Genomic DNA, 49,974 nt, shown 5'->3' with positions numbered 1-49,974 from the left:
GGGGGAGTGGATGGAAAAGGCGTTTTCAAAATTACCGGATGTAAAAGATGAAATTTAAAGTTTCGGCAGAGTTAGGATACGAGGTAAAGGCACCGAGCACTTTAATATTAAATGTACATGCGTTACGCACCGCGCACCAAACCATACTGGACGAAAAACTAAGCATCGAGCCCTACATAAAGGCCGAAGAACTCCCTTCAATAAATGGCGAGAATCGTTTTGTACGGCTGGATATCACCGATACCGGCATCGTCAACATAAAATACGAAGCCACTGTTGATAATTACTACGAGATAAAGGACTACCGCGATTTTCAGGAAGTACTGGTAAGCCAGTTTGACCCTGCTGTGTTAACCTATCTAAATCCAAGCCGCTACTGCCAGTCGGACAAGCTTTACCGTTTAGCCAACAACACCTTTGGTAATATCGACAATACCTACCGGCAGGTGGTTGCCGTTACCGATTGGATCCACAAAAATGTGGAATACCTGAGCGGCTTCAGTACATCAGAAACATCGGCCTACGATACCGTTACCCAGCAAGCCGGCGTATGCCGTGATTTTGCCCATTTGGGGATAGCCCTTTGCCGTGCGCTTACCATACCTGCCCGTTACTTTACCGGATATGCTTATAAGCTTGTCCCCGCCGATTTTCATGCCTGTTTTGAAGCATACCTGGGCGGCGAATGGATCTTGTTTGATGCCACCAAATTGGCCCCGTTAAACGGCCTGGTTAAAATAGCCACCGGCCGCGATGCTGCCGATGCCGCCATTGCCAGCATTTTTGGCGATGTATTTTGCAGTAATGTTAAAGCCAGTTGTGAAATGTTAGAGGATGAGTCTTTTGAGCCGATCTACTATACAAAATCAGTTTTTGACGGGATAACGTATCTGTAAGGTTATTTAAGTTCGGATAAATTCACTATCAACCGTTTATCATTAAAGTAACCGGAAATTTTAACGCTATCTATAAACTTTAGAGAGTCTACCTTAGAAAGACCAAATTTTGGCAGAGTTGAGTTTTCGTCAGTAAACCTAATTCTCTTTATTAAAAGATAACTGCCTCCTTCGTCGCCAATAGATATCTTTTCTGCATACAAAGAAATATTTTCTTCTTCTGGTATTTCAAGTATCCGGTAAAATACATCCACATGGCTTTTATCCTCATAAACGGGGCCTGAGTAGATCTTATCTATCTTGAAATAAACCTTCTTTTCAAAATCATTATCACCATCCTTTTTTAAAGTATTATTAGATGTTGTTTTGATAACAGCTTGTTTTGTAGCCGTATCTTTTTCAGATGTATCTGCCAATGCCGGCGCTTTATTAGACGAAGTACAGGAATTTAAAAGGGCACATATACCTATCGAAATGAAAATATTGCTACGCATGATAACGGTTTAGGATATAAAGATAATATATTCCAATAACCTCCATATCTGCAAACTGCCACATTTCACATCAAACTTTTGGCTTCGGGTTATTACGTTTATCTTTGCCCCGCAATGTCAGATAAAAAAGTAAGAGTCCGTTTTGCGCCAAGTCCAACAGGTGGTTTACACCTGGGTGGGGTGCGTACTGTTTTGTTTAATTACCTATTTGCTAAAAAACACAAAGGCGATTTTGTGCTGCGTATCGAAGATACCGACCAAAACCGCTACGTAGATGGCGCCGAACAATACATATTAGATTGTTTAAAATGGTGCGGCATTACGCCGGACGAAAGCCCGGTTGTTGGTGGCCAATATGCCCCATATCGCCAAAGCGAACGCAAACCTATTTACCGCCAATACGCAGAAAAACTGGTAGCAGAAGGCCACGCTTATTATGCCTTTGATACCGCCGAAGACCTTGATAAAAAACGCAAAGAAGTTCCAAATTTTCAATATGGCCTGGCAACACGTAACGGCCTGCGCAATTCTTTAAGCCTGCCATTACAGGAAACAGAAAAACTACTGCATGATGGTACACCCCATGTTATCCGCATAAAAATGCCGGAAGGTGAAACCGTAAACTTTAATGATATGATACGCGGCCACGTTAGTTTTGAAACTAACCAGGTTGATGATAAGGTATTGCTGAAAGCCGACGGTATGCCAACCTATCACTTAGCCGTAGTGGTTGATGATTATTTGATGAAGATAACGCATGCTTTCCGTGGTGAAGAGTGGTTGCCATCTGCACCTGTACATATCCTGCTTTGGGAATATTTAGGCTGGAAGGCTGACATGCCAGAGTGGGCGCACCTACCATTGATATTAAAACCAGATGGGCACGGTAAACTAAGCAAACGCGATGGTGCACGCCTTGGTTTCCCGGTTTATGCCATGAACTGGTGGGATGCTAAAACCAATGAGTTAACCCCGGGTTTCCGCGAATTAGGCTTTTTGCCCGAAGCATTTTTGAACCTGCTGGCTATGCTGGGCTGGAACGATGGTACCGACCAGGAGATCTTCTCGCTGGATGAGATGATAGAGAAATTCTCCATTGAAAGGATCAGCAAAGCGGGCGCGAAGTTCGATTTTGAAAAAGCTAAATGGTACAACGCCGAGTGGATAAAAAGAACTGATGCCGAAACGCTGAAGCTGAAGGTATGGGATATTTTAAAGGCCAACAATGTTATTGTAAAGGACGAAGCTTATTTGCTTAAAGTTATAGATACCATTAAAGACCGCTGCGTTTTACTGACTGATTTTTATCAGCAAGCCGCATACTTTTTCCAGCAGCCAGCTGAGTATGATCTGAACGCAGTAAAACCAAAATGGACGGATGCCAAAACCGATTTCTTTACCGCGTTCATCGGCATATTAAGCAGCCCCGAAACGTTTGACGCTGCCGAACTGGAAGCCAAATTTAAAGCCCTTGCCGAAGAAAAAGGCTTAAAGGCGGGTGACGTAATGCTGCCTTTCCGTATTATGCTGGTAGGTGGTAAGTTTGGCCCGCATGTGTTTGATATAGCTAAGCTATTGGGTGAAAGCGAAACCATAATAAGAATAGAGAAAGCGCTGGAAGCGTTTACTGCATAAAAAAATGTCATTGCTGTGAGCGTATCAACGCGGCAATGACATGGTAGAAACAAAAAAGGCGCAATATTAATATTGCGCCTTTTTTGTTTGTCTATCCGCAGGATTAACCCTCCTCTATTACCTCTACCTCAGCCACCGGGCTAAACAGGTAAACTCTTCGGGTGCTTACTTCTACACACTTATAACGTTTACGCAATTTCTCTTCCTTGCGGAACACACGGCCATCCTTTAGCTTAAATAAGGCTTTTAGCGGCAGTTTTTCTACCGTATGCACCGATTCCTTTGGCGCATCATATTTACGCAGCGAGCGGTACAGGGTGAGGTCTGAGCAGCTTGATGCCGCGGGGTTATTCAAATAGCTGGTGATGGCATGCTTAACATCCAACGGGAAAACCTCTTTTTCAAAAAAAGGCTGCATCATCTTTTTAAAATTGTTCTTCCACTCGGTACCGTGTGGTTTGGCTTTTTGCTTATGCTCGTTCCAGGTATGCAGGTGCGCAAACTCGTGCACGGTGGTCACCAAAAAAGCGTAAGGGTTAAGATCGAAGTTTACAGATATGCGATGCCCTTTACCGGAGTGTGGCGCACGATAGTCGCCAAACTTGCTACCGCGGTTGCGCGAAATTTTAAATTCACATTTAAAGTAATCTATCCAGCGGCCAATAAGTGGTGCCGCATCAGGGGGAAGATATTGTTCTAATACTTTTACTTTATCCAATTTTTACCTCTGCGGCAAAGATAAGGGTTTTCATAATCTTATAAATCATCCAATATTTTTATTAATTAAAGCAATACAACTTGTATATTTATATTATTGATAATTAATCGTTTACATAAATATTTTTTTTATGAAACCTGACTCTTCAGTAAAAAAAGACTGGCTTGATTATTTAGATATAATTGTAAAGATTATAAGTGGGGGTGTATTAGTATTGGTTCTCGCTGTATTAAATCATACTAATGAATTAAAGCAACAGGAGATTAACAATTCGCTAAAATATGGCGACCTCACAAAGTCGCTAATGCAAGACCTCCTTGCACAAGACTCTACTCATTTTAGAAGTGATATTGCCCTTATCACATTAAACCGAACAATTGGTGACGATAATAAACAGTTAGTGGCAGATATCGGCGCGAGGATAGTTGAAAACTTTATGACTGATAAAGTACGTAGTGATGGCAATACGATGAGAAGTATTTTGAAAATCATTAATGAACGCGACACTGTTACCTATAATATGGTAATGAAACTGGTTGATGAATATAACTCCAAACCGAGAAGTATGTCTGGTTCAGAAAAACCAAATAAAAAGGATACCGCTATTGTTGTAAACAGTATTACAGATCAATCCTGGGCAAAAATAACGCTTGTTAAAGCACCAGCAATTGTATTTATGCAGGTAAATAAAAACACAACAGATGCAGATGAAAAAACCAACAAGTTACAGAGCATATTAAAAACCAATAAATTTAATGTACCGGCAAAGGAAGTAATAACTACTTACCCATTTAAAAATATGGTGCGGTTTTATTATGAAGAAGACAGACCAGCCGCAGAAAAAGTAATCGCCCTCTCTAAATATTATTTAAAAGATGCTATAACAATGGTGAAATTAGATAACCCCAAAGCCCCTAAAGGCCTTATAGAGTTATGGTGCAATTATTAACGGACTATAATTATTATTTCAAAAGATTGTAAACCAAAAATGCGGCCCCATAAGCCAGGGCGGTCATGTATACAAACTGGGCGGCAGGCCAGCGCCAATCTTTGGTTTCGCGATATACTACGGCAACTGTACTGGCGCATTGCATGGCAAAGGCATAAAACATCATCAGCGAAAAGGCTACTGCCAGCGTAAACACAGGGCCGCCGGTATTCGGGTTTTTAGCGTTACGCATTTTATCCTGCACCGAGTCTATCCTATCGGCATCACCCTCCACGCTATAAATAGTGGCCATAGTGCCCACAAATACCTCGCGTGCGGCAAAAGATGTTATTAAAGCGATGCCTATCTTCCAGTCGAATCCTAATGGTTTAATAACGGGCTCAATCACGTGGCCCAATACGCCTGCGTATGAGTTCTCCAGTTTTTCTGTAGATATCACACGGATAAGGCTATCCGGTGTCATCGTTTTGGTATACTGCGGCTGCTCATATTTTTTCTCGATATTGACGAATCGGTTACCCGGGCCATAAGATGACAGCACCCATAGTATTACAGATACAGCAATGATCACCTTACCGGCTTCCAGTACAAAGGTTTTCGAACGCTCGTACATAGAGAATAACACATTGTTCCAGCGGGGCATACGGTACACCGGCAACTCCATAATAAAGTATCCGCGTTCGCGCGATTTTAGTATAAATTTCATTACATACGCCACCACCACAGCCGATACCAAACTAAGCACATACATGCCTGTTAAGGCTAATCCCTGCAGATTAAATATCCACCATACATTACGGTTGGGTACAACCAATGCTATCAATAAAGTGTAAACCGGTAAACGGGCAGAGCAAGCAACCAACGGTGTAACCATTATGGTGATCATCCTGTCCTTCCAATTTTCGATGGTACGGGTACTCATGATGGATGGCACCGCGCAGGCAAAGCCACCAATAAGCGGCACTACAGATTTTCCGTTAAGGCCAACCTTGCGCATGATCTTGTCCATCATAAACGTAACACGCGACATATAGCCGGTATCTTCCAATACAGATATGAAGGCGAACAGGATAGCGATTTGCGGGATAAACACCATTACACCGCTTAAGCCGGCAACAACGCCATCAATCAGCAAACTCACCAATGGCCCGGCAGGCAAAATAGTGCGCAAGCCGCCTTCTATCCACACAAACAGGTCTTCTATTAGCGACATTGGATATTCTGACCAGGCAAATATCGACTGGAACATGAACAGCAGTATCCCCATGAAAATGATAAAGCCAAATACTTTATGGGTAAGTACTTTATCTATTTTATTACTTATCGATTCGTCGTGCGCCGTTACGGGCGTTTTCACAGTATCGTAAAGCAGGTCGTTTATGTAATTGTAACGGGCAATGGTTTCGCTGGCCTGTGCTTTTTGAGAATGGAAACCGTGTTCTTTTTCCAGCTCCTCAATGCGGTCGCTTTGGGCCGGAGTTAAAAATTTTAACGTTTCGTGCTGATGCGCAAGCTGCAGGGCGAAGTACGAGTTATCGGTATCAATCTCTTTGCTGATACTTTCGATGATTCCCGGGGCTAAGGCGCATACATCAATGCTTTCTTGCTGTAAGGCAAACTTATTGGCGTAAGATATAGCTGTTTTTAGTTCGCCGATACCTTCTATTTTACGTGCCGATACCGGAATAATGGGCACACCAAGTTTTTCGGCCAGTTTATTTATATCAATATCGATACCTGCCTTTTTAGACAGGTCGATCATATTAAGCGCTATGATAACGGGGATCTTCAGATCGGCAACCTGTGTATATAAAAGCAGGTTGCGTTTAAGATTAGTAGCATCAAGGATGACAACGATCAAATCGGGGGTGAGCTCAGTTGCTTTTTCGGCCAATACAGAAAACACGATAGATTCGTCCCTGCTTTTGGGATATAAGCTATAAGTACCCGGAAGATCAATTATTTCGGCGCGGCGGCCATCAGGCAGTTGGGTGTAACCAATTTTTTTATCAACAGTAACCCCCGGAAAGTTTCCTATTTTTTGATTTAAACCGGTTAGTGCATTAAAGAGTGTCGATTTACCGGTATTTGGATTTCCTACAAGCGCTACTCTGATATCAGCTTTCAAGTGAAATACTATTGCAAAATTATGGTTGATGCTTCAAACCTGCGCAAACTTAGCTGGTAACCTGATACATGGATAGCGATAGGGTCGCCAAGCGGGGCAATACGGGAAACCCTTACAGATTCGCCGGGAAGGCAACCCATTTCCATCAGCTTTACAGACATTTCAAGATCAGTAAATTCTTTTACTATTCCTGTTTCTCCTACTCCAAGCTGTTCAAGCGTCATTTGCGTAAAATTAGATTACAAATGTAAGCTTATTTAAAACAAATCCAAATAAGGATAACGTAAGATTTTTATAACATTTGGCAGAACCGAAGGGTGTTGCCATCCTTATCGGTTACATAAAGTTCGCGCGTACTCCAGGTTTGGTTGGTTGGCCCCTGGTGAACCGGTGAATTCTCTTTGCCGCTAATATCGAGCCCCCGGCTAAGATACAATTGGAAAAGGCCATCTACGTTTTCTACCCAGATGTTTGCAACCGAACCAAGCAGACTATGGCTTTCATAAATAGTTAGCTGCAACTCAGCATTTTCAACAATAAGGTCTACCACGCCATCGGCTGCAGTAGCCCCGGGATATTTTAAATTGAAATTTAGGACGCCTGTATAGAAATTGATGGCGGCCTGCATATCGGTACATTTAAATAGCGGGACTATCCTCATGTATTATAGTTTGGGGCAATATTTTTAGTTACCCGGCCAAAATGCGGGCAGTTACAATCTTTCTTAAACAAACCGCATGACGATAGCGCGATTGTTAAGATCAAAGCCACGGATAAGTACTTAATTTTTTTCATGATTGATCGCATTACTGGTTATTAACACCGCAAATATCCCCATACATCCGCCAATACTATCAGCTAAAAGATCGTTCCAATCGCCGCTGCGCCAGGTAAAAATATATCGCTGCAGCATTTCAATTAAAGCGCCATAACTAACAAGCACTACCGTATTTTTCATTGCTATTTCGATGCGGATACTACGGGTTTGCCACTTTCTGATACTCCCGTAACAATACAATACCGATAGCACAAAAAACAACCCGCAATGTACCAGCTTATCAAACCCTGGGAAAAACAGGCTCGAGCTACCAATGTCGCCAAATGGTATGGCACAAATTATTAAAATAAACAGGGCCCACAAAATAGCAGGCCCATAATATTTTAGCGTTAATTTCATCAATTATTGACCGATAACGCCTTTGTAAGCATCAGCAGAAAGTAAGCCTTCCGCATCAGCAGGGTTAGTAAGTTTGATCTTCACCATCCAGCCGTCGCCGTAAGGGTCTGAGTTAACTAACTCGGGCTGACTATCCAGTTTTTTGTTTACTTCCAAAATGGTTCCGTCAACCGGCATAAACAGGTCAGATACCGTTTTTACAGCTTCAACTGTGCCAAAAACAGATTCTTTTGTAACATCCTGCCCAACAGTGTTAATATCAATGTAAACAATGTCACCTAATTCGCCCTGGGCAAACTCGGTTATACCAATGTAAGCTTCATCGCCCTCAACCCTGATCCACTCGTGGTCGCTTGTGTATTTTAATTCTGCAGGAAAATTCATATTGATTAATTTATGTTTTCAAAAATAATAAAACTTTAAGGTATAACAATAATTACGATAATTTAAGCAGGAGGATAAACAAGTGCCAACAAAACCATATGCTGTAAATTTTGTTAACTATAAAAACTAAAAAATACCTATAAAATGAAAAAATTAAGTTTAATGGCAATGATGGCTATCGCAGCCCTATCATTCCAGGCCTGTAACAACGCCGCAAAAGACAGTAAAGAAACCGCCGACAGTGTAAACGCGGTTAAAGACACAACCACCAACGGATCAACCGGTATTGCAGTTGATGCTAATGATTCAAAATTTGCTACAGATGCAGCTAATGCCGGTTTGGCCGAAGTTGCAATGGGCAAATTAGCTGCAGAAAAAGCGACCAACCCGCAGGTAAAAGAATTTGGTGCTATGATGGTTACCGATCATACCAAAGCCAACGAAGAATTAATGGCGATAGCTAAAACTAAAAACATTACTTTACCGGTAGCCCCCGATGAAGAACACCAAAAAAAGGCTGCCGATATTGGTGCAAAAACAGGTAAAGATTTTGATAAAGCTTATGTTGATGCCATGGTTGACGGGCATAAAAAAGTAGCTTCGATGTTAGAAGATGCCTCTAAAAATTGTAAAGATGCCGACTTAATGGCTTTTGCTACTAAAACATTACCTACAGTTAAAGCGCACTTAGCTAAAATTGAAGCGATACAAAGCAGCATGAAATAAGCCCGGCTTATTTTAATACATAAAAAGGGATGGGCATACGCTTATCCCTTTTTTTATTTTAGATAATTTATGTTGATACCTGTTATTATGATAAATTTACCACCATGTCTGCACCAATAGTTACGGGCTTAATGGCCTATGGTATGTCGGGGCGTATTTTTCATGCGCCATTTATTAATACAAATCCGGGGTTTACCCTTAAGGCGATAGTTGAGCGCCACGAAAAAAAAGCGGTCAATATTTATCCCGATATCCTCAGCTATAACTCTATTGATGAGTTATTGAACGATGATGAGATAGAGCTGATCATTGTAAACACCCCCAGCAACCTGCATTTTGAACACGCCATGATGGCTATGAAAGCAGGCAAGCATGTATTACTCGAAAAACCGGCAGCCGCCACCTCGGCCGAGGTAAAGCAACTTTTTGATACCGCCCGCCAGCTAAACAAACACCTGATGGTTTACCAAAACCGCCGGTACGATAGCGGGTTTCTATCTACTAAAGAAGTAATTGAAAGCGGCCGGTTAGGTAATTTAATTGAGGTTACCTTCCGGATGGACAGGTATAAAGCAGCTATCGGTGTAAAATCTTTTAAAGAAACCAAAGGTGTACCTGCCGGCGGTTTGGTTTATGACCTGGGTGCACATTTAATAGATAATACCATAGCTTTATTTGGCAGGCCTTTATCATTCCATAAAACCACAGGTATTTATCGCGAAGGGTCTGAAGTGCCCGATTACTTCCATTACCATTTGATATACCCTAACCAACTAAATGTTTACTTAACATCGGGCTTGCAAATTGCGGGTGATACCCCCGGATTTTGGGTTAACGGCACCTTAGGAAGTTTTATTAAAAACCGCAGCGATGTACAGGAAGCACAGCTGAATAAAGGCATGATGCCTACCAACCCTGCATACGGAATAGAACCTGCCGGCAACGAAGGCCAGCTTACTATTGTAACTATTGATAACGAAAAACGCGTGGAGACTGTACCATCGGTTAAAGGCGACTATAACCAGATATTTGATGCGGTTTATCATACAATACGCAATAATGCGTTATACCCTGTAACTGAAGAACATATTGCCTGGCAGCTGGAATTGCTGGAAGCTTAAATGAAACAACACAATGCCTTATATAAAAGAAATGAAGCGATTAATTTTTGTTTTTACCCTGCTAATAGCCGCGGGGTGTTCAAACGCGCAAACTACACCACCCGTAATTGCACCCTATAAAATTTTAACCACCAAGGATGTTTATACTACGCCTGCCGATCTGAAAAAGGATAAACCGGTTATGCTTATCTATTTCGCACCGGATTGCGCCCATTGCCAAAAGCTTATAAATGACATGAAACCCGTTATGAAAAGCTTTAAAGATATCCAGGTGGTGATGATAACCTTTACCGATATAAAGATGGTAAAAAGCTTTCAGAACGATTATGGCCTTACTGCCTGGCCTAACTTCACTTTAGGCACCGAGGGATATACTTATACCGTTCAGAAATATTATCAGCTTAAACATACCCCATATATTGCCATTTACGATCATAAAGGCAAACTGGTACAGGCCTATGAAAAAGTGCCCGAAATAAAAGACCTAATCGCTACCGTTAAAAAGGCGTAATCAAACTACAAATAATAACAAAGCCCGGTTGCAATGCAGCCGGGCTTTGTTATATTGTAAGATCAGTATTATAAATATTACTCGCCGCCGCTATGGTCATGCGCGTGTTCTTCCCTAAATAGTTTGGCGCTGAAGAAATCATTATTCATGAAAGCTATATTGTTCAATGTAATTTCTTTAGGGCATTCTGCTTCGCAGGCGCCGGTGTTGGTACAGTTACCAAAACCTTCTGCATCCATTTGGGCAACCATGGCTTGCACACGGCTGTAACGCTCTGGCTGGCCTTGTGGTAATAAACCTAACTGGGTAATTTTTGCCGAAGTGAACAGCATTGCCGATGCATTTTTACATGCAGCAACACAAGCACCGCAACCAATACAAGTAGCCGAGTTGAAAGCCTCGTCGGCAATTACCTTAGGGATCGGCATCACATTGGCATCGGGTACGCCACCTGTATTTACAGATACATAACCACCAGCCTGTTGGATACGGTCGAAAGCAGAACGGTCTGTCGCCAAATCCTTCACTATCGGGAACGCTGCCGAACGCCATGGCTCTATAGTGATGGTTTCGCCATCGCTAAAGGTACGCATGTGTAACTGGCACGTTGTAATAGCCTTTTTAGGGCCGTGCGGATGGCCGTTAATATATAATGAGCAAGAGCCGCAAATACCTTCACGACAGTCATGATCAAAATAAATAGGCTCTTCATTTTTACGGGTAAGGCTTTCGTTCACCACGTCAAGCATTTCCAGGAACGACATATCCGGCGAAATATTTTCGGCCTTATAGGTCACAAACTTGCCCGGTGCTTGTGTATTTTTTTGGCGCCATACTTTCAGCGTCAGGTTCATGTGTCCACTCATCTTAATTAGATTTGAGATATGAGATTTTAGATTTGAGACGGTTTGTTTAACATCTGTTGAAATGCATAATTCATCTTTTGCAATTCTTCAATCTGTTGTAATAATCCATTCAGCAAATCGGTATTTAATAAACTTAACTTATTTGATATAACCAGTTGGGTTTGTACTTCGTACGATGAGCCATTGGCTATACCTAAAAAATTACAGAACTCTTTATTAGAATTTCTGCCAGCACCCTCTGCGATGTTTGAAGGAATAGAAACAGCTGCACGTCTTAACTGGCTTGTTAAACCAAAACGCTCATCATTTGGAAAATTTGAAGTGGCTTTGTAAACGTCTACTGCCAGATCCATTGCTTTGTTCCAAACTTTCAGTTCCTTCAGATTATGCATCTTATTAGATGTTAGATATGAGACGTGAGATTTGAGAAAAGAACATTGCAGTCTCAAATCTCATATCTAACGTCTCAAATCTCCTACTTATAACTACGTTGTGTTAACTTAACATTTTCAAAAATCAGCTCCTCTTTGTGCAGCACTTCTTCCTGGTTTTCGCCGGTAAATTCCCATGCCGATACAAAAGCAAAGTTATCGTCATCGCGTAAGGCTTCGCCTTCTTCTGTTTGCGATTCCAGACGGAAGTGACCACCACATGATTCGCGACGGTTTAATGCGTCGGTAACCATCAGCTCACCAAGCTCTATAAAGTCTGCTACACGGCCGGCTCTTTCAAGGGCTGCGTTCACTTCATCATTTTCGCCGGTTACAATAGCGTTCTTCCAAAAATCAGCTTTTAGTTCTTTGATAAGTCCTTTTGCTTTGGTCAAACCTTCTTCGGTACGTGCCATACCACAGTATTCCCACATAATGTGGCCCAGTTCGCGGTGGTATTCAACAACTGTTTTATTTCCTTTTAAGGCAAGCAGTTTGTTGTTGTAAGCAATCACATCCTGTTTAGTTTGTTCAAAAGCAGGGTGGTTAGTATCAACCTTTTTAGGGCCTATAGTAGCCAGGTAATCGCCCAAAGTGTAAGGGATAACAAAGTAACCGTCAGATAAGCCCTGCATCAATGCTGATGCACCAAGTCGGTTTGCGCCGTGGTCGCTAAAATTACATTCGCCCATGGCATATAATCCCGGTACGTTTGTGCTTAAGTTATAATCAACCCAAAGGCCGCCCATGGTATAGTGTACCGCAGGGTAAATACGCATTGGCTGCTTGTACGGGTTCTCGTCCGTAATTTGCAGGTACATGTCAAATAAGTTACCATATTTAGCACGTACGGTATCTTCACCTAAACGTTGTATGGCCTCGGCAAAATCAAGATAAACAGCTAAACCTGTAGTACCTACACCTTTGCCCTCATCAGACATTTCTTTGGCGTTACGTGAAGCCACATCGCGTGGAACAAGGTTACCGAATGATGGGTATTTTCTTTCCAGGAAGTAATCTCTATCCTCTTCCTTAACCTGCGAAGCGGTGATCTCCTTCTTTTGAAGTTTTTGTGCTGTTTCAACCGTTTTAGGCGCCCAAACACGGCCATCGTTACGTAACGATTCAGACATCAGCGTAAGCTTGCTCTGATGATCGCCGGTAACCGGGATACAGGTCGGGTGAATTTGTGTATAGCAAGGATTAGCAAAGTAAGCACCACGTTTGTGGGCTCTCCACGCTGCCGTTACATTACTACCAATAGCATTTGTAGACAGATAGAAAACGTTACCATAACCACCTGTTGCCAATAATACTGCATGCCCGGCATGCGTTTCAATCTCGCCGGTTTTTAAGTTACGGGTAACAATACCTTTGGCATGGCCGTCAACAACAACCACGTCCAGCATCTCGGTACGGGTGTACATTTTTACTTTGCCAAGATGGATCTGGCGGTTTAATGCCGAATAAGCACCTAACAATAATTGCTGGCCTGTTTGGCCACGCGCGTAAAACGTACGTGATACCTGCGAACCACCGAATGAACGGTTATCCAGCAAGCCGCCGTATTCGCGGGCAAACGGTACGCCTTGCGCAACACACTGGTCAATAATATTTACAGATACCTCGGCAAGGCGGTAAACGTTGCCTTCGCGGGCGCGGTAATCACCACCTTTAATAGTATCGTAGAACAAGCGATAAACGCTATCGCCATCGTTTTGATAATTTTTTGCGGCGTTTATACCACCCTGTGCAGCAATAGAGTGCGCACGGCGCGGGCTATCCTGAAAGCAGAATGACTTAACGTTGTAACCAAGCTCGGCCAGTGATGCCGCTGCAGATGCACCGGCTAAACCTGTACCTACAACAATAACATCGTACTTACGCTTATTGGAGGGGTTAACCAGCTTTAAGTTAAATTTATGCTTGCTCCATTTTTCGGCTAATGGGCCTTGCGGAATTTTAGCATCTAAACTCATTTTCAAATATTTTATTTAAAGCGTAAAATCTATAAACTCTTGATATAATATATAATTGGCATCAGGGCAAAGCCTATTGGTATAATTACCGCGAACAGCCATGTGCCAAAGAAATAAATAATAGGCTTGTACTTACGATGTACCCAACCCAGCGTATGGAACGCGCTTTGAAAACCATGCAGCAAGTGGAACGATACCGCGCCCATTGCTATAACATAGAATGCCACATACCATAATTCGCCAAAGCTGCTTTGTACACGCGCATGCAAATCTTTCACACGTACTATTTCTACATTGTTCTCTGTAGATATCGACCTTTCAAAATCAGCCACCTCTGGTTTGTAGTCAGACACTGTGGTTTCGTTGGTAGCCAAATTGGTGCGGTATTCTTTAAAGCCTAAAATGTTGTTATACTTATAGGTAAACCAAAAATCGCCCATGTGTATCACAATGAACAATAGCAGGATAGAACCCAGCAAGCCCATGTTTTTTGATGACCATGATGCCGGAGACTTTGTTTGTACGGCATAACCTACCGGCCTTGCCCTGCGGTTTTTAATAGTTAACACCAAGGCATAAACAGAATGCACTATTATAGAAAGATATAACAGGTAAGCTATAACCTCGATAGGAGGAAAATGCGTTAAGAAGTTTGCGTAGCTATTAAATGCAAAGCCCTGGTCGTTCTTAAATAATAAAAGGTTACCACCAAGGTGCACAATTAGGAAAGTACACAAAAACAAGCCTGTTAAAGCCATTATCAGCTTTTTTCCCAGTGATGAGTTAAAGGTTTGTTTAAATTCGCTCATTATTGATCAGATTTATTTAGGCAAAAGTACCAAAAGATAGAAATGCTTTTGGCTTAAAGGAGCGATTATAGTTATTTAGAAACAGTCTAAGCAAACCTGCTTTTGACACTTCCGTTTCCGGCTCGTCATTTTTTTAATTATTTTTATGGAATGCGTTTATTTCCTGCATCTCAGTAGGAAATAACCAACACCATGAAAAAACCAAACCTTACCCTGTTATCTGTATTTGCGCTGTTGGCCTTTCAAATACAGGCTGTATTTGCACAAGCGCCACAATTAACTGTTGATGGAAAAAGCAACAACGGTATTACCTTAAAAGAGTTAAGGATAGATGTTACCATATATGGTAACATAAGCCGTACCGCCTGGCAAATGACATTTTATAACTCCACATCGCGGGTTTTAGAAGGGACGCTGACCTTTTCGCTTAAGGATGGCATTAACGTAAACCGGTATGCTTTAGATATTAATGGTAAAATGCGCGAAGCAGTGGCGGTTGACAGGGGTAAAGGTACCGCCGTTTTTGAATCAATAGAACGCAGGGGCGTTGACCCGGGCTTGCTGGAAAAAGTGGCCGGTAATAGCTTCCGTACCCGCATATACCCTATTAACCCCAAAAGTACGCGTACGGTAATTATTGGGTACGATGAGGAGATCCCCTTAGGAACAGACGGGAACCTGAAATTTGCATTGCCACTGAACCTGAAAGACACGGTTCAAAAGTTTCGGCTAAATGCAAGTGTTGTGCAAAGTACCCTGGCGCCAATAACCGAGGGCAGTAATGGCGACGATCTTAAATTCGACAAACATCAGAACACCTACTCGGCAAGTATCGAAAAGATAAATTATGTGGCCGATCATTCCCTGTCATTCTCCATTCCAAGACCTGCAGATGCAAGCGAAGTAATGTTGCAAATGCAAGGCAACAAGTATTATTACTTTATAAACACCATTATACCGGCAAAAGAAATTAAAAAGCCACTACCACGCCGCATAGGTTTATTATGGGATGCATCGCTTAGCGGTACCAACCGGAACATTGACAAGGAACTGAACCCTTTAACGCATTACGCCGAACAGGTTGGTGATGCTCGGGTTACGCTGATAACTTTTAGCAATAAGGTTTTAAAGACCCGGGAATATTCTATTAAAAATGATTGGAAAACATTAAAGGCCGACCTTAAAAACATAACATACGACGGCGCTACCGATCTTGGAAAAATAGACCTTTCCAAATATAATGTGGATGAATTTTTATTGCTGAGCGACGGGCATCAAACCTTTGGCGAAAGCTCCTTAAAGCTCTACAAAACCCCTGTGTATTGCATTAACTCATCGGCCACTGCCGATTATAGTAATTTAAAACAGATCGCGTTAAAATCCGGCGGAGAGGTAATTGACCTTAACGTTGTATCTATTGAAAAAGCACTCGAAAGTTTAATGACCGAGCCGCTACGCTTTTTAGGCATAAAGGATAAGTCATCAACAGAAGATAATTACCCATCTATTCCCGTTACGGTAAACGGGACGTTTTCTTTAGCCGGTATTACGCGCAACCCAAATCAAACCATCACTTTACAATTTGGCTATGGCAACAAAGTGAGTTACGAAAAACAGGTTGTTATCGGTCTGCAAAAAAACGCCGTAGAAAACATTGATGTAGCCAAACTATGGGCGCAAAAAAAGATAACCGAATTAGATATTAACTATAGCCCCAACAGGCAAGCTATTGAATCGTTAGGGAAACGGTTTGGTATTGTAACCCGCAATACATCATTAATTGTGTTAGAAACCGTGAACGATTATATACAATACGATGTTGAACCACCTGCCGAGCTTAGGCAGCAATACGATGCGATATTGAAACAAAGGGGGCGCGATAATACCCAGGCCAAGAGAGAAAACCTCACTAATGCCCGGCAAACTATGCTGGAGTTAACCAAATGGTGGAATCAGGATAACAAACACAAAAAAAGATCTGCTAAAAATAAAGCAAGGACAATTACAGCAGACTCAAATGCAGATATAAGAATTGACGAACCTGTAGGCAGCGCCGATGTTAGGCAGGTAGTTGAGGAACGGGAAGTTGCAGTAACAAACCCGGCGGCCAGCCCGGCCATGCTAAACGAAGTTGTGGTAACAGGTTATGCTTCGCAAAGAAAGACGGCAACTACAGGCTCGGTTACAACAGTTAATATCAATAATGTGCTTGCCGGCAGGGTTGCAGGGCTTAGGGTAACGCAAGCTTCGTCGGGCATAGCTACTATTCCTGTTCTCCTTCGCGGCACAAGTATCAATGCAAGCCCCGGCCCCCCTTTATATGTGGTAGATGGCGTTGTAAAGAACGATATTGCAAATATTAATCAGGCAGATATCGCGTCAATAAATGTTTTGAAGGATAATGCCGGAACTGCTATATATGGCTCAAGAGCAGCCAACGGCGTAATTATAGTGACCACCAAAAATGGCCGTCCGACAAATGCCGATACTATCTCCAGTAACATAACCCAAAAAGAAGGAATTAACATTACGTACCAACAAGCCGACGCCGATTATATTAAACTGATACAACAAACAGACAAAGCAAGCCAATACCAAAAATATCTGGAATTAAGGCACTCCAACTATGGCAACCCTGTTTATTATTTTGATGTGGCCAATTATTTTATAAAAACAGGCAACAAAGAATTGGGCATTCGTATTTTAAGTAACCTGGCCGAATTAGACCTGGATAGCTATGAGCTTTATCGCATGCTGGGTTACAAATTTAAACAGCTGGGCGAATTTGAAAGCGAGGTGTTCGCATTTAAAAAGATCACCGAATTGCGGCCGCTCGACCCGCAAAGTTACCGGGACTATGGCCTGGCGCTGGAAGATGCCGGCAAACACCAACAAGCGTTAGATATCCTTTACAATACCATGATCAAAAGCTACTCGGCCGAAGCAGATGAGTTATACGATGGGATGCAGGAAGTAATGCTGCCCGAGATAAACAGGATAATAGCTTTAAACCGGGGTAAAGTAAATATTACAGCTATTTCTAAAAAAGTGATAAAAGCGCTACCGGCAGATATTCGTATTGTAATGGACTGGAATATGAACAATACCGATATTGACCTTTGGGTAACCGACCCAAATAACGAGAAATGTTTTTACAGCCATAAAAGCACCGAAATTGGCGGTCGTATTTCTGACGATATGACCCAGGGGTTTGGTCCCGAGCAATTTTTACTTAAAAAAGCGATCAAAGGCACTTATAAAATAGAGATCAATTTTTACGGCGACAGGCAAGCCACCATTTCAGGCCCAACAACCATAATGGCCGAGTTATACACCCATTATGGAACTCCGCAAGAAAAGAAGGAACTCATTGTATTACAAATGCAAAAAGGAGCTGAAGGTGCAGTATACATAGGCGATCTTGATTTTAAGTAGGCACAAAACAATTATGAACAAAAGCCTTTTGGATAAGATCTGAAAGGCTTTTGTATTAACAGATCCCGTCCAAACTTTTATTTTTTATAACCTCTACAAAATCAACCAATCTCTGTTAAATTTAACGCAACCAAATTAACCGTAATGAAGACAGTAATTATATGCGTTGCAATGTTGTTTGTACAGCTTAGCACTTTTGCACAATCCAATAATAACCCATTGCCCCGTATTATAAATAAAAATGGCCGCCATCAGTTACTGGTTGGTGGTAAACCTTTCTTGATTTTGGGTGGCCAAGCGCATAATTCGAGTGCGTGGCCCGGCATGATGCCCAATGTTTGGGCCGCTATTAAACAGATGCATGCCAACACGCTCGAAGTACCCGTTTACTGGGAGCAAATTGAAGCTCAACAAGGCAAGTTTGATTTTTCGATAGTTGATACACTGCTTGCCCAGGCAAGGGTGCGCCAGGTTAGGCTGGTATTGTTATGGTTTGCTACCTGGAAAAACGGCAGTAATCATTACATGCCCCAATGGATGAAACTGGAAGCCGGCAAATATCCCAACATACAAAACCGGGATGGCAAACCGATCGACTCCCCTTCGCCCCATATTGAAGCTACACTAAATGCCGATATTAACGCCTTTACTAAACTGATGGGTTACCTTAAAAAGGCAGACCCGCAGCATACGGTAATTATGGTTCAGGTAGAAAATGAGCCCGGCTCATGGGATACGGTAAGAGACTATTCGCCGCTTGCTCAAAAACTATTTGATGGGCAGGTACCGCCCGAGCTGTTAAAACCTGAACTGCTTAAAGCCATGAACGTAAACGCTGTTACCAATGGTACATGGCAAAAGGTATTTGGCGATAGGGCCGATGAGTACTTCCAGGCATGGTCAATTGCCCGCTTCATTGGGAAGGTTGCTGCTGCCGGTAAGGCCGTTTATCCTTTACCACTGTATGTAAATGCAGCCCTGCGCGACCCGTTGACCAACCCCAAAGCATCGAGCTATGAAAGTGGAGGCCCTACAGATAACGTGATCCCGATCTGGAAGATAGCCGCACCGGCTATAGATTTACTGGCACCTGATATTTACCTGTCTGGTAGCGAAAAAGTATTAAAGGTATTAGACCTGTACGATAGGCCCGATAACACGCTTTTTGTGCCCGAAGCCGGTTTCAATAAAGAAAATGCAAAATACATATATGATGTTATTGCCCGTGGCGGCATCGGCTTTTCTCCATTTGGGATAGATCGCAATGCGGAAGATCCTGAATCTGCAGAAAGCAAAGATCGTTACGTGCCCTACGCAACCTCATATGCGCTAATCAAAACCATGATGCTCGAGCTGGCACAATGGGGTTTTGAAGGCAAAATAAAAGCCGTGGTAGAACATGAAGACCAGGCAGACCAAACCGTTGACCTGGGCCAATGGAAAGCAACCGTAACTTTTGGTACTGGTAGAGGCGGTACAACAAAAAATACTCCCCCAAACGGGAAAGCCATGATTGTAAAGCTGAGCGAAAACAGTTTTGTGCTGATAGGTACCAATTGCCATATAGCCTTTGCCCCTGCAGGCAACCAGGAAGGTAAGGCATGGCAGTATTTAAAGGTAGAGGAAGGCAAGTACCAGAATGGTATATTCAAACCCCTCCGTATTCTTAATGGTGATGAAACGGATTGGAAGGGCCCGAACTTTGGCGACCTGCCTACTGTTTTGCAATGCACGGTAATTACGCGTTAGTCAATTATAGTGCCCATTATAACAGCTTTCGACAGGTAACAGTCTTCCTAACCGGGGGGGGGCATTTTTTGGCATGAAACGGGCGCTTATGGCATGACAGGCAGGCATTCTAATCAGCCCAATAACACATTTATAAACCAATACCAATATTTATAATCGGATAAATTTTATAATTTCGGGCACCTTTCACAATTAATTATGAGATACTATTACCTTATCGCTTTAGCTTTATTATTAACCGCCTGTAATAAAATACCCAAAGTAGAATTAAACTTTAAAGCCGCCGGGATAAAAGCCGGCACTATTATATTAACCCAATTCAAGGAAACATTACTAAGCCAGAATATTAAAGACGGCGCAGCCACCATCAGCAAACCCATACAAGCGCCGGGATATTACGACATTACAGTTATTGATAATGATAAGCCCCTAAATTCAAAAACCACTTTTAATATTTATCTGGAGAATGGGAGCTATACTATTGACCTTAAACCCGATACTAAAGCAGGATACCCTACAATAACATCCGGGTCAAAAGTACAGCAGCAACTTCTGATTATTATAAAATTGAAAACGAAATTGCCGGAGATCTTAACCGCACTATCGATTCATCGCTTAATTATCTCGATTCAAAGGAAATAAGCACACTATCAAAGAAGGCACACTCGGCCCTTATTACAAAAACACGTGGTTACCAAATTGAAAGACGGAAATTAGAGCCAAAAATTTTAGATGCCTACGTAACCAAACACCCCAATAATGTAGTTGCCGCACATATAATGGGGCAACAATTTATGGATGAGTATCCTGTTGAGTACAATAACGTTTTTAAAAAACTGACCGCTGAAGCTAAAGCAACCGAAGACGGGCAAAAAGTAACTGACAAACTAAGCATATTGGTTAAATTGTTACCGGGATCGGAAGCTCCTGAGATTGCCGGTATCACCCCGGATGGAAAAGCATTTGATAAACGATCTATAAAAGCAAAAGTTATACTGGTGGAGTTTTGGGTATCAAATAGTCAGTTAAGCCAAATGAACCATTCCAAAATACTAAACGGCCTTATCATCGGCGATAGCGATAAAAAGAACTTCGGGGTGGTAAGCATTTCTACAGATAAAGATCAGGATATATGGAAGCGGGCAATAAAAACAAGCAACCTAAACTGGCCGCAAGTAGCCGACTTTAAAGGCGATACATCGCCAAACGTGGCTAATTGGAAAATAACCGCAGTACCCAGCTATTTTTTAGTTGACAGCAAATGGCGAATAATAAAACCCAATATTGATATCGCTGCTGTAGACGATGAAGTGCATAATTACCTGCTGCATCCTGCTAAATAGTAAGGATTGCAATTAAGCTGACCCTTAATGAATGTCTTTTATCTGTCAAACTCAATTAATTAGGCAACAGCGAAAACCCTCCGCTACACCTGCCTATAGGTAAAGACGCTGTAGCATCTTCAGGACCAAAATGGAACAAACGGAAAAGGAGGTTGCTGAATGGGAAACGGTATCAGGCAGCACAGATCACGACGTTAAATAATTTGAAACCGAATATCTGCGGCGAGGGTATTTTTCTTGTTTGGATAACAAATTTTAAACACTATCTTCGATTTACCCTCGTTGATCGTGTGTGGAAGGGTTCCCCGATTAATTCAAACCGAAAGGCAAGCGAGGCTTATCCAACGGGTAGGTTTAGATCGGCATCTGTGTTCAGGATATCTAAACCTTATTATATTTGCTATTATACTTCCGCTACCTATGTTTGTTGCCGATCAAGTTGTTAGCCACTATAACCGTGTATTTAAAAAACAAAGGGGAATACTCGAACGTACCCGTGTAGGGATACTGGCCGTCTGCCTGTTAACCTATATTGGTTTAACGGCCGCCCTGTTGATCCTGTACCTGTTCCAGGAGCATAATTTCCTGCTTACAAGGATGGCTGTTTTCCTGGGGCTCTTCATCGCCGGTCTTGCTTTGCTCCTGTTCCGCCGGCCCTGGGGGCTGGCCGGGCATTTCTTTATCATTTGCCTTACGCTGATGATCTGGTCCGGCATACTGCTATTCCGCCAGAGCGTCAATGTCGCGACAGCCGAAACGGTGCTACTGGTTGTGTGCGGCGGTTATTATATTCTTGGCAGCAAGTGGGGCACCTTTTATTCGCTGCTCAATATCGCACCAATCATAGGCTATGTCATCCTAGATGATTATGTAGGGTTTTCGCTGCCCACTCAGCGCCTCCAGATCAATCATCATGGGTATATGCTGGGGATGACCTCCAATTTTTTGCTCCTGCTGTATATCCATTATGCTTTTTTTCGGGCCTTTAAAAAATCGCAACTTAAGGAGATCGAACTGCGGAACGATCTGCAAAAAGCCCTGGCCGCAGAACGGGAACAGGCGGCCGCCAAAACCAATTTCCTGTCAACCATGTCACATGAGCTGCGCACCCCGCTGAACGCAGTGATTGGCATGACCCATATCCTACATATGGAAGGCCCCCGGCCCGATCAGCTCGAACACCTGGATATTCTACGATTCGCGGCCAATAACCTGATGGTCACAGTAAACGACATCCTGGATTTCAATAAAATTGATAGCGACGCCGTGGTGTTGGACAACCGGCCATTCCACCTGGCAGAACTACTTAATAATGTTTGCGGCTCCTTCAAGGCCAGGGCTACGGAAAAGGGAATAGAATTTTCCTGTAACATTGACCCAGAGATCAACGACATGACCATGCTGGGTGATCCCGACCGTTTAACCAGTATCCTGTTCAACCTGATAGGCAACGCGGTTAAGTTTACCAACGCCGGTCATGTAGGAATAGAAGCGCGACTGCTTAGCAAAACCGAAACAACGGCCAGCCTGCGTTTGCAGGTGGAAGATACCGGTATTGGGATTCCGCTGGACCGGCAGGACTTGATCTTTCAACCTTTTACACAGGTGATGTCGCACACCAACCGCCAGTACCACGGAACAGGCCTGGGTTTGACCATCGCTTACCGGCTGCTCCAACTGCACAACAGCCGGCTGGAACTAAACAGCGCAGAAGGCATAGGTACCACTTTCAGCTTTGAGCTGACCTACCCGCTGGCAGAACCAGCGGAGAAAGAACCTGCGGCAAACGAGCCGGCTACAGCACCCATGCTTCGTCTCCGTATCTTGGTGGCCGAGGATGAGCCGATCAACATACTGGTCATCACCAAGATCCTCAGCAAATGGGGTATAGTTCCTGAGGTGGCCGTTAACGGCAGAGAGGCTGTAGATATCATGATAATGCAGGATTTTGATGTTGTGTTGATGGATATCAATATGCCTGTAATGGACGGGCTCGAAGCCTCAAAGATGATCAAAACCCTGCCCGACCGCAAAAAAGCGGCGACGCCGATAATAGCGGTAACCGCATCAATAGGAACGGCTGTGGAGCAGATCAACGATTTCCCTTATATTGACGACTGCCTGCTCAAACCTTTTAAGCCGGGTGATTTGCTGGAAAAGCTTCAAAAGCTGGAGACCGGACGAAATAACGTTATTGGTTGATAGCTGATGGTTTGGAGATTGAAGATCCAAATCAATTTTGGGCAATTTCGGAAAGTCCGACGAGAATATATTATAATTTATTATTCCGGATTCAAATTTGCAGCAGATCGATAAAGATTAATGTTTAAAGAAGAATCCCTCGTTTTAAAATAAACCACTTTAACATGTAAAGGAGGAAAATATTATTCTGACTGTTACGATTGAGCGAAAAATATAAATTAAGATACTGGCATAATACATAATCCCCGGTTCGCGAATTGAGGATTATGTATTATATCTGTGTATGAAAGCTCTAAGAAACTTCTGCTTCAGTAATGCCATTGCATCCGGCTTAATTTGCAGATATACCATACAAGGAGTTATTGTTGATATAATGCCCATAAATCCACATTATCGGATTTAGCAATCATTGGTATGTAGAAGGATTTGAGAATGCCATTAAATATGTTTTGGATGAACAAGCCACTATCCAAATCTTTTCACTACCGTAAAGGAGTGAATAAAGACACGTATACTGCTTTGCCAATTAATCGTGCTGACATTGCTTAACGATGGAATGTTCCGGCAAATTTGATCTTATTCCGTGGACGGATTGGCAACGAGAGGTTATACAATAAAATATTTTTCCAACTTTTGTAAAGTTTCAATGCCGATATAACACCTGTAATATTGGGGCTTCTATCGCATTAACTCTCTTTGAATATTGAATAAAAATTCAAAGAGATTCATTTCTGTTGGCATTTGCAGTTTTTTACGGAGGCGGTAACGGCTTATTTCTACCCCACGTACAGATATGGCCATCATCTGGGCGATCTCTTTACTGGAGAGGTTCATGATAAGGTAAGCACAAAGTTTTAATTCCTGCTGGTTAATACTTGGGTAGCGGTCCTTTATAATTGTTAGAAAGCCCGAATGCACTTTGTCAAAATGGATGGAAAACTGCTCCCATTCCTCGTTTATCTTATTTTCTCCTGCTAATAGACGTAGTATCTTTTTGATCTCGCTGGTCTCCACCATATCCTTGCCCGATTTTTGAAGATGCTGCAATTCGTCTTTAACCTTAAGTAAAAACTCCCTTTTTTGTACCAGGTTCAATGCCGATGATGCCAGCTCAGATGTTTTAAATTCTATCTCGGACTGCAGCATTTCATTTTTAAGCTTCACCACTTCTTTTTCAGACCGTTCCAGTTCTAACTGATGCAGGTAGGCAATTTGCTTTTGTTCCTCTTCGTTTTTTTGCTGTTGACTAAGCAGCTCTTTTTGCTGCTTGATAATATGGCGTTTCTCCTGCAGTTTATATAAATAATATAATATCCCCGCAATAACCATCAGGTATAAAATATAAGCCAATATTGATTGGTACCACGGCGGATTGATGTTGAAAGCATAGCATGCCACCGCCGATTCGTTGTTTTGATGGTTACGTGCTTTTACTTTAAATGTGTAATTACCTGCCGGTAAATTCGTGTAATCCTTTTCTGATCTTTTTGACCACTCAGACCATTCTTTATCAAAACCCTCTAATAAATAGCTGTACTCGGCATTTGATTGCTCCTCAAAAATTGGCGAGGAGTATTCAAATTGCAATGAACTCCAGGTATATCCAAGTGTTAATGTATTACTGGCCATTTGTTTACCATCATCATTAACATAGGTAAAATATCCTCCATAAAGTACGCTGTCGGTAGTTGAGGTGGCCTTAACCTTACGAATATACACCTTTAAAGGATGTATGTTTTGTTTGTATTTGGCGTAATTGATGTGATAAAAGCCGTTTTCGCTTCCTACAAATACATTGTTGGCGTTTATGGGATAAACGTTTTCAAAACCGCTGAGTATCCGGTTGTTTAACTCGGGAAAATTAATAATAGTTGGGCCCGCAGTGTAATCAACCACGCCCAGGCTTTTACCCTGTACAAACCAGATGTTACCTGCTGTGTCTTCTTGCAGGTATCTTAAACTTCTGTCACCGAATATCTTCTTGAACTGTGCCGATGGCTTAAAGCGATCTGTTTGAACATCGTATTTATAAATGCCTTTTTCAGTAGCTATTACAACTTTACCTTTTACTTTAAATACAAAATTATTCAGGTTGGAAGGTAAGCCCTGTTTCATAGTGTACGTTTTAACCTGGTTATTATCAGCATTTAATTTATAAACCCCGCGATACGGGTGCGAGGTCCAGATAATGTTATCATCATCTACCTGCAGGAACCGGGCCGATTCATAATATTTGCCCACACTGCCTTTATCAGTTATCGCGTTGCCGTTGTGTTCAAACAAACGCACACCATAATAACTCCCGGCAGCTATAAGCGTGGTGCCCGCCTTGTTTTTTAATGATTTAAAGGTCCAAAAGCCGGTACTATTGTAAACAGTCGAAAGCTTATCACCTAAAACGTCAAAGATACCATCGTCTCGGCCGGCCAGTAAATGCCCGTCAACAACGGCCATATTCCATGTTTGCCCTTCCGCAATCATTTTAAAATTACTTTCTAGATAACTCAAGTCGCCAGCGCTATTTACCGGCAGCTTGTACGCTCCGTTAGACAATGCAAAGTATAGGTTGTTTTTATATAACGCAGTCGAGAATCCCCCGCCATCTTTAAATATCAATGGATTGATATGTTTAACAGCATTGTTATAGGCAATAAAATCTATTCCGTTATCAAGACCCAACCAAATGTTATGGTTTGCATCTGCATACATACAGCGTACATTAATATTTTGCAGGCCTTCTTTTTTGCCAATGTTTTCTATCACATTCCCCTTCTTATCTATCTGATAAATACCGTTAATGTATGTGCTCACCAGGTAAGTGCTATCGTCAAGTGCGGTAGCAGCCGAAAAATGCTGATGATTATTAATACCTAAACCGGTAAGGTTAAAATATTTAAGTTTATTTCCGGTTAACAGGTACAAGCCGTCTTTGGCACTTGTAACCAGGCTTGAGGTATTATTGAATTTAGATACAGAGGTGATGTAAAAACCATTAGGCAGGTCTTTTTTATCTATAAACGGATGCCATTGGTTATTGGCGTAAGTTAGCACACCTTTTTGCTCGTCGTGTGCTATTAGTTTGCCCTGGTACGTACCCAGGAACAGCCATGAGTGGGAGTGATAAACGGTTATTTTATTATTGCTATACTTAATTATCTTATCGTGCGAACGGAAAAACACTTCATTGCCGCGGCATGCAATATCCCATATATCAGAAAATTCCTGGTCGGCTTTCAGGATAAGGTTTTTTAACGATGTAAAAATAAGCTGGCCGTTTTTGGCCGGTGAAAAGTAACCTATCTCATCCTGCCCGCCTACGTAAAGTCTTTTATCGCTGCCAAACTCAAGCGAGCGTACAATGGTTTTGTTGGGTAAGGGATATAACTGCCAGTACGAACCATCAAAAACCAACACTCCTTCGTTATTGGCAAAGTAAATACGGCCCTGTGCATCCTGGCGTATTTTCCAGTTTTGTGTGCCTGCGTTATACTGCCTTTTCTCGTAGTTCACTGTTTTGCGCTGGCCAATAAAATTTTGCGCCATAGCATTTTGCATGCATACGAATAATAAAACAGAGAGTAAAATTCTTAAAAACAAGCTTTTATGTTGGTTTAGCACAATAATTAGCAGGATTTATTATTGGTGTGCTAATATCCGTGTTTTTAAATGATTTTTCAATGTTGTGTAGTAGTGATGTAGTGCTAAATTTCATTTTAGGTATTTACCTGCCATACATTTGATACTCATAAACCAATTGCTCCGGCAAAATTATAAACCAATTTAAAACCGTTAACTAATGCTTTAGGCTAATGTATGACAGTGCATTTTTATGCCTGAAAAAATAATGTATGAATAAACTTTACAACTAACCAAAGGTCGATACCAATTAGACCTATTAATTTAAATTATCAATTAAACCTTATGCAATTAAAACTCAAGTTTTTCGTGGGTATTGCTTTGCTCTTATGTTTTGTTAGCCAGGCGGGCTACGCTCAATCCCTGCGCCTAACCGGTAAAGTAACCCAAAAATCCGACGGACTATCATTGCCCGGCGCGTCAGTAACCGTTAAAGGAACAACAATAGGTGTTGTTACAGATGTAAACGGTAATTACAATTTAAACATCCCGCAAGGTGGTGGTACAGTAGTGGTCACGTTTATTGGCATGGTAACTATTGAAAGAAAAGTAACCCAGGCCGGCGAACAAAACTTTGTTTTGGAGGAAAACGCCAACAACGTCCTTAACGAAGTTATTGTAGTTGGCTACGGTACCCAAAAGGTGACCAAGGTATCGGGTGCTATTTCAACCGTAAAAAGTTCTGATATCCAAAAACTAAATCCGGTTCGTGCAGAAGAAGCTCTACAAGGCCGTGCATCCGGTGTAACCGTTATACAGGGCGGTACGCCTGGCTCTGCACCAACCATCGCTATCAGGGGGATACCTTCCTATAAAGGGTCAGACCCACTGGTGGTTATTGATGGTGTACAGCAAACCACTGCCGATTTTAACTCTATCAACCCAAGCGATATTGAATCCATTAGTGTATTAAAAGACGCATCGGCTACTGCTATTTATGGTGTAAAGGGTGGCAACGGTGTTATTGTGGTAACCACTAAAAGTGGCCGCAAAAACATGAAAACCGAGCTTACTATAAACAGCAGCTATGGTGTGCAGGAGGTGGCCAGGTACATCGGCGTTTTAAATGCCACCGAATATGGCGCTATGATAAATGAAGGCAGTGTTGCGGCGGGAGGCGATGTTATATTTCCCGATTTATCTGTATTGGGCACAGGCACAAACTGGCAAAAAGAAGTATTTAAAAACGCACCCATGCAGCAACACAACATAGGTGTACGTGGCGGCAGCGAAACTGTAAACTACTTTCTATCGGGTGGTTATACAAGCCAGGGTGGTATAGTTGGCGGCATCGATAAATCAAAGTTTGATCGTGCAAACTTCACCGCAAACCTCGATTTTCAGCTTGCGCCCAAACTGAAATTTATTTTTAACACCACTGGCGTAATATTAAACTCAAAAGGGATTCAGGAAAACTCTTTTAACAGTGTTATTGGCAGTGCACTTAATTTTGACCCAACTGTACCGGTTTTTAATGACGACCCTGCTACCGTTGGTAAATACGGTTATAGTAACTTACTGTTATCAGAAGTTTACAACCCATTAACCAAGCTTGATAACACCTACAATAAAAGCCTTGGCAGTAAATTATACGGTAAGTTTGAAATACAATATGATGTTTTAAAGAACCTGAAACTAAGCAGCAGGCTTGGCTACACCAAGTATGATGCTAATAATAAAAGCTTTAACCCGCTTGTGTTTTACGGGCCGCTAAACGTAGATAACAGCCTTAACGCCGATGGCTCCACCGTAACAGGTAAATTTAACAGCGTTTCGCACGATAAGATCAGCAACTTTAACTATACCTGGGAGACCTTTGCTAACTACAACTTTAAAGTAGCCCAGGATCACAACTTTGAAACAGTTGTAGGTTTTTCTATTGCCCGTACATCTGGCAATGCAGCAGGAGCAAGCAGGCAGGATGTGCCATTTAACTCGTGGGACTTTGCAGATTTTACCGCAGCTACCGGTGTTAACTCGGCTACCAATACCAGCGCGCAAACCGGTTATTACTACCAGTATTTTAAACGTAACCTGTCATATTTTGCGAGGGTCAATTATGATTATAAAGAAAGATACCTGGCATCATTCACGGCACGCCGCGATGGTTCTACCGCGTTTGGTGCAAGTCATAAATATGGCACCTTCTTCTCAGGGTCGTTGGGCTGGGTAGTAACAAAGGAATCTTTCTTTAACGTTCCCTTTATCGATTTCTTAAAGATAAGGGGTAGCTACGGTACCGTAGGTAACGATAATACACCGTCACAATTTGTAACCATCGCAACCGGCGGCCCGGATTATGGCGCTGGTGCAAACAGTAACGGTTACAATTTTGATAATGTCTTTTACCCCGGTTCAACTGTGGCATCTGCCGAAAATAAAAACCTTGGGTGGGAGAGCCAGAAACAAGCCAACGTTGGTTTCGACATGACATTGCTACACGGCAAGTTTAACATCACCGTAGATTATTATGAAAAAAGGGTAGGCGATTTGTTGTTCCAGACAAGAGGCTCGGAGATATTGGGCACAGTTCCAATCCCCGATTACAATATTGGTTCAACCAAGAGCACAGGTTTTGATATTTCATTAGGCTACAACGATACCTTTGGTGACTTTAAATTGGGCAACAACTTTAACATAACCACTGTGAAAAGTTTAGTAACCGCAACCAATTCAGAAGGTACAGCTAAGGTGCCCGGTGGCAGCTATTTTAATGGCCAGTCACAAACGGTAACAGTATTTGAAAAGGGCCAGGCGCCGGGCTATTTCTATGGCTATAAAACAGACGGGCTGTTCCAAACAGCAGCAGAGGTTGCAGCGGCACCAACACAAGATGGCGCGCAACCGGGCGATATCCGTTTTGTGGATGTTAATAAAGATGGTGTGATCAATGCAGACGATCGTACTAATATAGGTGATTCTTTCCCCTCGGTTGTTCTAGGATGGAGCCTTAGCATGAGCTATAAAAACTTTGATTTTAACGCATTTACCTACGCATCTATTGGTAATGATATCTATCGCGCCTATGAACGTAATGCTAATTACACCAACAAATTCCGCAGTGTATTAGCCAGATGGACCGGGCCGGGTACAACTAATGATGCCCGCAACCCAAGATATTCTTTTACCGACGCCAACAGCAATATCCGCGTATCCGACAGGTATGTTGAGGATGGCTCGTTCGTAAAGATCAAGAATATCCAATTAGGTTATACCGTGCCGCAATTACTAAATGGCAAAGTATTTAAAAGTATAAGGGTTTATGCGCAGGTAAGAAATGCGTTCACATTGACCAAGTACTCGGGCTTTGATCCAGAAATTTCGGGCGGTGTATTAGATACAGGTGTTGACCGTGGCGCTTATCCGCAGCCAAGAACATATACAGTAGGACTTGACATTAAATTATAATTCATTAACAGAAATACGACGATGAATAAAAGATATATAAAGCTAATTGGGGTGGTTATGCTGATAACCACACTCACAGCATGCAAAAAGTGGGTTGAAAATAACCCGCACGATAGTTTTGTTGTTACCGATCTCGACTATTTAAAGTCGGAGAGTGATTACCGTACGATGGCTATTAGTGTTTATTCGCCATTACAATGGTTAAACCAGGAGGTTGTTGTAGGTGACATAGCATCAGACAACTCCGTAGCCGGTGGCGAAAACGCCTCGGACGTGTTAGCACTACAACAAATAGATGACTTTACACTTACTCCGGTAAACTCAACCTTAGAGGATCTGTGGAGGGTTGCATACGAGGGTATAAACCGTGCAAATTACCTTACCCAGTATAAAGAGAAAAATAAAGCGGGCGATATAGTTAACTTTAACGGTAAAGACGCGCTTTACGGCGAGATTACCTTTTTACGTGCATACTACTACTTTACGCTGGTAAAAATGTGGGGCGATGTACCGTTATTTACCGAAAGGCGTCTTGGTCTCGAAGATCTGAAAGGGATGCCAAGATCGCCAAAAGGAGAAGTTTACGCGCAGATAGAAAAAGACCTTAACGCCGCCATAGCCGCATTACCTGCCATCCAGGCTCAAAAAGGGCGTGTAACCAAGTATGCCGCGCAGGCACTATTAGGTAAGGTGTATTTATATGAGAATAAATTTAGTGAAGCCGCTACAGTACTTGAGCCGGTTATTACCTCCAACGCATTCTCGTTGGTAACCGATTATGCTTCCATTTATTTAGCGACAGGCGAGAATGGCCCTGAGTCGGTATTTGAGATCCAGTACACCAATGGTTCACCATACTATAACTGGGGTGGTGCTACACGCGGGCAGGGCAATTACGCTGTTCAGCAAAATGGTATAAGGGGCCTAAATGGTAGTGGCGCTATGCCTTATGCGGCTGGCTGGAGCACTAACTTGCCATCGCAGGATCTGGCAGCTGCTTATTCAGCGGGCGATCAGCGTAAAGCTATCACTGCGTTTGATATTGAGGCATATAAAACATCTCACCCTGAATTAAACATCACCTACCAGGTAGCACCTTTTAAAAACACCGGTTTATATAATGGCAAATACTTGCCACGTAAAGGTGAAACATCAGGCCAGGTTGAGTTGAACTATCTAAACAACTTTAGGGTTTTGAGATATTCTGAGGTATTGCTTATGGCTGCCGAAGCAATAAACAGGAGCGGTGGCAGCGACATTAAAGCACAGGAATATATTAACAAGGTGCGTGCCCGCGCCTTTGGTGACGACCTGCACAAGGTAAATGCAACCGGGGATGCACTAAAGCAAGCTATATGGAATGAGCGCAGGCTTGAACTGGCTATGGACGGCGACCGCTTCTTTGACCTGGTTAGGACAGGGCAGGCCGCTTCCAAGCTTCAGGGTTTTAAAACCGGCAAGCACGAACTGTTTCCAATCCCTCAGGAAGAAATAAACGTTTCTGGAATTACACAAAACCCGGGATACTAACCCTTAAAATATTAAGATCATGAATGCAATAAAATATTTTTTGAGCATAACCTTGCTACTGGCTGTTATCACGGGCTGTAAAAAGGAATCATTTGACGATACATCGTTTGTTAACAGTGGTGTATCTGAGCCGGCAAAACTGTCGGTATTATTTAACATCACACAGGACAATACAGGTTTGGTTACCATTTTCCCAACAGGCGAGGGCGCAACCATCTATGATGTTTACTACGGCGATGGGACAGAAAGCTTTGTTAAAGTTGGTCAGGGTAAAAACACCCAACATGCCTACAAAGAGGGCGTTTATACGGTGAAGATAGTGGCCCATGGCATTGGCGGTAAAACTACCGAATTAAGCCAAGAGCTTACGGTATCATTTAAAGCGCCCGAAAACTTGAAAACAACACTGACTACCAATGGCCTAACGGTTAACGTTGGTGCAACTGCCGACTTTGAAACCATGTTTCATGTGTATTATGGCGACGAAACAACCACCAATCCCGAGCCGTACGATTCTTTCCTGCAAGACCAAACAGCTACACACACCTACGCATCTGCAGGTAGTTATGTAGTGAGAGTAATTGCTTTAAGCGGCGGTGTTGCAACAACCACACACGAGGAAACAATTAAGGTAGGCAGGCAGATAGATCTGCCGTTAACTTTTGAAGATCCAAACTATGATTATACTACCAGCGATTTTGGCGGTAACGTTTCAAGCGTTGTTGCAGATCCTGCTAATGCGGCAAACAAGGTTTTAAAAGTTATTAAACCTGCCGGTGCTGAAGTTTGGGCAGGTACAACATTAGGTACGGCTTCGGGCTTTGCAAATAAAGTAGCTGTAACCGCTGCCAGCTCAAAAATGACAGCGCGTGTTTACTCGCCTGCTGCCGGTTTAACTATAAAATTAAAGTTGGAAGACCATGCTGTTGCTGCAAACGCTGTTGAAACAGATGCTGTAACCACAGTGGTTAATGCGTGGGAAACTTTGACATTCGATTTTAATAACAATTCCGCGGGCACACCTGCCTTAAACCCGGCATTTACTTATGATAAAGCTTCGATGTTTTTTGACTTTAACGTAGGTGGCAGTGGAAAGGTGTTTTATATGGACGACCTTAAAATGACCGCACCTATCCAAAAGATAAGTTTGCCGGTTACGTTTGATGCGCCAAATACAGACTATACCGTAACTGATTTTGGCAACAATGTTAGCATTGACGCGGCTGACCCAACAAACGCGGCTAATAAAGTTAAAAAGACCACCAAACCTGGTGGTGCCGAAACCTGGGCAGGAGTTACTATCGGTACAGCGGCAGGCTTTCCAACAAAAATACCGGTAACATCCGCTTTTGCCCAGATGAGCCTGCGTGTTTATTCTCCTGCGGCCGGTTTAACCATCAAGTTGAAAATAGAAGACCACGTCGATGGTTCAAAATCTGTCGAAACAGACGCGGTAACAACTGTAGCCAATCAATGGGAAACCTTAACATTTAATTTCCTTAATAATTCCGTAGGTACGCCTGTCTTTAATCCGGTAACTAATTACGATAAAGCCTCGGTGTTTTTCGACTTTAACGTAAGTGGTTCCGGCAAGGTATTCTACTGGGACGATTTGAAATTGGTACCGGCGCCCTCTTCTGTTTTGGGTATCCCGCTTGATTTTCAATCAACAACCCTAAATTACGCCTTTACCGATTTTGATGGCGGCGCAGTTACTGTTGTTAACAATCCAAATGCTTCGGGTATCAATACCAGCACAAAGGTTGCCAAAATGGTAAAAAGTTCCGGCGCTACTTATGGCGGCAGTTTCCTTACTCTTGATAATCCGATAGATTTCTCGACCAAAAAGACCTTTAAAATGAAGGTGTACTCACCACGGGCAGGTGCCAAAGTGCTGTTAAAGGTAGAGAATCTGACCAATGGTGGCATCAGCTTCGAAAAGGAAGTAAACACTACCAAGGCAAACGAGTGGGAAGAATTAACTTTTGATTACTCCGCCATCAATACAGGCAACTCTTACCAAAAAGTGGTGCTAATATTTGATAACGGTACATCGGGTGATGGCTCGGCCAACTACACTTTCTATTTAGATGATATCATACTTAATTAATTTATAGAGCGATGAAAATTAATATAAAAGCATTAATAACCATCTGTTTAGCAGCCATTATAATTGTAATAGGCTGTAAAAAACAAGAGTACTCCTTTGGTAAAATAATTACCCCCAAGGACCTGACCCTGACAACTGATATTGAAGGTGCCGATGACGCAAATCCTGCAGGTGCGGGCTCCGGTAATGTCACCATCAAAACATCAGCTACCGATGCCATTTCTTACAAAGTAGATTTTGGTGATGGTAACAGCAAAATAGTGAGCGGCGGCGAACTGGTGCATAAATACACTACCCCTGGCACTACCGATTACACTATTGTAGTGAGTGCTATTGGTACAGGTGGCGTAACCACAACTACAACAAAAAAGATCACCGTATTTGTGGCGTTTGAAATTCCCTCGCAAATATTGCAAAACCTTACCAACGGAGGTTCGCAAACCTGGGTTATAGATCGCCTTACGCCCGGCCATGTAGGTGTAGGCCCACTTGATACCTACACATCAACCTACTACAGCGCCGAGCCTAATCAACGGGCCGAATGTTTGTATGATGATGAGATAACCTTTGCCAAGGATGCCAACAATAACATAACCATGACTGTAAATAACAAAGGCCAGTCATTCTTCACCGCGGCGGCTACAGCATTTTACGGTAAAGCCGGTGGCGACGATTGTTATGACCTTGATGTAAGCGCACCGCGCAGGCTTGCTTTTATGGATGCTACCTCGGGTTCAACCTCGGTAAACTCTACCCGTATACAGTTTACAGTGCCGGGTAATGGGCTTATCGCTTTTGGCACCGGTGGCACTACGTATGAGATCATGGAGCTGACGGCAACCAGCATTACTGTACGCAGTGTTGGTACAGATGGCCTTGCATGGTATCAGAAATTTAAAATTAAACCATAATAGCATGAAATATTTACATAGATATATACTTATACTGGTAGTAGCGGTAGCCTTGTTTACCAGCTGCAATAAGAACAGTGATACAGGAAACAACACAGCAGATAAACCCGCTAATATTGTTGTAACGCCTAACGTAAGTACAGATAATAGTGGTACAGTAGTATTTGCCGTAACTGCAGATAATGCAGTATCGTACGAGTTTGATTTTGGAAACGGCGTTTTTCAAAACAGTACCACCGGCAGTTTAACCTATCAATACCCCGTGGCGGGTGTTTATACTGTAAAAGTTACCGCTAAAAGTCAAAGCGGTAAAATAACCGTGAAATCAATAAAGGTAACCGTTTCTGCAGCAGAAGCGCTTGTTTGGTCGGATGAGTTTACTACCGCAGGAGCGCCCGACCCCGGTAAATGGGGTTACGATCTTGGCAACAACAACGGCTGGGGCAATAACGAACTGGAGTATTATACCAACCGTACAGATAACGCTGTAGTATCTAACGGTACCTTGAAGATCAATTTGAAAAAAGAAGATTATAACGGTTTTGGCTATACCTCGGCCAGGCTTTTAACCAAAGGCAAGTTTGGGTTTAAATACGGCCGTGTAGAAGTTAAAGCTAAGCTACCTGCAGGTGTGGGTACATGGCCTGCAATATGGGCGCTTGGCGGTAACATTGATACCACACCATGGCCAGCCTGTGGCGAGATTGATATTATGGAACATGTAGGTAAACAGCAGAATACAATATTCTCTACCATGCACTACCCCGGCCACTATGGCGGTGGCGGCGTAGGCGGTACTACCCAAAATCCAACGGCGTCAACCGATTTCCACGTGTACAGTATGGAATGGACACCAACAACGATGAAATTTGCTATTGATGGTAACGTATATTACACGTTTGCCAACAGTGCCAACCTGCCGTTTAACCAAAACTTTTTCCTGATACTGAATGTAGCAATGGGCGGTAATTTTGGCGGTCCTGCGGTCGACCCCAATTTTACAAGCGACTCGATGGAAGTAGATTATGTACGCGTTTATAAATAATCAAATTAAAACAGATAAAGCCATATAATCGAATGGCTTTATCTGATATTAAACAACCCCCTTATTATTATGCTTTATAAAAAGTGTATTTATGTTGCTGCTTTTGTGGCGGCAATAGCTATAGGTACGTCATGTTCATCTGTTAAAAAAAGCTCAACCATTGGCTATGCCAATGGTCACGTGATATTCTTTGACGATTTTTCGGATACCAAGCTTGATCGCAATAAATGGACCCCGGAAGTGCCCGGTTTTAACGGAAATAACGAATTGCAAACCTATATAGATTCATCAACTGTCATGTACATAGAGAATGGGCTGTTGGTTTTGAAGCCACAGTATTCGCCTAAGTTTAAAAATGTTGAGGGTAGGGAGTACGACTTCATTTCTGCAAGGATAAACACCCGCGATAAATTTGATTTTACTTACGGCACAGCCGAGGCCAGGATAAAAGTTACCGCAGGCGACGGTTTATGGCCCGCCTGGTGGATGCTGGGCAAAGGTGCATGGCCCCAAACAGGCGAGATAGATATTATGGAATATGTAGGCGAACCTGATTGGATAAGCGCGGCAGTACATGGCCCCGGTTATAGCGGCGAAACCCCGTTTGTAAATCGGTTATATTTCGATAAAGAGCACGACGCTACACAATGGCATGTTTATGCGGTTGACTGGACACCGGAAAGCCTTGTTTTTAAGTATGATGGCGTACCTATGTTTCGTGTTACCCGCAAAATGGCCGAACATTACGGTAAATGGGTGTTTCACAATAAGCAATACCTGATACTTAATTATGCTCTTGGTGGTGGGTATCCTGCCAAGATAAACGGTGTAAAACAACCTTTTTACGGCTTACCCGAAAGCACTGTTAATATGGTGAAAAATGGCGAAGCCAAAATGTGGGTTGACTGGGTTAAGGTTACAAAATATAATGAAAAATAGTATAGGAAAATTAGTGCAAACTAACAGTTTTTAGTAATACAACTGGTATGATTATGGCTGACTTCAGATCATGAAGCGCTTCAAAACATATTTAATATTATTTTTCGGGATCGCGCTCTTCGGCAGTGCTACACAACTGGTTTCCCATAATTTACCAGTATTTATAGCAGGTGGTATGCGGGTGCTATTAGCTTTTAATGTTTTGCTTCCTTTGTTAGATTATCATCTTTGCAAAAAATATAATGGCAAAAATTTATGCTATTGATCGGCATGATCCTCATTGGTGTACTTGGTTTTACGGCTTTCATGCTTACTCTAGTTATTAATTCAATACTAGGTACTATAATCAGGTAGTTAAAAACGAATTAAATACAATAATAATTGCTTGTTGTTGACGCATTGAAATATAGGAAACTAAGGAGTTTCCTATATTTCAATGCGTTTTTCAGTTCACTGATTAACATGGTTACCATGTTCAACAACACCTCCGCTTATTAGTTACTCCGCCATCCCTTCCACCATTCCCTCCATTTCTTCACAACCGCCTCCCTCATCATGTCTAAAAACTTGGTTGTCGGCAACCAAGGTCAAACTACAAGGAAATTTGTTATTTCTATAGGTCGGAAATTAATCGATTACCCTATTTAATTTTACAGGTTATTAGCCAAATGATGGATATACGATCTCAACCGATGGATAAACGGAAAAAGCGATTTATTGATGGGACCGTCATTGATTTTAGTTTACTATTTTTGATGCATGAATCTCGGGCAACAGATATTATTCTTTTTTAGCGCTTTAGGGGCCTTCAACGGCTTCGTGATCAGCGGCTATCTGTTGTTCTTTAAAAAACCAAAGTCCCCAGCCTCTTACTTTTTGGGATTGTTACTACTGGCACTCAGCATCAGGATAACCAAAGCCACGTTTGGCTATTTTTATCACGACCTTCCGCGAATCTATCTGCAAATAGGCCTGTCCGGCTGTTTTTTGATCGGGCCGTCACTCTATTATTTCACAAGGGCAGCACTGGAAAACATCCAGAAAACACCGGTCAGGTGGAAATATACCTATTGGGCATGGATCGCTGCGATTGTCATTATAGGAGTGTTGGTACCTTACCAGGCGCATCCCGGGGACTGGAACCATTATATCGTACATATTATCTATGCGCAATGGGTGGCCTATTTCATCCTGACCGGATGGCTGCTTAGGGAAGTATTCGCCAAAGTATTCACTAAAACAGAAAAGCTCTCCCCCGGAGAAAAACCGATACTGTCGATCTTTCTTGGCAACACGGTGATCCTGATCGCCTATCTGATCGTCTTTTTCTGGTCCTTCAGCAGCGTATATATCAGTGGTGCGCTTTTCTTCTCGTTGCTGCTCTACCTGAACATTCCGTTGTTCGTTAACAGGAAAAAATCAGATACGGCCTTTCTTGGTAACGAGGAACCCGGGCGTTATGCCCGAAAGAAGATCACTGAAAACCATGCCACCAGCCTGACCGATAAACTCCGGAAAATTATTATTGATCAGGAACTCTATAAGAACCCCGATCTTAAGCTTAACGATCTGGCCAAAAGAATCAATATTTCAGGGCACCAGCTTTCCCAGCTGCTTAACGATAACCTGGGCAAGAGCTTCGCCGTGTACATCAACGAATATCGTATTGGCTGTGCCTGTGAATTGATTACAAACGACAGAAGGATCAAACTGGAAGAGATCGGATACGAGGTCGGCTTTAACTCGAAATCCACCTTCTATACCGCTTTTAAAAAACACAGGGGCACCACCCCAACCCTTTATAAAGAAGGATTGTCGTCTGCCGCATTCCCGTAACCGGGTTCGGAGTTATAATTCCGAACTCCCATATCTCAAATTCAAAACCACGATGCTGAACCTCCCGGTTAGCTTTGGACATTCAAAGTCCGAAGTACATGAAATCTACATTCTTATTATTTCTTTGCCTGTTAACAAGCATCTCACTTTATGCACAGGTCAAAAGCATTTCCGCAAAGGTAACTGATGCAAGCGGAAGCCCCTTGACGGGTAACTTTTTGTTGACCGATACTGTAGGAAAGCTCATCAGAAGCAGCAGCTTTACCGGAAACATAGCCATTACCGACCTTAATAATACCCGACTCAGGTTGAAGCTTAGCTCATTTATTTTTACAGATACTACCATCAATATCGAGTATGCGGGAAAAACGGAGGTTGATCTGGGTACCATCGTGCCCGTGGAAAACACCACTATGTTAGGGCAGGTTTCCATTACCTCTTCCGCACCACTGATGCGCTACGGCAATAACGGCAACCTGGAAGTTAACGTTGCCGGAACCATCCTGGCCAGCAGCAGTTCGGTCACCGAAATCCTTTCGAGGACTCCCGGACTTACGGTAAATGAGGGCGTCATTTCCCTTCAGGGAAAGGGCGAGGCGATCATCTATCTTAACGGTACGCTTATACCTAGCGAACGCCTGGCCGGTATACCCACATCACAGATCACAAAGATCGAAATCATTGCTAATCCTTCGGCAAGATACGATGCGGGAGGACGGGCCGTGATCAATATCACCACAAAAGCACCAGGCGGAGACGGATTAAGCGGTCGGCTCAGCCAGCATCTTACGACGTCCGATTTTGCCGGGACCAATACCAACAACTTTGTTGATCTGGGCTATACCGGGAACAAATTATCGCTTTCCGCAAACATTGCACTGCTCAAGGGCAGCGGACGAGAACTGCTGTACACCGTCAGAACCAGGCCCGACCCGTCAGACTATCTCAATTCTGCGCTTACCACCGATTGGAACAGGGATTTTAACGTTTATGCGACATACGGTTTGGGCGCTCGCTACCGCTTTTCATCCGGATCGGTACTCTCCCTTTCCTATAGCGGCAACAGGGACCATCTCGGCGGAACAGTGGACAGCCGAAACCGGATCACTACACTAACAACCGACAATACATACGGCAGCAGTATTGTGAGAGATGAGCTCAGGAAAAACAATACAATCATAGCCGACTTCACCAAAACCACCGACACCCTCGGCTCCGGTATTTTCTTTAGCGCCCAGTACTCGGGATACCGAACCGGCAATGATGACCAGATCGAAGAATTCGGCGGTACTGCGCCCCGCTACCTGCAAAATGCTTTTTCCCAGCGCCTGAACATTGCCAGCATACAAGCTGACCGTACCAAATGCTTTAAGAAAAATTTAAAACTGGAGACCGGACTAAGGTTCAGCAATGTCGGCAACAATTCGGATACTCAGTTCCTTATCGGGAACAGTCTGGACGGGCCATACCTGCCTGATGCAACACTTTCTAGCATATTCGGCTATAATGAAACTATCGCAGCCGCTTATGCCAGTTTCTCAGCTAATGCCGGAAAGATGGGCATCATCCTTGGGTTCCGTAGCGAGTGGACTACTTACAAATTGAGCACATCAGCCGGCAAGGGACAGGATTTCAGCAAAGAGTATCTGAATATCTTCCCAAATCTGCAACTTGACCTTCCGCTGGAAAATGGAAATAAGCTCAGAGCATCCTACAACGCAAGGATCACCCGTCCCAGGTATCAGGCACTCAATCCATTTGTTATGTATCAGGATCCTTTCACTACCATTGAAGGCAATCCCAACCTTGTGCCGGAAAAGGCACATGCGTTTGAACTTTCCGCAAACTTTAAAAAAACGGAAGTTAAAATGGCTTACACCTATACCATAGACCCGCTGTCGGGGGCTGCCTTGAGAGGAAGCACCCCGGAAAGCTATGTGCTTAAGTCGATCAATATCAGCCATGACCATACTTTTCTTGCATCGATTACAAGGCCCTTTTCTATTGGCGACTGGTGGCAATCAATCAATACTGCCAGTATCACCTACGGAAGGGCCTTCGATGACAACTACGGTTACGCTACCGGAAAAGTAAAGCCACAGGCCTACGTATACTCCAGCAATACCTTTAGTTTGAAGCACGGTATTAAATTACAGTTGCTTGCCTGGTACCTTGGTGACCGTTACTACGGTATCCGGCATGATGACAAACGGTCGATCGTCACTGCCGGAATCGAAAAATCAATATTGAAGGGTAATTTGAAGGTAGGACTGACCGCTAACGATATTTTTAACCGGTCAATTTCAGAAGGCGATTATAATGTAGGTAAGACACAGGTATATTATAACCGGCGCTACGGCAACAATCATTTCAAGCTCACCGCCACCTACCGATTTGGTGGTATCGAAAGGCCAGTCCAACAGCAGCGGCAAGCCCAGCCCGAGAACAACAGGGCGAATTAGCAGAAGATATTATGACTCGAAATATCACCAAAATGCACATGACGGCAATTAGTAAATGTGAATTTTTAAAGGCACCGCCTTAGCACCGATTGAGAAGGTGTTGTGATTAAATAATGTTAACGGCATAAGAAAGCGCTATGAAAAAGCTGCATAATTTGGTACGTCCTGAAAACAAAAACCCCCTCAGATGATATCATCTAAGGGGGTTGCCCAATTTTATTATTGATAAGCGGAATGGACGGGACTCGAACCCGCGACCTCCTGCGTGACAGGCAGGCATTCTAACCAGCTGAACTACCACTCCGTTTGGGATTGCAAATATACGCACCTTTTTGTTTTACACAAGTCGTTTTTAAAAAATTATCATTTTTATTGTTTTTAGCTTATTTGGCGGCAATAAATACCCTTTCTGATTATTAACCGGAAGCATAATTCTATATAACAAAACAGGCTATTGTAATGCATTGACATAATCATTCCACTTCGAATTTTTTATTCTGAAAATCAACTCATTAGCCCCCTTAATCAACACCTTGATTAGAAGCCGTCTATTATTTCATTTATAAAGAAACCTAACCAAATAGTTGCTCAAATATACTGGCACACCTATAATACACTTTGATTTTATGTGGTAAAAAAACAGCAATTATTCTGAAAAAAATCTTCAATTGCTATAAATCATCCAATAACTAGGTTGATTTTGGTCAATAAAAGCGCGGAGAATTCTTCGTAGCAGCATCACTTAATCCAATATTAATACAATAGAAATTGGGATTAATGCATTCCCTAATATTTAATATCTCCTTTTTATGGCACATGCTGTCGCCACTAAGCAACTTTAACACATCAAAATTTGATTAAACGCTATATATAGTGTATTATTAGCCTCCCAAATATAAACCTATTAAAAAAACTGAGCAGATAAATGAAGACCTTATCAACCGGCGATTACATCGTATTTTTTATCTATTTTCTTATTGTATCCTTTTACGGGTACTGGATTTACAAACGCAAACACAACGCCGATGCAACTTCAAAAGATTACTTTTTAGCCGAAGGCTCCCTTACCTGGTGGGCAATTGGCGCATCGCTTATAGCATCTAACATATCGGCCGAGCAATTTATTGGCACCAGCGGCTCGGCGTTTAAAATGGGACTGGCTATCTCTACTTACGAATGGATGGCAGCCGCAACGCTTATCATCGTAGCAATATTCTTCATCCCAATATATTTAAAGAACAAAATTTTTACCATGCCGCAGTTCCTGCATCAGCGGTATAACGGTACAGTGGCAATGGTTATGGCCATATTTTGGCTATTATTATACATCGTAGTTAACCTGATGTCTATTCTTTACCTGGGTGCATTGGCCATAAGTGGTATCTCCGGTTTGGATATCTACTTATGTATAGGATTGTTAGCGGTATTTGCAGTTATCATCACTCTGGGTGGTATGAAGGTTATTGGTTATACCGATGTTATACAGGTATTTGTGTTGATACTTGGTGGATTAGCTGCTACTTATATTGCATTGGGCGAATTATCCAAAAATGCTGCTGACCATTCCCTTCTCTCAGGTTTGAAGATATTACACAGCGAAGCCACAGACCACTTCCACATGATATTTGACAAGAGTAACTCTAATTATATGGAGATGCCTGGGCTATCGGTATTAATAGGTGGTATGATTATCGTAAACCTTAACTATTGGGGTTGTAACCAGTACATTACGCAACGTGCGTTGGGTGCCGATCTTAAAACGGCACGTGCAGGGATCCTGTTCGCGGCGTTTCTAAAATTGCTAATGCCGGTAATCGTGGTACTGCCGGGGATAGCTGCTTATGTACTCCATGAACGGGGCTATTTCCATAAAGAAATGCTTAGTTCGAAAGGAGTTATTGATTACAATAAAGCTTACCCTTCGCTTCTAAACCTGCTTCCCACCTATTTAAAGGGATTGTCATTCGCGGCGCTTACAGCAGCTATTGTAGCTTCATTAGCGGGTAAAGCCAACAGTATCGCTACTATCTTTACTTTAGATATTTACAAAAAAGCTATCAACCCCGAGGCTACTGATAAAAACCTAGTCAAACTGGGGAAATGGTCTGTAGTGGTTGCTATGGCATTAGGCGTTATTTTATCTCTTATAATAGGCGAAACATTAATGGGCGAAGGCAAGCAAGGCTTCCAATACATACAAGAATACACGGGCTTTGTATCGCCGGGTATATTTGCTATGTTCATATTGGGTTTCTTCTGGAAAAAGGCAACCTCGAACGCGGCCTTATTCGCCACTATCGGCGGCTTTATCTTCTCGGTGTTTTTTAAGCTGTTACCACGCTTCTCAAATTTAGAATTTTTGTCGCCTTACGGCTTTTCAAAGCTGGCTTTGCAAAATGACAAGATTACATATTTATACGAAATTCCGTTTATCGACAGGATGGGCTTTGTGTTCCTGCTATGCGTAATTGGTATGTACATCATCTCCAAAATTGATGCAGCTAAAGGCATTAAAACCAACGGATTGGAAATTGATGCGTCTATGTTTAAAACATCGCGCGCGTTTACCGCCGGTGCACTTATAGTGGGCGGTATTATTGTAGCATTATATTCATTCTTCTGGTAAACCGAATCTTCTATTGGAAAAAAGCGGCTTTGCATAAAGCCGCTTTTTTTTGTGCCCTGTCGCCAAATGTTGTTGGCATCGGTTATTAAAACAACCCTATAATTTATTGTGTTATAACTATAAACCAACATGCTATGTTAAACCCTGCCGATAATATACCACCACAAACCAAAGGTGAAGAAACAGATGTAATACATTTTGCCGATTGCGCGAGTGAACAGGAAGCCCATCATTTATTTTTATTGGCTAAGGATAGATTGAAAGATATATCGCAGTGGCATGTATTAAGCGGGCCACACTCGGCTAAATTTGCTATCACCGATACTAAGGGGGATGAGGTGTATAAAATAGCTGAAAAAGGTGACCATTTTTATATTGATTTACCTGCTCCGGGCCCGCTTGCCGGCGATGGTATGGAGTGGGTGCGTATTGAGGCGATGGAAGAAATTGAGGATGCTAATGCCGAAAGTGAATATATAACCATGACGGTTAGGCCCGTTGCTAACCCCAGGCACCCCGATAAGGCTACGGCACACTTTTATAGTCACAACTCTACCAGTACATTTATTGTTGAACGCTACAAGAACCATGTTAGTGCCGCCGTTCATGGCAGAAACGAAACACCGAATAATAAAGATACCGGCTTGTATGATACTGTGCGTAATACGATAATAGCCCTTGCAGCACGCGAAGGGCTTTCCTTCCCGCAATGGAAATCTCTTGTTAAGGGGATATTGGATAAATAGATGCAAAATAAAAGAGGCCCCAAATTGGGGCCTCTTTTATTTATATATATAAAATTAGAGGGAATTAGTGTCCGCGGCCGTGTCCTTTACCGTGCTTGTCATTATCATCACGTTTACCGTTATCGCCATGGTTGCCGTTATTGCCTTTATATTTCACCACTTTTCTGTGTTCTACCACACGAGTGGGACGGTTATTAGCCCAATGATTACTGTATTTAACATCGCGGCTATCACGTATTATAGTTTGACCGGTGCGGCCTCTGTAATTTGCGTATTTGGCACGGTACACATCGTTACGGGCCCATGGGTTACGTTCGTTTACAACAACTTTGTATCCATTGTATACGTTGTAATTGCTATACCTTGCGGGTAAGCTCGCCCTACGCACCCAGCTGTTATTTTCCAGGTAAACATATTGATGGGCAGGAACGTCATAGTAGGTATCAATATCTGGCATGTAGTAATAATCTGCATGATCGTAACCTACCGGGCCCCACTCAGGCTGACTGCCAATGTTAATGCTTAAACTAATTTGCGCATTGGCTGATTTGTATGCTATGCAGCTTAAAAATATGGCTGCTGTAATTATTATCTTTTTCATAATTGTATGTTTTTTGTAGGTATGACATACAGGTATCAGCATAGTTTAACCAAATAGATGTTATAACAGGGATGTTACAAATAGATGCAAGGCTATTAAAAAACGAGAAACAAGACAAAAAAATAACCCTCCAATTATTTGAAGGGTTATTTCTTGTTGATTCTAATGATCTTGACTCCTGGCTCTATTCTCAATCGTCATTATCTTTATCCTTATCTTCTTTTTTTCCGGCCATTGCCAGTACCGGCTTTCCAATAATTTTATAATCGCCTACACCTTTCAGTATAGATGCCAGCTGGGGTTTGTCCTGCATAATTTTTACAGCTTCGGCCAGTTCCTTATCATACTTAAAGTTAGCCTCATAACGGCCCTTCTCGTATGCATAACGGGATGCTATTTCATTTTCCAATACTTGTTTTATCTCTGCTTTATGTATTTGCAGGTCGTTCTTTTTGCTACTTGCCATTTTGGCTTTCAGGATATCGTATTCGGCCTGTATCTCGCTAAACTGTTTCTCTTTAGTTGCTTCAGTTTTTAGACTGTTCAGCATTTTTTCGGAAATGGTGCTGTATGTATAGTTTTTGCCGGTAAGGTATTTTATAAAATCATTGTACTCCTCATCAGATAATACCAATGTTTTAGGGTCAATAGCTTTTGGATGTGTGTTACGATATTTGGTAGCATAATCAAATATTAGCAACTTGCTTACCAGCGCCTGGGTTACATTTGCAAACCTATCCTGCTTTATGAAAATATCCGGGTAAATACCGCTGCCATCATAAACCGAGCGGCCATTTTTTGTTTTAAACTCGTGTATAGCCGAATCAGCTACTTTTATAACGCTACCATCATCCTTGCGGTGGGTATAATCCATTTCCTGGATACAACGGCCCGATGGTACATAGTATTTAGCAACCGTTACCTTTACCAGGCTATTATAAGGCAGGTTAAATGTTTGCTGCACCAGGCCCTTACCATAACTGCGCTGGCCTATAATAATAGCTCTATCCAGATCCTGCAAGGCACCTGCAACAATTTCTGATGCTGATGCCGAACGGCTGTTCACCAATACTACTAAAGGCAGGTTTGGCTCCAGCGGAGTAGAAACAGTGCTATAGGTAAAGTTTTTTTCTTTTACCTTCCCTTTTTGCGATACCACCTGTACATCCTTTTGCACAAACAGGTTCACAATTTTAACAGCCTCCTGTAAAATACCACCGCCGTTTGATCGCAGATCCAGGATGATACCGCTTGGGTTATTCTTTTTGATAACAACAAGTGCATCGGTTACCTCATCTGCAGAGTTTTCAAGAAATTTATTCAGTTTGATGTAGCCCATATTGCCGCTAACCATTCCCGAATAAACAACATTGGGCTGTTTTATCTCGTCGCGTACAAGGCTTTTTGCTACAGGGGCTTCGTCATCGCGTTTCATTAACAATTTAACAACCGCACCTTTCGATCCTTTAAGCAACTGGCTCACCTGCTCGTTAGTTTTACCCGCGAGGTCAATGTCGTTTATCTTCAACATTTGGTCGCCCTGGCGGATATCTGCCTTTTGCGCAGGGAAGCCTGTGAATACATCGGATATGTACACCTTTTTATCGCGCAAAAATACACCTGCACCAATGCCACCGTACTGTGTGCTTACATAATGCAACTTGTAATCTTCAATCTCTGATTCGGGGACGAATTCGGTATAAGGATCTAAACCTTCCAGCATAGCATCAACTCCGGTTTTAACCAGCTTCGCCGAGTTTATCTCATCAACATAATTAATGTTTACCTCTTTATATACCGACGCGAAAACATCCAGGTTCTTAGATATCTGAAAAAGATCGTCATTAAAACTCCATACACTTACAGCCAAAGCCAAGCCAGCCGCATATAAAAGCGGTTTTCTGTACTTGCTTATTGTCCCTTTATCTGTCATCCTTAACCTCTTGAAATATAAATATATAAAAGCGAAACCGCTTTCTATAATAACTAATTTTAAAGGCGGTTATTATCAATGTTCACCAATGCTTTTGTAAGCGTGAACACAACGTATTTTCTGTCGCGGTTAACCAAGTCCATTATACGGGTAATCAGGCTGTCTTCCTGCCCTTCGGTATACTGTAATTGCTCATCAGTAAGATGATTATACTTTCTTTGCACCTTTATTTTTATACGTTCCCAATCCTTATTACTGATAGTTATCTCTGCCATAAAATAAAATATTTATACAAAAATATAAAAAATACACCGCTGTATGCGTTTAATATGTCGCAGAGTTTTAAACTTTTAACAACGATGCGCATCTAACATCTTTATTAACTAAATTAATTTACCATGAAAAAATGTTTGTTAAGCATAGCTATACTCTTCGTAGCTGTAATTAGTGCTAAGGCACAAGTTTCTTTGGGTGCCAAAGCAGGTATCAACTTCTCTAAGATTAGTACAAACAATGTAAGCGAATCTACCGTTGCCGGTTATCAGGCTGGTTTATTTGCCCGTTTTGGCAGCAGCCTTTATCTGCAACCCGAGCTTTATTTGGGCAGCAGTGGCGGTAAATTCAACTTTAATAATAACAACAATACCGTAACAACTAATGGTAAGGTAACTTTTACCAGTTTAAACCTGCCTTTATTAATAGGTAAAGGTTTTGGAGGCGATAATTTAAATTTCAGGATTATGGCCGGCCCGGTTTATAGCTACCTGTTAGATAAAAACCAAAACTTTAGCGATAATGTTAGCGGGGCTTATCAGGATTTTGGTAATTATCGAAAAAGCACCCTGGGTTATCAGGTAGGTGGCGGCGTTGATATTGGCCACATTACAGCCGACCTGCGTTACGAAGGCGGTCTAACCAAAATAAACGAGAGCTATGGCCAGCGACAAAACATATGGGCGCTGAGCGTGGGCTTTAAATTCTTTTAAGTGATATAATAAATTCAATAATGCTAAGATCCCGGTGAACAGCCGGGATTTTTTTGTTTGAGGAATTTACGCACCCTGCCACAGTTACGCCGAGATCCCTCGGCAAGCAAAGGCTTTGGATAGTTTAAATTGCGTTAGGGATTGAAGCGGATACCGGCCCCGCGCCTAATGCCTGCGGGCGTATGAGCGTAAAGCCCGGGCCGCAGGTAACGCTCACATATAAATATTGAACACTGCATGTTGAATTATAAATGATAAAGTAAAAAATTCTAACACTTTGAAATTCTACATTCATTATTCATATTACGAAGTATGTGTGAAGAAAAAAAAGTCTCTTATACAAGTAAAGCCCCTGATGGGCAGGGGCCTTTACTAACCAATTATAAACCTAAATTATGAGAAGAGCTGTAGGAGAAGGGGTCGAACCTTCAAAGAGTGGTTATTCTTATTGCTAAGAGTTTCCCATGATCTCCGCCACCGCGACAAGGAGGTGTGTCTGCCAAAAATTTCACCATCCTACAGGATGTTAATCAAACTTCACGTTTGATAGCTGTTGGGGAAGGGTTCGAACCTTCACAGAGTGGTTAGCCCGCTTCGGGTTTCCCATTTTCTCCGCCACCGGGACAAGGAGGTGTGTCTGCCAAAAATTTCACCACCCAACAATGTTTGTTTTAAAAGAACGATAGAGCAATTGTCATTTGCTTTATACAAATCTAACAGAGTTGACACTTTCTTGCAAATATTTCAACAAAATATTTTTATTTTTACTTTTATTATAATTATACTTGTATTTGAATATAGATATTTAAAATTATGCCTCACAGGAAACCTCAAAATTTAGAAATTGATAATCTTGATATACAGATTTTATCAATATTGATGAAAAATGCGACCACACCATACACCGAAATCGCAAAAGAATTGATTGTTTCTGGCGGAACCATACACGTGCGGATGAAAAAATTGGAGGAGATGGGTGTAATAAAAGGTGCCAGCCTGGAAGTAAACCCGCAAAAACTGGGTTATGATGTAACCGCTTTCCTGGGGATATTCCTGGAAAAAGGTTCGCAGTATAACGAAGCGGTAAAACAATTGAAAATGGTTCCGGAAATTGTAGAACTGCATTATACCACCGGCAGCTGGAGTATTTTCGCTAAAATTGTTTGCCATGATACCAACCACTTGCGTGAGGTATTAAATGAAAGTATTCAAAGCGTAAAAGGCATTCAACGCACCGAAACATTTATATCCTTAGAGGAAAGCATCAAAAGGCAGATCACTCTGGATTAATTACATCGGGTTTCTAAATATATTCCCTCACGGTATAGTGAGGAACAAGGCAATCCCTAAATTATATATGTACTATATGGTTTGGAGGTTGCTTTGCTGTTTAAGGTACATAGCCTACTTTTTCTATCGGAGATGTGAAGTATTGCGCCTTATGTTATTTACCAAACACGGCACAATAGCCCCTTCAAATACTCGCCCTCAGGGAACGAAGCCCTAACCGGGTGATCTTCGGGTTGATGAAACTGATAAATGAACTGCACCTGTTTACCGGCATCAAGAGCGGCCCATGCCAGCACCTGTTTAAAGGTTTCCATATCCATAGCACCCGAGCAGGAGAAGGTGGCCAGCAAGCCGCCACTGTT

The 49,974-nt window shown here is 42.4% G+C and carries 38 protein-coding genes, 2 tRNA genes and 1 pseudogene; 23 read left to right on the top strand and 18 right to left on the bottom strand.

Annotated features, from left to right (window positions below; genetic code table 11):
- Window positions 1-47: 47 nt before the first annotated feature.
- The gene (locus JWQ85_RS15845; RefSeq protein WP_299469693.1) at window positions 48-896 is read left to right on the top strand and encodes a transglutaminase family protein; all 849 of its coding nucleotides are present in this window, start codon (window positions 48-50) and stop codon (window positions 894-896) included.
- Between the two features lie 2 nt (window positions 897-898).
- Here the strand turns inward: JWQ85_RS15845 and JWQ85_RS15840 are convergent, their stop codons facing one another.
- Window positions 899-1,390, bottom strand: a complete 492-nt coding sequence (locus JWQ85_RS15840; RefSeq protein ID WP_299469691.1) for a hypothetical protein — start codon at window positions 1,388-1,390, stop codon at window positions 899-901.
- A 114-nt stretch (window positions 1,391-1,504) separates the two neighbouring features.
- Between JWQ85_RS15840 and gltX the strand changes: the two genes are divergently transcribed.
- Window positions 1,505-3,025 (top strand): glutamate--tRNA ligase, encoded by a 1,521-nt coding sequence (gene gltX, locus JWQ85_RS15835; RefSeq protein WP_299469689.1) that lies wholly within the window; start codon window positions 1,505-1,507, stop codon window positions 3,023-3,025.
- Window positions 3,026-3,128: 103 nt separating this feature from the next.
- On the opposite strand, the gene JWQ85_RS15830 is transcribed toward gltX, so the two are convergent.
- Window positions 3,129-3,743, bottom strand: a complete 615-nt coding sequence (locus JWQ85_RS15830) for a SprT-like domain-containing protein (RefSeq protein WP_299469688.1) — start codon at window positions 3,741-3,743, stop codon at window positions 3,129-3,131.
- A gap of 130 nt (window positions 3,744-3,873) precedes the next feature.
- On the opposite strand from JWQ85_RS15830, the gene JWQ85_RS15825 reads away from it, so the two are divergent.
- Window positions 3,874-4,692, top strand: a complete 819-nt coding sequence (locus JWQ85_RS15825) for a hypothetical protein (RefSeq protein ID WP_299469686.1) — start codon at window positions 3,874-3,876, stop codon at window positions 4,690-4,692.
- Between the two features lie 13 nt (window positions 4,693-4,705).
- Here the strand turns inward: JWQ85_RS15825 and feoB are convergent, their stop codons facing one another.
- From feoB to gcvH, 5 genes are all read right to left on the bottom strand, one after another.
- Window positions 4,706-6,820, bottom strand: coding sequence for a ferrous iron transport protein B (gene feoB, locus JWQ85_RS15820; protein ID WP_299469684.1), 2,115 nt, complete (start codon window positions 6,818-6,820; stop codon window positions 4,706-4,708).
- An 8-nt stretch (window positions 6,821-6,828) separates the two neighbouring features.
- Window positions 6,829-7,044: a ferrous iron transport protein A gene (locus JWQ85_RS15815; RefSeq protein WP_067057508.1), complete on the bottom strand. Its 216-nt coding sequence runs from the start codon at window positions 7,042-7,044 to the stop codon at window positions 6,829-6,831.
- Between the two features lie 68 nt (window positions 7,045-7,112).
- Window positions 7,113-7,481, bottom strand: a complete 369-nt coding sequence (locus JWQ85_RS15810) for a VOC family protein (RefSeq protein ID WP_367186225.1) — start codon at window positions 7,479-7,481, stop codon at window positions 7,113-7,115.
- A gap of 120 nt (window positions 7,482-7,601) precedes the next feature.
- Window positions 7,602-7,997, bottom strand: a complete 396-nt coding sequence (locus JWQ85_RS15805) for a VanZ family protein (RefSeq protein WP_299469676.1) — start codon at window positions 7,995-7,997, stop codon at window positions 7,602-7,604.
- A gap of 3 nt (window positions 7,998-8,000) precedes the next feature.
- Window positions 8,001-8,381, bottom strand: a complete 381-nt coding sequence (gene gcvH, locus JWQ85_RS15800; RefSeq protein ID WP_256540626.1) for a glycine cleavage system protein GcvH — start codon at window positions 8,379-8,381, stop codon at window positions 8,001-8,003.
- 144 nt (window positions 8,382-8,525) lie between these two features.
- On the opposite strand from gcvH, the gene JWQ85_RS15795 reads away from it, so the two are divergent.
- The 3 genes from JWQ85_RS15795 (at window position 8,526) to JWQ85_RS15785 (ending at window position 10,739) form a co-directional block, all read left to right on the top strand.
- Window positions 8,526-9,107, top strand: coding sequence for a DUF4142 domain-containing protein (locus tag JWQ85_RS15795; protein ID WP_299469672.1), 582 nt, complete (start codon window positions 8,526-8,528; stop codon window positions 9,105-9,107).
- 104 nt (window positions 9,108-9,211) lie between these two features.
- Window positions 9,212-10,228, top strand: a complete 1,017-nt coding sequence (locus JWQ85_RS15790; RefSeq protein WP_299469671.1) for a Gfo/Idh/MocA family oxidoreductase — start codon at window positions 9,212-9,214, stop codon at window positions 10,226-10,228.
- 31 nt (window positions 10,229-10,259) lie between these two features.
- On the top strand, window positions 10,260-10,739 hold the full coding sequence (locus tag JWQ85_RS15785; protein ID WP_299469669.1) for a thioredoxin domain-containing protein: 480 nt from the start codon (window positions 10,260-10,262) through the stop codon (window positions 10,737-10,739).
- A gap of 77 nt (window positions 10,740-10,816) precedes the next feature.
- Here JWQ85_RS15785 and JWQ85_RS15780 read toward each other — a convergent pair whose 3' ends face one another.
- From JWQ85_RS15780 to JWQ85_RS15765, 4 genes are all read right to left on the bottom strand, one after another.
- Window positions 10,817-11,593, bottom strand: coding sequence for a succinate dehydrogenase/fumarate reductase iron-sulfur subunit (locus tag JWQ85_RS15780; RefSeq protein ID WP_367186224.1), 777 nt, complete (start codon window positions 11,591-11,593; stop codon window positions 10,817-10,819).
- Between the two features lie 38 nt (window positions 11,594-11,631).
- The gene (locus JWQ85_RS15775) at window positions 11,632-11,997 is read right to left on the bottom strand and encodes a four helix bundle protein (protein ID WP_299469665.1); all 366 of its coding nucleotides are present in this window, start codon (window positions 11,995-11,997) and stop codon (window positions 11,632-11,634) included.
- A gap of 83 nt (window positions 11,998-12,080) precedes the next feature.
- The gene (locus JWQ85_RS15770) at window positions 12,081-14,015 is read right to left on the bottom strand and encodes a fumarate reductase/succinate dehydrogenase flavoprotein subunit (RefSeq protein WP_299469663.1); all 1,935 of its coding nucleotides are present in this window, start codon (window positions 14,013-14,015) and stop codon (window positions 12,081-12,083) included.
- 29 nt (window positions 14,016-14,044) lie between these two features.
- Window positions 14,045-14,824, bottom strand: coding sequence for a succinate dehydrogenase cytochrome b subunit (locus tag JWQ85_RS15765; protein WP_299469661.1), 780 nt, complete (start codon window positions 14,822-14,824; stop codon window positions 14,045-14,047).
- Window positions 14,825-15,016: 192 nt separating this feature from the next.
- Here JWQ85_RS15765 and JWQ85_RS15760 point away from each other — a divergent pair, with 192 nt between their 5' ends.
- The 5 genes from JWQ85_RS15760 (at window position 15,017) to JWQ85_RS15740 (ending at window position 23,553) form a co-directional block, all read left to right on the top strand.
- Window positions 15,017-18,259, top strand: coding sequence for a VIT domain-containing protein (locus JWQ85_RS15760; protein ID WP_299469659.1), 3,243 nt, complete (start codon window positions 15,017-15,019; stop codon window positions 18,257-18,259).
- Window positions 18,260-18,403: 144 nt separating this feature from the next.
- Window positions 18,404-20,008: a DUF5597 domain-containing protein gene (locus JWQ85_RS15755; RefSeq protein ID WP_299469657.1), complete on the top strand. Its 1,605-nt coding sequence runs from the start codon at window positions 18,404-18,406 to the stop codon at window positions 20,006-20,008.
- Window positions 20,009-20,206: 198 nt separating this feature from the next.
- Window positions 20,207-20,650 (top strand): DUF4369 domain-containing protein, encoded by a 444-nt coding sequence (locus JWQ85_RS15750; RefSeq protein ID WP_299469655.1) that lies wholly within the window; start codon window positions 20,207-20,209, stop codon window positions 20,648-20,650.
- A 152-nt stretch (window positions 20,651-20,802) separates the two neighbouring features.
- Entirely contained in the window at window positions 20,803-21,351 is a 549-nt protein-coding gene (locus JWQ85_RS15745) for a thioredoxin family protein (protein WP_299469653.1), read from the top strand.
- Between the two features lie 420 nt (window positions 21,352-21,771).
- Window positions 21,772-23,553 (top strand): ATP-binding protein, encoded by a 1,782-nt coding sequence (locus JWQ85_RS15740; RefSeq protein WP_299469651.1) that lies wholly within the window; start codon window positions 21,772-21,774, stop codon window positions 23,551-23,553.
- Between the two features lie 678 nt (window positions 23,554-24,231).
- Here JWQ85_RS15740 and JWQ85_RS15735 read toward each other — a convergent pair.
- Window positions 24,232-27,096 (bottom strand): triple tyrosine motif-containing protein, encoded by a 2,865-nt coding sequence (locus JWQ85_RS15735; RefSeq protein ID WP_299469649.1) that lies wholly within the window; start codon window positions 27,094-27,096, stop codon window positions 24,232-24,234.
- Window positions 27,097-27,474: 378 nt separating this feature from the next.
- Here JWQ85_RS15735 and JWQ85_RS15730 point away from each other — a divergent pair, with 378 nt between their 5' ends.
- The 8 genes from JWQ85_RS15730 (at window position 27,475) to JWQ85_RS15695 (ending at window position 41,430) form a co-directional block, all read left to right on the top strand.
- Window positions 27,475-30,597: a TonB-dependent receptor gene (locus JWQ85_RS15730; RefSeq protein WP_299469647.1), complete on the top strand. Its 3,123-nt coding sequence runs from the start codon at window positions 27,475-27,477 to the stop codon at window positions 30,595-30,597.
- A gap of 21 nt (window positions 30,598-30,618) precedes the next feature.
- Window positions 30,619-32,127, top strand: coding sequence for a RagB/SusD family nutrient uptake outer membrane protein (locus JWQ85_RS15725; protein ID WP_299469645.1), 1,509 nt, complete (start codon window positions 30,619-30,621; stop codon window positions 32,125-32,127).
- Window positions 32,128-32,146: 19 nt separating this feature from the next.
- A complete protein-coding gene (locus JWQ85_RS15720) occupies window positions 32,147-34,237 on the top strand; it encodes a hypothetical protein (protein WP_299469643.1) in 2,091 nt (696 codons plus the stop codon).
- An 11-nt stretch (window positions 34,238-34,248) separates the two neighbouring features.
- Window positions 34,249-35,148 (top strand): PKD domain-containing protein, encoded by a 900-nt coding sequence (locus tag JWQ85_RS15715; RefSeq protein ID WP_299469641.1) that lies wholly within the window; start codon window positions 34,249-34,251, stop codon window positions 35,146-35,148.
- Window positions 35,149-35,152: 4 nt separating this feature from the next.
- Entirely contained in the window at window positions 35,153-36,193 is a 1,041-nt protein-coding gene (locus JWQ85_RS15710) for a family 16 glycosylhydrolase (protein ID WP_299469639.1), read from the top strand.
- A 69-nt stretch (window positions 36,194-36,262) separates the two neighbouring features.
- Window positions 36,263-37,132 (top strand): glycoside hydrolase family 16 protein, encoded by an 870-nt coding sequence (locus tag JWQ85_RS15705; RefSeq protein ID WP_299469637.1) that lies wholly within the window; start codon window positions 36,263-36,265, stop codon window positions 37,130-37,132.
- Window positions 37,133-37,891: 759 nt separating this feature from the next.
- A complete protein-coding gene (locus JWQ85_RS15700; protein ID WP_299469635.1) occupies window positions 37,892-38,968 on the top strand; it encodes an AraC family transcriptional regulator in 1,077 nt (358 codons plus the stop codon).
- A 98-nt stretch (window positions 38,969-39,066) separates the two neighbouring features.
- A complete protein-coding gene (locus JWQ85_RS15695; protein WP_299469633.1) occupies window positions 39,067-41,430 on the top strand; it encodes a TonB-dependent receptor in 2,364 nt (787 codons plus the stop codon).
- Window positions 41,431-41,660: 230 nt separating this feature from the next.
- On the opposite strand, the gene JWQ85_RS15690 is transcribed toward JWQ85_RS15695, so the two are convergent.
- Window positions 41,661-41,734, bottom strand: a tRNA-Asp gene (locus JWQ85_RS15690).
- A gap of 621 nt (window positions 41,735-42,355) precedes the next feature.
- Between JWQ85_RS15690 and JWQ85_RS15685 the strand changes: the two genes are divergently transcribed.
- Together JWQ85_RS15685 and JWQ85_RS15680 are read left to right on the top strand one after the other, a co-directional pair.
- Window positions 42,356-44,056 (top strand): sodium/solute symporter, encoded by a 1,701-nt coding sequence (locus tag JWQ85_RS15685; RefSeq protein WP_299469631.1) that lies wholly within the window; start codon window positions 42,356-42,358, stop codon window positions 44,054-44,056.
- Window positions 44,057-44,190: 134 nt separating this feature from the next.
- Window positions 44,191-44,802 carry a hypothetical protein gene (locus tag JWQ85_RS15680; RefSeq protein ID WP_299469629.1) on the top strand — a complete coding sequence of 204 codons (612 nt, stop codon included), beginning with the start codon at window positions 44,191-44,193 and terminating at the stop codon, window positions 44,800-44,802.
- 64 nt (window positions 44,803-44,866) lie between these two features.
- Here JWQ85_RS15680 and JWQ85_RS15675 read toward each other — a convergent pair whose 3' ends face one another.
- The 3 genes from JWQ85_RS15675 to JWQ85_RS15665 form a co-directional block, all read right to left on the bottom strand.
- Window positions 44,867-45,403, bottom strand: a complete 537-nt coding sequence (locus JWQ85_RS15675; protein ID WP_299469628.1) for a hypothetical protein — start codon at window positions 45,401-45,403, stop codon at window positions 44,867-44,869.
- A gap of 190 nt (window positions 45,404-45,593) precedes the next feature.
- Window positions 45,594-47,336, bottom strand: a complete 1,743-nt coding sequence (locus JWQ85_RS15670; RefSeq protein ID WP_299469626.1) for a S41 family peptidase — start codon at window positions 47,334-47,336, stop codon at window positions 45,594-45,596.
- Window positions 47,337-47,395: 59 nt separating this feature from the next.
- The gene (locus JWQ85_RS15665) at window positions 47,396-47,611 is read right to left on the bottom strand and encodes a hypothetical protein (RefSeq protein WP_299469624.1); all 216 of its coding nucleotides are present in this window, start codon (window positions 47,609-47,611) and stop codon (window positions 47,396-47,398) included.
- Window positions 47,612-47,734: 123 nt separating this feature from the next.
- Here JWQ85_RS15665 and JWQ85_RS15660 point away from each other — a divergent pair, with 123 nt between their 5' ends.
- Entirely contained in the window at window positions 47,735-48,322 is a 588-nt protein-coding gene (locus JWQ85_RS15660; RefSeq protein ID WP_299469622.1) for a porin family protein, read from the top strand.
- A gap of 550 nt (window positions 48,323-48,872) precedes the next feature.
- On the opposite strand, the gene JWQ85_RS15655 is transcribed toward JWQ85_RS15660, so the two are convergent.
- Window positions 48,873-48,984, bottom strand: a tRNA-Asp gene (locus JWQ85_RS15655).
- A 151-nt stretch (window positions 48,985-49,135) separates the two neighbouring features.
- On the opposite strand from JWQ85_RS15655, the gene JWQ85_RS15650 reads away from it, so the two are divergent.
- A complete protein-coding gene (locus JWQ85_RS15650) occupies window positions 49,136-49,612 on the top strand; it encodes an Lrp/AsnC ligand binding domain-containing protein (RefSeq protein WP_299469620.1) in 477 nt (158 codons plus the stop codon).
- A gap of 158 nt (window positions 49,613-49,770) precedes the next feature.
- Here the strand turns inward: JWQ85_RS15650 and JWQ85_RS15645 are convergent.
- Window positions 49,771-49,974 (bottom strand): annotated as a pseudogene (locus JWQ85_RS15645) (class I SAM-dependent rRNA methyltransferase); the annotation flags it as partial.

The organism is Mucilaginibacter sp., assembly GCF_028288105.1.
Taxonomy (GTDB): Bacteria; Bacteroidota; Bacteroidia; order Sphingobacteriales; family Sphingobacteriaceae; genus Mucilaginibacter.
The sequence above is the reverse complement of the archived record's forward strand: the minus strand, read 5'-3'. Positions and strand labels throughout refer to the sequence as shown.

What these genes read in the sequence shown, in the direction of transcription:
- JWQ85_RS15845 (WP_299469693.1), top strand. Translation starts at nt 48, where the DNA reads ATGAAATTTAAAGTTTCGGCAGAGTTAGGATACGAGGTAAAGGCACCG.
- JWQ85_RS15840 (WP_299469691.1), bottom strand. Translation starts at nt 1,390, where the DNA reads ATGCGTAGCAATATTTTCATTTCGATAGGTATATGTGCCCTTTTAAAT.
- gltX (WP_299469689.1), top strand. Translation starts at nt 1,505, where the DNA reads ATGTCAGATAAAAAAGTAAGAGTCCGTTTTGCGCCAAGTCCAACAGGT.
- JWQ85_RS15825 (WP_299469686.1), top strand. Translation starts at nt 3,874, where the DNA reads ATGAAACCTGACTCTTCAGTAAAAAAAGACTGGCTTGATTATTTAGAT.
- JWQ85_RS15815 (WP_067057508.1), bottom strand. Translation starts at nt 7,044, where the DNA reads ATGACGCTTGAACAGCTTGGAGTAGGAGAAACAGGAATAGTAAAAGAA.
- JWQ85_RS15810 (WP_367186225.1), bottom strand. Translation starts at nt 7,481, where the DNA reads ATGAGGATAGTCCCGCTATTTAAATGTACCGATATGCAGGCCGCCATC.
- JWQ85_RS15805 (WP_299469676.1), bottom strand. Translation starts at nt 7,997, where the DNA reads ATGAAATTAACGCTAAAATATTATGGGCCTGCTATTTTGTGGGCCCTG.
- gcvH (WP_256540626.1), bottom strand. Translation starts at nt 8,381, where the DNA reads ATGAATTTTCCTGCAGAATTAAAATACACAAGCGACCACGAGTGGATC.
- JWQ85_RS15795 (WP_299469672.1), top strand. Translation starts at nt 8,526, where the DNA reads ATGAAAAAATTAAGTTTAATGGCAATGATGGCTATCGCAGCCCTATCA.
- JWQ85_RS15790 (WP_299469671.1), top strand. Translation starts at nt 9,212, where the DNA reads ATGTCTGCACCAATAGTTACGGGCTTAATGGCCTATGGTATGTCGGGG.
- JWQ85_RS15785 (WP_299469669.1), top strand. Translation starts at nt 10,260, where the DNA reads ATGAAGCGATTAATTTTTGTTTTTACCCTGCTAATAGCCGCGGGGTGT.
- JWQ85_RS15780 (WP_367186224.1), bottom strand. Translation starts at nt 11,593, where the DNA reads ATGAACCTGACGCTGAAAGTATGGCGCCAAAAAAATACACAAGCACCG.
- JWQ85_RS15775 (WP_299469665.1), bottom strand. Translation starts at nt 11,997, where the DNA reads ATGCATAATCTGAAGGAACTGAAAGTTTGGAACAAAGCAATGGATCTG.
- JWQ85_RS15770 (WP_299469663.1), bottom strand. Translation starts at nt 14,015, where the DNA reads ATGAGTTTAGATGCTAAAATTCCGCAAGGCCCATTAGCCGAAAAATGG.
- JWQ85_RS15765 (WP_299469661.1), bottom strand. Translation starts at nt 14,824, where the DNA reads ATGAGCGAATTTAAACAAACCTTTAACTCATCACTGGGAAAAAAGCTG.
- JWQ85_RS15760 (WP_299469659.1), top strand. Translation starts at nt 15,017, where the DNA reads ATGAAAAAACCAAACCTTACCCTGTTATCTGTATTTGCGCTGTTGGCC.
- JWQ85_RS15755 (WP_299469657.1), top strand. Translation starts at nt 18,404, where the DNA reads ATGAAGACAGTAATTATATGCGTTGCAATGTTGTTTGTACAGCTTAGC.
- JWQ85_RS15750 (WP_299469655.1), top strand. Translation starts at nt 20,207, where the DNA reads ATGAGATACTATTACCTTATCGCTTTAGCTTTATTATTAACCGCCTGT.
- JWQ85_RS15745 (WP_299469653.1), top strand. Translation starts at nt 20,803, where the DNA reads ATGGATGAGTATCCTGTTGAGTACAATAACGTTTTTAAAAAACTGACC.
- JWQ85_RS15740 (WP_299469651.1), top strand. Translation starts at nt 21,772, where the DNA reads ATGTTTGTTGCCGATCAAGTTGTTAGCCACTATAACCGTGTATTTAAA.
- JWQ85_RS15735 (WP_299469649.1), bottom strand. Translation starts at nt 27,096, where the DNA reads ATGGCGCAAAATTTTATTGGCCAGCGCAAAACAGTGAACTACGAGAAA.
- JWQ85_RS15730 (WP_299469647.1), top strand. Translation starts at nt 27,475, where the DNA reads ATGCAATTAAAACTCAAGTTTTTCGTGGGTATTGCTTTGCTCTTATGT.
- JWQ85_RS15725 (WP_299469645.1), top strand. Translation starts at nt 30,619, where the DNA reads ATGAATAAAAGATATATAAAGCTAATTGGGGTGGTTATGCTGATAACC.
- JWQ85_RS15720 (WP_299469643.1), top strand. Translation starts at nt 32,147, where the DNA reads ATGAATGCAATAAAATATTTTTTGAGCATAACCTTGCTACTGGCTGTT.
- JWQ85_RS15715 (WP_299469641.1), top strand. Translation starts at nt 34,249, where the DNA reads ATGAAAATTAATATAAAAGCATTAATAACCATCTGTTTAGCAGCCATT.
- JWQ85_RS15710 (WP_299469639.1), top strand. Translation starts at nt 35,153, where the DNA reads ATGAAATATTTACATAGATATATACTTATACTGGTAGTAGCGGTAGCC.
- JWQ85_RS15705 (WP_299469637.1), top strand. Translation starts at nt 36,263, where the DNA reads ATGCTTTATAAAAAGTGTATTTATGTTGCTGCTTTTGTGGCGGCAATA.
- JWQ85_RS15700 (WP_299469635.1), top strand. Translation starts at nt 37,892, where the DNA reads ATGAATCTCGGGCAACAGATATTATTCTTTTTTAGCGCTTTAGGGGCC.
- JWQ85_RS15695 (WP_299469633.1), top strand. Translation starts at nt 39,067, where the DNA reads ATGAAATCTACATTCTTATTATTTCTTTGCCTGTTAACAAGCATCTCA.
- JWQ85_RS15685 (WP_299469631.1), top strand. Translation starts at nt 42,356, where the DNA reads ATGAAGACCTTATCAACCGGCGATTACATCGTATTTTTTATCTATTTT.
- JWQ85_RS15680 (WP_299469629.1), top strand. Translation starts at nt 44,191, where the DNA reads ATGTTAAACCCTGCCGATAATATACCACCACAAACCAAAGGTGAAGAA.
- JWQ85_RS15675 (WP_299469628.1), bottom strand. Translation starts at nt 45,403, where the DNA reads ATGAAAAAGATAATAATTACAGCAGCCATATTTTTAAGCTGCATAGCA.
- JWQ85_RS15670 (WP_299469626.1), bottom strand. Translation starts at nt 47,336, where the DNA reads ATGACAGATAAAGGGACAATAAGCAAGTACAGAAAACCGCTTTTATAT.
- JWQ85_RS15665 (WP_299469624.1), bottom strand. Translation starts at nt 47,611, where the DNA reads ATGGCAGAGATAACTATCAGTAATAAGGATTGGGAACGTATAAAAATA.
- JWQ85_RS15660 (WP_299469622.1), top strand. Translation starts at nt 47,735, where the DNA reads ATGAAAAAATGTTTGTTAAGCATAGCTATACTCTTCGTAGCTGTAATT.
- JWQ85_RS15650 (WP_299469620.1), top strand. Translation starts at nt 49,136, where the DNA reads ATGCCTCACAGGAAACCTCAAAATTTAGAAATTGATAATCTTGATATA.